The sequence below is a fragment of the Streptomyces sp. CNQ329 genome (assembly GCF_000482585.1).
In genome coordinates this window covers 1-57,671 of record NZ_AXVU01000025.1, presented here as the reverse complement: position 1 = coordinate 57,671, position 57,671 = coordinate 1, and the positions used below count along the sequence as shown (strand labels likewise).

48 protein-coding genes and 1 rRNA gene (1 of these 49 running past the window's edge) are annotated in these 57,671 nt (G+C 73.7%); 25 read left to right on the top strand and 24 right to left on the bottom strand.

The window, feature by feature from the left end; translation table 11 throughout:
• On the bottom strand, positions 1–158 hold the start of the coding sequence (locus I003_RS0118295) for a DUF2617 family protein (protein ID WP_027772826.1). The gene continues 361 nt to the left of window position 1, outside the view; only the first 158 of its 519 coding nucleotides appear in the window; its start codon is at positions 156–158; its stop codon lies beyond the left edge, outside the window.
• 565 nt (positions 159–723) lie between these two features.
• Here I003_RS0118295 and I003_RS0118285 point away from each other — a divergent pair.
• Complete coding sequence (locus tag I003_RS0118285) at positions 724–1,908, top strand: pyridoxal phosphate-dependent aminotransferase (RefSeq protein ID WP_027772824.1); 1,185 nt, start codon at positions 724–726, stop codon at positions 1,906–1,908.
• A 71-nt stretch (positions 1,909–1,979) separates the two neighbouring features.
• On the opposite strand, the gene I003_RS0118280 is transcribed toward I003_RS0118285, so the two are convergent.
• From I003_RS0118280 to I003_RS0118270, 3 genes are all read right to left on the bottom strand, one after another.
• Positions 1,980–2,711 (bottom strand): class I SAM-dependent methyltransferase, encoded by a 732-nt coding sequence (locus tag I003_RS0118280; RefSeq protein ID WP_027772823.1) that lies wholly within the window; start codon positions 2,709–2,711, stop codon positions 1,980–1,982.
• 196 nt (positions 2,712–2,907) lie between these two features.
• Positions 2,908–4,599 (bottom strand): ABC transporter permease, encoded by a 1,692-nt coding sequence (locus tag I003_RS0118275; protein WP_027772822.1) that lies wholly within the window; start codon positions 4,597–4,599, stop codon positions 2,908–2,910.
• Entirely contained in the window at positions 4,599–5,522 is a 924-nt protein-coding gene (locus tag I003_RS0118270) for an ABC transporter ATP-binding protein (protein WP_027772821.1), read from the bottom strand. Before I003_RS0118270 ends, I003_RS0118275 begins: the two co-directional genes overlap by 1 nt.
• Before the next feature lie 93 nt (positions 5,523–5,615).
• On the opposite strand from I003_RS0118270, the gene I003_RS0118265 reads away from it, so the two are divergent.
• On the top strand, positions 5,616–6,233 hold the full coding sequence (locus tag I003_RS0118265; RefSeq protein WP_027772820.1) for a MarR family transcriptional regulator: 618 nt from the start codon (positions 5,616–5,618) through the stop codon (positions 6,231–6,233).
• Positions 6,234–6,864: 631 nt separating this feature from the next.
• Here the strand turns inward: I003_RS0118265 and I003_RS32615 are convergent.
• The 4 genes from I003_RS32615 to I003_RS0118240 form a co-directional block, all read right to left on the bottom strand.
• Positions 6,865–7,386 carry a hypothetical protein gene (locus tag I003_RS32615; protein ID WP_486584274.1) on the bottom strand — a complete coding sequence of 174 codons (522 nt, stop codon included), beginning with the start codon at positions 7,384–7,386 and terminating at the stop codon, positions 6,865–6,867.
• Between the two features lie 1,058 nt (positions 7,387–8,444).
• On the bottom strand, positions 8,445–9,698 hold the full coding sequence (locus tag I003_RS0118250; RefSeq protein ID WP_027772819.1) for a putative T7SS-secreted protein: 1,254 nt from the start codon (positions 9,696–9,698) through the stop codon (positions 8,445–8,447).
• A complete protein-coding gene (locus tag I003_RS0118245) occupies positions 9,695–10,009 on the bottom strand; it encodes a hypothetical protein (RefSeq protein WP_027772818.1) in 315 nt (104 codons plus the stop codon). Before I003_RS0118245 ends, I003_RS0118250 begins: the two co-directional genes overlap by 4 nt.
• A 239-nt stretch (positions 10,010–10,248) precedes the next feature.
• Positions 10,249–11,478: a diacylglycerol kinase family protein gene (locus I003_RS0118240; RefSeq protein WP_027772817.1), complete on the bottom strand. Its 1,230-nt coding sequence runs from the start codon at positions 11,476–11,478 to the stop codon at positions 10,249–10,251.
• A gap of 145 nt (positions 11,479–11,623) precedes the next feature.
• Here I003_RS0118240 and I003_RS0118235 point away from each other — a divergent pair, with 145 nt between their 5' ends.
• Positions 11,624–12,907, top strand: a complete 1,284-nt coding sequence (locus tag I003_RS0118235) for an adenylosuccinate synthase (protein WP_027772816.1) — start codon at positions 11,624–11,626, stop codon at positions 12,905–12,907.
• Between the two features lie 24 nt (positions 12,908–12,931).
• On the opposite strand, the gene I003_RS32610 is transcribed toward I003_RS0118235, so the two are convergent.
• The 3 genes from I003_RS32610 to I003_RS32600 all read right to left on the bottom strand — a co-directional run bounded on the left by I003_RS32610 (position 12,932) and on the right by I003_RS32600 (position 17,795).
• Complete coding sequence (locus tag I003_RS32610; RefSeq protein ID WP_037721111.1) at positions 12,932–14,746, bottom strand: protein kinase domain-containing protein; 1,815 nt, start codon at positions 14,744–14,746, stop codon at positions 12,932–12,934.
• 29 nt (positions 14,747–14,775) lie between these two features.
• Complete coding sequence (locus tag I003_RS36490; protein ID WP_051368317.1) at positions 14,776–17,124, bottom strand: serine/threonine-protein kinase; 2,349 nt, start codon at positions 17,122–17,124, stop codon at positions 14,776–14,778.
• An 86-nt stretch (positions 17,125–17,210) separates the two neighbouring features.
• Positions 17,211–17,795, bottom strand: a complete 585-nt coding sequence (locus I003_RS32600; RefSeq protein WP_078564143.1) for a MarR family winged helix-turn-helix transcriptional regulator — start codon at positions 17,793–17,795, stop codon at positions 17,211–17,213.
• Between the two features lie 190 nt (positions 17,796–17,985).
• Between I003_RS32600 and I003_RS0118215 the strand changes: the two genes are divergently transcribed.
• Positions 17,986–18,666: a GntR family transcriptional regulator gene (locus I003_RS0118215; RefSeq protein WP_027772815.1), complete on the top strand. Its 681-nt coding sequence runs from the start codon at positions 17,986–17,988 to the stop codon at positions 18,664–18,666.
• Positions 18,667–18,794: 128 nt separating this feature from the next.
• Positions 18,795–19,445, top strand: a complete 651-nt coding sequence (locus I003_RS0118210) for a hypothetical protein (protein ID WP_027772814.1) — start codon at positions 18,795–18,797, stop codon at positions 19,443–19,445.
• Here I003_RS0118210 and I003_RS32595 read toward each other — a convergent pair.
• Positions 19,438–20,388 carry a M23 family metallopeptidase gene (locus I003_RS32595; RefSeq protein WP_037721109.1) on the bottom strand — a complete coding sequence of 317 codons (951 nt, stop codon included), beginning with the start codon at positions 20,386–20,388 and terminating at the stop codon, positions 19,438–19,440. The two genes, I003_RS0118210 and I003_RS32595, sit on opposite strands and share 8 nt — an antisense overlap.
• Positions 20,389–20,460: 72 nt before the next feature.
• Positions 20,461–21,288 (bottom strand): SLATT domain-containing protein, encoded by an 828-nt coding sequence (locus I003_RS0118200; protein ID WP_027772813.1) that lies wholly within the window; start codon positions 21,286–21,288, stop codon positions 20,461–20,463.
• Between the two features lie 274 nt (positions 21,289–21,562).
• Between I003_RS0118200 and purD the strand changes: the two genes are divergently transcribed.
• The 5 genes from purD to I003_RS0118175 all read left to right on the top strand — a co-directional run bounded on the left by purD (position 21,563) and on the right by I003_RS0118175 (position 28,139).
• Positions 21,563–22,834 (top strand): phosphoribosylamine--glycine ligase, encoded by a 1,272-nt coding sequence (purD, locus tag I003_RS0118195; RefSeq protein WP_027772812.1) that lies wholly within the window; start codon positions 21,563–21,565, stop codon positions 22,832–22,834.
• Positions 22,835–23,106: 272 nt separating this feature from the next.
• Entirely contained in the window at positions 23,107–25,080 is a 1,974-nt protein-coding gene (locus tag I003_RS0118190) for a hypothetical protein (RefSeq protein ID WP_027772811.1), read from the top strand.
• A gap of 135 nt (positions 25,081–25,215) precedes the next feature.
• Positions 25,216–26,667, top strand: a complete 1,452-nt coding sequence (locus tag I003_RS0118185) for a N,N-dimethylformamidase beta subunit family domain-containing protein (RefSeq protein ID WP_027772810.1) — start codon at positions 25,216–25,218, stop codon at positions 26,665–26,667.
• 112 nt (positions 26,668–26,779) lie between these two features.
• Positions 26,780–27,355, top strand: coding sequence for a DUF488 domain-containing protein (locus I003_RS0118180; protein WP_027772809.1), 576 nt, complete (start codon positions 26,780–26,782; stop codon positions 27,353–27,355).
• Between the two features lie 64 nt (positions 27,356–27,419).
• Positions 27,420–28,139 carry a carbon-nitrogen hydrolase family protein gene (locus tag I003_RS0118175; protein WP_486584273.1) on the top strand — a complete coding sequence of 240 codons (720 nt, stop codon included), beginning with the start codon at positions 27,420–27,422 and terminating at the stop codon, positions 28,137–28,139.
• Positions 28,140–28,277: 138 nt separating this feature from the next.
• On the opposite strand, the gene I003_RS0118170 is transcribed toward I003_RS0118175, so the two are convergent.
• Positions 28,278–30,968 carry a helix-turn-helix transcriptional regulator gene (locus I003_RS0118170; RefSeq protein WP_027772807.1) on the bottom strand — a complete coding sequence of 897 codons (2,691 nt, stop codon included), beginning with the start codon at positions 30,966–30,968 and terminating at the stop codon, positions 28,278–28,280.
• A gap of 100 nt (positions 30,969–31,068) precedes the next feature.
• Between I003_RS0118170 and I003_RS0118165 the strand changes: the two genes are divergently transcribed.
• Positions 31,069–32,172, top strand: a complete 1,104-nt coding sequence (locus tag I003_RS0118165) for an alkene reductase (protein ID WP_027772806.1) — start codon at positions 31,069–31,071, stop codon at positions 32,170–32,172.
• A 75-nt stretch (positions 32,173–32,247) separates the two neighbouring features.
• A complete protein-coding gene (locus I003_RS0118160; protein ID WP_027772805.1) occupies positions 32,248–33,165 on the top strand; it encodes a phosphoribosylaminoimidazolesuccinocarboxamide synthase in 918 nt (305 codons plus the stop codon).
• A 57-nt stretch (positions 33,166–33,222) separates the two neighbouring features.
• On the opposite strand, the gene I003_RS0118155 is transcribed toward I003_RS0118160, so the two are convergent.
• The 3 genes from I003_RS0118155 to I003_RS0118145 all read right to left on the bottom strand — a co-directional run bounded on the left by I003_RS0118155 (position 33,223) and on the right by I003_RS0118145 (position 35,761).
• A complete protein-coding gene (locus I003_RS0118155) occupies positions 33,223–33,864 on the bottom strand; it encodes a TetR/AcrR family transcriptional regulator (RefSeq protein WP_027772804.1) in 642 nt (213 codons plus the stop codon).
• Positions 33,861–34,721, bottom strand: a complete 861-nt coding sequence (locus I003_RS0118150; protein ID WP_037721121.1) for a sugar phosphate isomerase/epimerase family protein — start codon at positions 34,719–34,721, stop codon at positions 33,861–33,863. The genes I003_RS0118155 and I003_RS0118150 overlap by 4 nt, the downstream gene beginning before the upstream one ends.
• Positions 34,722–34,834: 113 nt before the next feature.
• Positions 34,835–35,761, bottom strand: coding sequence for a Ppx/GppA phosphatase family protein (locus tag I003_RS0118145; protein ID WP_027772802.1), 927 nt, complete (start codon positions 35,759–35,761; stop codon positions 34,835–34,837).
• Between the two features lie 19 nt (positions 35,762–35,780).
• Here I003_RS0118145 and I003_RS0118140 point away from each other — a divergent pair, with 19 nt between their 5' ends.
• Positions 35,781–36,638, top strand: a complete 858-nt coding sequence (locus I003_RS0118140; RefSeq protein WP_027772801.1) for a DUF3109 family protein — start codon at positions 35,781–35,783, stop codon at positions 36,636–36,638.
• 30 nt (positions 36,639–36,668) lie between these two features.
• On the opposite strand, the gene I003_RS32590 is transcribed toward I003_RS0118140, so the two are convergent.
• Together I003_RS32590 and I003_RS0118130 are read right to left on the bottom strand one after the other, a co-directional pair.
• Positions 36,669–38,558 (bottom strand): hypothetical protein, encoded by a 1,890-nt coding sequence (locus tag I003_RS32590; RefSeq protein WP_037721107.1) that lies wholly within the window; start codon positions 38,556–38,558, stop codon positions 36,669–36,671.
• 73 nt (positions 38,559–38,631) lie between these two features.
• A complete protein-coding gene (locus I003_RS0118130; RefSeq protein ID WP_027772800.1) occupies positions 38,632–39,210 on the bottom strand; it encodes a phosphatase PAP2 family protein in 579 nt (192 codons plus the stop codon).
• A 127-nt stretch (positions 39,211–39,337) separates the two neighbouring features.
• Here I003_RS0118130 and I003_RS0118125 point away from each other — a divergent pair, with 127 nt between their 5' ends.
• On the top strand, positions 39,338–40,198 hold the full coding sequence (locus I003_RS0118125; RefSeq protein ID WP_027772799.1) for a hypothetical protein: 861 nt from the start codon (positions 39,338–39,340) through the stop codon (positions 40,196–40,198).
• A gap of 136 nt (positions 40,199–40,334) precedes the next feature.
• On the opposite strand, the gene disA is transcribed toward I003_RS0118125, so the two are convergent.
• Both disA and radA read right to left on the bottom strand, forming a co-directional pair.
• On the bottom strand, positions 40,335–41,456 hold the full coding sequence (gene disA, locus I003_RS0118120) for a DNA integrity scanning diadenylate cyclase DisA (RefSeq protein ID WP_078564141.1): 1,122 nt from the start codon (positions 41,454–41,456) through the stop codon (positions 40,335–40,337).
• Between the two features lie 109 nt (positions 41,457–41,565).
• On the bottom strand, positions 41,566–43,020 hold the full coding sequence (radA, locus tag I003_RS0118115) for a DNA repair protein RadA (RefSeq protein WP_027772797.1): 1,455 nt from the start codon (positions 43,018–43,020) through the stop codon (positions 41,566–41,568).
• A 159-nt stretch (positions 43,021–43,179) separates the two neighbouring features.
• Here radA and ilvD point away from each other — a divergent pair, with 159 nt between their 5' ends.
• Together ilvD and I003_RS0118105 are read left to right on the top strand one after the other, a co-directional pair.
• Entirely contained in the window at positions 43,180–45,033 is a 1,854-nt protein-coding gene (gene ilvD / locus I003_RS0118110; protein WP_027772796.1) for a dihydroxy-acid dehydratase, read from the top strand.
• A 67-nt stretch (positions 45,034–45,100) separates the two neighbouring features.
• Complete coding sequence (locus tag I003_RS0118105) at positions 45,101–45,604, top strand: hypothetical protein (protein ID WP_027772795.1); 504 nt, start codon at positions 45,101–45,103, stop codon at positions 45,602–45,604.
• 34 nt (positions 45,605–45,638) lie between these two features.
• Here the strand turns inward: I003_RS0118105 and I003_RS0118100 are convergent, their stop codons facing one another.
• The gene (locus I003_RS0118100) at positions 45,639–46,238 is read right to left on the bottom strand and encodes a TetR/AcrR family transcriptional regulator (protein ID WP_027772794.1); all 600 of its coding nucleotides are present in this window, start codon (positions 46,236–46,238) and stop codon (positions 45,639–45,641) included.
• Positions 46,239–46,353: 115 nt separating this feature from the next.
• Here I003_RS0118100 and I003_RS0118095 point away from each other — a divergent pair, with 115 nt between their 5' ends.
• The 6 genes from I003_RS0118095 to I003_RS0118070 all read left to right on the top strand — a co-directional run bounded on the left by I003_RS0118095 (position 46,354) and on the right by I003_RS0118070 (position 52,389).
• Positions 46,354–47,568 carry an MFS transporter gene (locus I003_RS0118095; RefSeq protein WP_027772793.1) on the top strand — a complete coding sequence of 405 codons (1,215 nt, stop codon included), beginning with the start codon at positions 46,354–46,356 and terminating at the stop codon, positions 47,566–47,568.
• A gap of 112 nt (positions 47,569–47,680) precedes the next feature.
• Positions 47,681–48,085 carry a winged helix-turn-helix domain-containing protein gene (locus I003_RS0118090; RefSeq protein ID WP_027772792.1) on the top strand — a complete coding sequence of 135 codons (405 nt, stop codon included), beginning with the start codon at positions 47,681–47,683 and terminating at the stop codon, positions 48,083–48,085.
• Positions 48,082–48,375, top strand: a complete 294-nt coding sequence (locus tag I003_RS0118085; RefSeq protein ID WP_027772791.1) for a hypothetical protein — start codon at positions 48,082–48,084, stop codon at positions 48,373–48,375. The genes I003_RS0118090 and I003_RS0118085 overlap by 4 nt, the downstream gene beginning before the upstream one ends.
• A gap of 158 nt (positions 48,376–48,533) precedes the next feature.
• Positions 48,534–50,666 carry an MMPL family transporter gene (locus I003_RS0118080; protein WP_027772790.1) on the top strand — a complete coding sequence of 711 codons (2,133 nt, stop codon included), beginning with the start codon at positions 48,534–48,536 and terminating at the stop codon, positions 50,664–50,666.
• A gap of 158 nt (positions 50,667–50,824) precedes the next feature.
• Positions 50,825–51,652 carry a pyrroline-5-carboxylate reductase gene (gene proC / locus I003_RS0118075; protein WP_027772789.1) on the top strand — a complete coding sequence of 276 codons (828 nt, stop codon included), beginning with the start codon at positions 50,825–50,827 and terminating at the stop codon, positions 51,650–51,652.
• A gap of 11 nt (positions 51,653–51,663) precedes the next feature.
• Positions 51,664–52,389, top strand: a complete 726-nt coding sequence (locus I003_RS0118070; RefSeq protein ID WP_027772788.1) for a response regulator transcription factor — start codon at positions 51,664–51,666, stop codon at positions 52,387–52,389.
• Here I003_RS0118070 and I003_RS0118065 read toward each other — a convergent pair.
• Complete coding sequence (locus tag I003_RS0118065) at positions 52,332–53,060, bottom strand: VTT domain-containing protein (protein WP_027772787.1); 729 nt, start codon at positions 53,058–53,060, stop codon at positions 52,332–52,334. The genes I003_RS0118070 and I003_RS0118065 overlap by 58 nt on opposite strands.
• A gap of 109 nt (positions 53,061–53,169) precedes the next feature.
• Between I003_RS0118065 and I003_RS0118060 the strand changes: the two genes are divergently transcribed.
• Both I003_RS0118060 and I003_RS0118055 read left to right on the top strand, forming a co-directional pair.
• On the top strand, positions 53,170–54,945 hold the full coding sequence (locus I003_RS0118060; protein ID WP_027772786.1) for a histidine kinase: 1,776 nt from the start codon (positions 53,170–53,172) through the stop codon (positions 54,943–54,945).
• Between the two features lie 86 nt (positions 54,946–55,031).
• Positions 55,032–55,850 (top strand): DUF4097 family beta strand repeat-containing protein, encoded by an 819-nt coding sequence (locus tag I003_RS0118055; RefSeq protein WP_027772785.1) that lies wholly within the window; start codon positions 55,032–55,034, stop codon positions 55,848–55,850.
• Here I003_RS0118055 and trpS read toward each other — a convergent pair.
• Positions 55,828–56,889: a tryptophan--tRNA ligase gene (trpS, locus tag I003_RS0118050; RefSeq protein ID WP_027772784.1), complete on the bottom strand. Its 1,062-nt coding sequence runs from the start codon at positions 56,887–56,889 to the stop codon at positions 55,828–55,830. The genes I003_RS0118055 and trpS overlap by 23 nt on opposite strands.
• A 650-nt stretch (positions 56,890–57,539) precedes the next feature.
• On the opposite strand from trpS, the gene I003_RS0118045 reads away from it, so the two are divergent.
• Positions 57,540–57,671 (top strand): 16S ribosomal RNA (locus I003_RS0118045); the annotation flags it as partial.

The window sequence follows — 57,671 nt, the reverse complement described above, 5'->3', positions numbered from 1 at the left end:
AGCACTTGATGTGACGCCCCGAGCAGTCTGAGCTGCACGTCGGCGGAGCCGAGGCACAGATCGAGCACCGCGAGGGCGGGCATGGGGTCCATCCCGAGCCGCCATGCGAGGTCCTGGGCCCGGGTATCCGTGTACGAGGTCTTCAGAGTGGTGAGCATGGGTCGGCTCCGCAGGCAGGGTGGAAAGACATCGGGCCGCCCGCCTGATGGCGGGACCACGGGTGCGGGCGCAGGCCGAGAAGCACGCGGGCACGCCCCGGCAGAAGGGGAATGCGCCCGGGAAATACGGAATCATGAAGTGCGGCCCGCCGACAGCGTTTTTACCCTTCTTCACCGGGTTTCCATCGCGCGGGCGCGCGACTGGTCAGTTGTTCAGTTTGTGACAACTAGTACCCGCCGCCGCCTCCGCCGCCTCCGTCACCGCCACCACTCCCGCCACCGTCCCCGCCGGCGCCGGCGTCTCCGCCCCAGCCGAGCGCGTCCGTCCCGCCGGACGCACCGCCCACACCGCCCCAGCGACCCGCTCCGGACAGCCCGTTGCGGTGGGTGCTGCGACTGGACACGACGGCGGACAAGACCGCGACCAACCCGATCACGGCCCCGCCAAAGATGAGGAATACCATCGGACCCTCCTAATCTCCCCCGCCCCCGCGGAGGTCCGCTGTACCACCGGATGTGCCCGGCACGGGGCCTCCTCAACCCTCCGCCGTGCAAGCATGTCCCCATGGGACGCCCACCGCTGAGCAGCCGCCTGACGCCCTTCGTGACCACGATCTTCGCGGAGATGTCCGCCCTCGCCGTGCGCACCGGGTCGATCAACCTGGGCCAGGGCTTCCCCGACACCGACGGCCCCGCGGAGGTCGCCGAGGCGGCCGTACGGGCCGTGCGGGAGGGGCGTGGAAACCAGTACCCGCCCGGGCCCGGGATCCCCGAGCTGCGCCGCGCCGTCGCGGAGCATCAGCGGCGGTGGTACGGGCTGGAATGGGACCCCGACACCGAGGTGCTCGTCACCGCCGGGGCCACCGAGGCGATCGCGGCGGCGCTGCTCGCGCTGCTGGAGCCGGGCGACGAGGTGATCGCCCTGGAGCCGTACTACGACTCGTACGCCGCCGGCATCGCCATGGCCGGCGCGCGCCGGGTCCCGGTCACCCTCCACCCCGACGCGAGCGGCGAGGCGCCCGTCTACCGGCTCGACCTCGACGAGCTGCGCGCCGCCGTCACCCCCGCCACCCGCCTCATCCTCCTCAACTCCCCCCACAACCCCACCGGCACCGTCCTCGACCGCACCGAGCTGGAGGCCGTCGCCGCCCTCGCCCGCGAGCACGACCTGCTCGTCGTCACCGACGAGGTCTACGAGCACCTCGTCTTCGACGGCGCACACCTCCCGCTCGCCACCCTCCCCGGCATGCGCGAGCGCACGGTGTCGATCTCGTCGGCCGGCAAGAGCTACTCCTTCACCGGCTGGAAGGTCGGCTGGGTCACCGCCCCCGCGCCGCTGGTCGCCGCCGTGCGGACCGCCAAGCAGTATCTGACGTACGTCAGCGCCGGCCCCTTCCAGTACGCCGTCGCCGAGGCCCTGGCGCTGCCGGACTCCTACCTCACGGGCCTGCGCGCCGACCTGCTGCGCAAGCGCGACCTGCTCGCCGCCGGGCTGAAGGAGGCCGGCCTGCGCGTCTTCCGGCCGTCCGGCACGTACTTCATCACGGCCGACATCACCCCCCTCGGCGAGAAGGACGGCGTCGCGTACTGCATGTCGCTGCCCGAGCGGTGCGGGGTCGTCGCGGTGCCGACGCAGGTGTTCTACGACGATCCGGACGCCGGGCGCAGCATCGTGCGGTTCGCCTTCTGCAAGAAGGACGAGGTGCTGACGGAGGCGGTGCGGCGGCTGAAGGAGGGCCGTCCGGCGTAGGCCGGCGGGCCGCGGGGGCGCCGGGGCGCGCGGATGACAACTTCCTGCTCCCGCCCGGCGCCGGGGACCGGTCAGACCTTCTCGTACACCGAGACGTGCGACCGGCTCGCCGCGTCGAAGGGCCGCCGGTCCCACCCGGAGTAGCGCTCCCGCAGCCGCATCCCCGCGAGCCGCGCCATCAGGTCCAGCTCACTCGGCCAGCAGTAGCGCAGCCGCAGCGGGCGCAGCACGGTCCCGTGCGCGTCGAACGTCACGCGCTGGTACGTGACCGCCTGGGCGACCGGGTCGTGGACGAGGAACTCCATCTTCACCGCGTCCTCGGTCAGGGCGCGGGTGGCGACCCGCTGGTTGCGGTCGAACTCCTTGAGGTCCTGCACGAAACACTCGATGACGAACAGCCCGCCGGGCTCCAGGACCGCGGCGACGTTGCGGAAGCAGTCCACCTGACGGTCCTGGTCGGGCAGGTTGAACAGGGTGTTGAAGACCAGATAGGCCAGGTGGAACGGGCCGTCCACCGGAACGTCGGCCATGTCGCCGATGGTGACGGGGATGTCGGCGCCGCCGGGCTTGGCGCGCAGTCGGTCGACCATGGCCGTGGAGCCGTCGACGCCTTCGACGGCGACGCCGCGGGCGGCGAGGGGGAGCGCCACGCGGCCCGTGCCGATGGCGAGTTCGAGGGTGCGCGCGCCTGCCGGTGCCAGCCCGGCGAGGAAGTCGACGGTCGGGGCGGGTTCGTACACGTCGCCCTGGTCGTACTCGTGCGCGTAACGGTCGAAGAACGCGGGGTCGTTGAGATCGGTCACGGGGCAGGAGTCAAGCAGCGCAGGGCGGGGCGCCGCGAGCGAATTACCGCGGGGGAGCGGGCCGTACGGGCGGGTGCGCAGGGCCCCGTACGGGCGCATGCGCAGGACCGTACGGAGGCGGTGCGCGGGGGCGCCGTGCCGCGCACGCGCCGGGCGCGGGTGTCCCGCCTTCCGGCAGGACACCCGCGCCGGACGGCTACTTCGTCTCCAGGTCCCGCCGGCGGAAGCCCACGAGGCCCAGCCACACCAGCCCCACGGCGATCGCCGTCAGCGCCAGCAGCGGCGTCCACGACATGTCCTTCGCCGGAAGCTGCGGTACGTGCCCGAAGGGCGACAGCTCGTTCAGCACGCCCGGGAACTTGAGGATCTCGCCGAGGTAGCCGACGACGAACCCGTACACCGGGACCACCCACGCCGCCGCCACCGCCCGCGGGGCCCAGCCGAAGAGCGCCACCGCCAGGCCGATGGCGACCCACAGCGCGGGGGCGTACGCCAGAGCCGCGCCGACGAGCTTGAGGAACAGCCCGCCGTCGCCCGTGGAGGCGGCGCCCGCGGCGCCGAAGCCGACGCCGGCGAGCAGCATCAGCACCGTGCCGCCGGCCGCGCCGATGACGGTGTGGCTCAGCACCCACCGGTCGCGCGACAGCGCGGTGGAGAGCAGCGGCTCCGCGCGGCCCGCGGACTCCTCCGCACGCGGGCGCAGGGCGGCCATCACGACGTAGATCGAGCAGACGACGGCGACGACGATCATCACCACCGAGGCGAACGACTCCGCCACGTTGGCGCCGCCGATCTCGGCGAGTTGCTCCTCCAGTTCGTCGATGCCCTCGATCATCTCCTCGGCGTCGCCGAGGATCGACCCGTACATCACGCCGAGCAGCAGCGCGCCCGCGCCGAAGCCGAAGAGCAGCCCGCGGTGCAGCCGCAGCGCGAAGCCCAGCGGGGTGGTGAGGGTGCCGGAGCCGACAGGGCTGCCGACGCGGGCGGCCTTCAGGCCCGCGCCGACGTCGCGGCGGGTGCTGAGCACGAAGCCGGCCGCCGCGCAGACGACGGTGGCGACCACCACGAGCAGCAGCGGCCACCAGCGGTTGTCGACGAAGACGTAGGTGCGCTGGACCCAGCCGATCGGCGAGAGCCACGACACCCAGTCGTTGCCGACGTCGCCGGCGGCGCGCAGCGCGTACGCCGCGCCGATGACGGCCATCGCCATGCCGGAGGCCCCGCGCGCGTACGGGGTGACCTGCACGGTGATCGCGGCGACCGCGGCGAAGAAGATGCCGGTCACCGTGTGCGCGAGGCCGTAGAGCAGGGAGCCCTGGCCGTCGACGCCGTCGATGCCCATGCCGGCCATGCCGCCGGCCATCAGCAGCCCGACCGCCAGGTTGGCGAGGACGGCGACGGCGAGCGCGGCGGCGAGGTAGGCGTGCCGGCCGACGACGCCGGAGCGCACCAGCTCGGCGCGGTTGGTCTCCTCCTCGCTCCTGGTGTGCCGGGAGATGATGAGCACGCTCATGATGCCGACGAGCACGGCCGTGAAGCCGAGCATCTGGTGGCCGGTCATCGAGCCGATGTTGTAGTCGTCGAGGTAGCGCTCCGGGCCGGTCATGGCCAGGCCGGCGGGGCTGTCCATGGTCTCGGCGACGTCGGCGCGCTTCTTGGCCGTGTCGTACGACGTGTCGAAGCTGCTGACGCTGGAGACGGTCCCGAGGAACAGCGCGAGCACCCATACGGGCAGCCGCACGCGGTCCCGGCGCAGCGCGAACCGCACGAGCGTCCCGGTGCCGGCGAGCGCACCGGTGCCCTCGGAGGCGCTCGGGGGTGCGGAGAGCCGGTTGTCCGTGGCGCTCACGGCGCTCGTGTCGTCGGTGGTGGAGGGGGTGGCAGACATCAGGCTGCTCCTGCCTCCGAGTGGTGGCCGTTGTGCTCCAGCTCGTCGCCGTAGTGGCGGAGCATCAGCTCCTCCAGAGTGGGGGGATGGCTCACCAGGCTGCGGATGCCGAACTCCCCGAGCCGCCGCACGGCGGCGTCCAGGTGCTCGCCGTCGACGGCGAAGTGCACCCGGCCGTCGTCGGTACGGAGCTGGTGGATGCCCGGCAGCTCCTCGATGCCGGTGGCGGGCCGCTCGGTTTCGGCCTCGATGGTCGTCCGCGTCAGGTGGCGCATCTCGCTGAGCGTGCCGGACTGCACGATCTTCCCCAGCCGGATGATGCTCACCCGGTCCGCGAGCTTCTCCACCTGCGCGAGGATGTGGCTGGACAGCAGGACGGTCTTGCCCTCGGCCTTCGCCTGGGTGATGACGTCCTGGAAGACGACCTCCATGAGCGGGTCGAGGCCCGCGGTGGGCTCGTCGAGCAGGAGCAGCTCGGCGTCGGAGGCGAGGGCGGCGACGATGGCCACCTTCTGCCGGTTCCCCTTGGAGTAGCTCCGGCCCTTCTTGGTCGGGTCGAGGTCGAAGCGCTCGATGAGCTCTTCGCGACGCTGCTTGTCGATGCCGCCGCGGAGCCGCGCGAGCAGGTCGATGGCCTCACCGCCGGTGAGGTTGGGCCACAGCTCGACGTCCCCCGGCACATAGGCCAGTCGGCGGTGGAGCGTGACGGCATCGGCCCACGGGTCGCCACCGAGCACCTGGGCGGTGCCCGTATCGGCGCGCAGCAGGCCGAGCAGCACGCGGATGGTGGTGGACTTGCCCGCGCCGTTGGGGCCGAGGAAGCCGTGCACCTCGCCCGTCGCGACGTCGAGGTCGAGGCCGTCGAGCGCACGGGTCCGGCCGAATGTCTTGGTCAGGCCGGAGACGGTGATTGCCTTGGTCATACCATGTAAGCTACACGAACATTCACAAATTTGTGAAGTTACTAAAGCGTTAGGGTCGAACCTGACGTGGCCGGACGGGGAGTACGGAGAGAAGTGGCAGATCAGCAGCGTGATGAGCGCGGTGGGCGCGAAGAGCGCGGCGAAGGCGCGGAGCGCAGACGCGACGCGGACCGCGACGCAGGCGACGACCGGGACGTACGCGACGACCGCGACGCACGCGGTGAGCGCGATGAAGAGGCCGTGGCGAGATACGTGGAGCGGGTGGCCGCCGAACTCACCGAGATGGGCATGCAGCGCATGGCGTCCCGGGTCTTCGCGTGCCTCCTGGCGGACGACGCGGGCGCCCTCACCGCGGCGGAGGTCGGCGAGCGCCTGCACGTGAGCCCGGCGGCGGTCTCGGGCGCGGTCCGCTATCTCGCGGCGGTCGGCCTCATCACCCGCGAACGCGAGCCGGGCTCGCGGCGCGAGCGCTACCGGATGGAAAGCGACCGCTGGTACCAGATCTTCGCCCAGCGGGAGGGCATGATCCGGCGCTTCGAACAGACCCTGGACACGGGCGTCGGCATCCTGGGCGAGGGCACCCCGGCGGGCCGGCGGATCGAGGAGACCACCCAGTTCTTCGCGTTCCTGCGGGAGGAGAACGGCCGCCTGGAACAGCGCTGGTGGGACTACGTCAAACGCCGCGACGAGGCCCGGGCGACGGACGAGTGACGGCCCCCGTCACCGCACCCCGCCACACGGCCCGCGAGCCGCGCAGGCCCCGGAATCTTCCGGCGGACCGGCCGGCCCCGAATCCGGCACCACCGAACAACGCCACACCCGCCACCACCCCGGCACCCCCCTCCCCCACGCAGGGCAGCAGGGTTCACCAGGCACTACGCCTCTGGCCGCCCCCGCGGCGGCGTAACGGGCGGCGGAGGGCGAACGATTGCACGCTTCTGGAGGCCGATCGCGGCACCAAGCAACGTGGAGAAGAGGATGAGGTAAGCGCAGGCCGCGAAACCCAGGTAGACCGTGTCCTGTTCACGGATCACCGTGTGGGATCTACCCGTCCGGAGGGATCGGCGATCACGCTTACGTGGTCCCCCGCCTTGAGATTGCCGCAGCTTATGGAGCCGTGGATGGGGTCTCCGTCGGGTTCCTCCAGTCTGGAGGTGGGAAGTCTTCGGGCGTGCTACCCCACTGCCGTCACAACCGCGTCTGTCCCGTACCCTCTGTCATTCCGTACGAGGTCATCGTCGGCGATGATGAAGATCACCGCAAGGTAGTCGTCCGAGATCTCCGGTGCCTCCTGCCTTTTCGCCGGGACCACTTCCACCTGCCAGACACTGCTTTCCGCACTTCAGGCGCTGGCCGCTTTCCTGTCCTGTGTGTAGACGTCAATGGTTGACTTTCCCGCCATGAGCGCAACAATGCACGCCAGTTCTCGCACCTGTTCGACATCGAGGCACTGGCCGACGACGGCCAGGCCCCGGCCGCCGCCTGGAGGCATCGCGAGAGCGACTGCCAGCCCAAGTGTCACCTCGGCGTGAGGCTCAGTGCTGTAGGCGGACGTGTCCGGGAGGGGTAAGGAGACGGAGCCGTCCCCGAAAACCTGCGTGGTGCTGATCAGCCCGACACCCGTGCCGATCGCGGTCGGGAAACTCTCGGTATAGACGTCATCGTCGGCGACTCCTTCACCCAGAAAATGGGCGAATGCGGACCCTGCATCGAGGTCCTTATCGAGTGGCTCTGTTTCGATAACTCCGCTGCAGATCTGCCAGAATACCGGGCCTTGCTCGGTCTCCGGTAGCGCGACCAATCCGCACGAAAGCATGCCGTCTTCCAGAAATATTCGTCGAGTGTGCATCAAGGCGTCGATCATCGAATCCCTGATATCTGTCGAATGGTGAGGGAATGCCAGGCGGGTCGCTTCTGTGAATCGCTCTTTCGTGATGCTGTCATCGGCCGGATATCCGAGGATGTCAAACCAGTCGGTGGGTGCGAATAAATTGACTTGTCCGAGCGGTGGCCTGGAGCCAGACGTATGCGCCTGGCTGCCCGAGCGGGGGGTGCTCAATGGCGTGGTCGCTTTCGCTTCTAGGAGTGGAACGCGCGTGCTGTGATGAGCAGCGCCTGCGCAGGAGATTGCTTGCCTAGTATGGAGGTGCGTCGGGGGGCTGATATGGCCCGGGCGGACCTTTCGGTGGAAGCGGTGGTGCCGGGCGGGGCGGCGGGGGAGCTGGCGGAGGAGAGGGAGGGGGAGGTGCCGACTGGACGTATGTCGACTGTCCACGCTTCGCCGCGACAAATGTGCAAGCGGCCATGATCAGCGTGGTGCCCCCTGACAGCCCGAGCCAGAGAGGAACATTCGGCGAACGATGGCTTGGCCGAATCTCGTGCCGGGGATCGTAAAATACCCGGATGGTGTCCCCGGGGCGGGCGTTGCGGCAGCCGCCGAGGGGGCCGGAGGTTTTCACTCCGTCCTTGAACCGCAAGGTGCAGTAGGAGTTCTTCGGAGTGTCTTCACGAGAGACGACCTCGGCTGTTGTCCATTCGCCCCGCTGGCTGAGCAGCCGGTCCTGTTCCGTGAACACAGCCCATATCACCAACAAGAGCAGGGCAACGACGTAAGCCGAGGGGATCCAGCCCTTCGGGGCTGTACCGACGACGACGAACCAGATCAATGCGATGCCCAAGATCACACCGAGAATCCTGCACCAAGCGTCCAGTGTGTCGGATAGGGGAGCCAGAACGCCGGAGACCATCACGCCGGCTAGGGCTGCGGCGAGCATGGCCGCCACATTGAAGCGACTGGTCGTAGTACAGCGAGAGAGCCGGATGAGCCAGCTCGGCCAGTACACCTTCATGCCCATGCGATCGAGACCTCGGCAGACGATCGAAAGCTCATCAGGAGTGTTCTCTGCCTTTTCTTCAGCGCCGTCACCGGGTCGCCTCCTCGGCCTCGTCAGGGTCGAGGAAAGCCGGAGTCCTACCTGCCTCCCGGCCGATCAACCCGTTCGACGCCCACTTCGAAAACTCATAGGTGTTCTGTGCTCCTCCCCCCGGGAGCATCGCCACCGAATTCCCCATCCAGTTACCGGTGAATTGCAGAGACGAGGCGGTGAGCTCCATGCCTCCCACGGTCCGACCAGGTTGGGTGAGTGCAGTCCTGAACAACCCGGCGCTCCCCGGCCCGGCGATTCTGGTAAGCGCCTTCCCTGCCGCGAAAGCGCCGCCGCCGAATGCAAGACCTGCGGCGTCGATGAGCACCGTCTCGTCTGTGAGGGCTGCCAGGAAGCTCCCTGTCGTTCCCACAGCCATGAGATAGTGACTGGTCAGTGCCAGCGCCCCCAGGCCGAGGGCGAACGGTGCGAGCACCGGGAAGGCAAGGGACAGCAGCCCCAGGACGGCGCCGAGCGTACCGGCGATGTCACCGATCATCTTGAAGACCCAGGCGTGTTTCTCCAGGAATTCCCTGAGCTCACCCAGAGCGCTGTCGAGCACTCCGTCCAGTGCACCGACTGCCGCACCTATGGCTTCACCGATTTTGCCGAACAGGCCTGGTTCGTTGGGGGCGATGTCCATGGCTCGTTTCAGGCGGTCGGCGATGGCCTCGCCCTCCGCCCGGTAGCGGTCGGCCAGCGTTGCGGCGCGGTCCCGGATCTCTTCGAGGGTGCTCTCGGCGTTGCTGACGGCCGTCTCCGCGCGGGAGCGTTCGTTCGCCTCCCGCTTGGCCTCCCGCTCCTCCCGGTCGTTCTTGGGGACGTCGTGCCACTTGGGCTCGGGAGGCAGCCCCGACAGGTGAGTCCTTGCCGTCTCGGCCCGCGACTTCGCGGCTCCCGCCTCGTCCTCCAGCGCACGGGCCTGCAACTGCTTGGGCGGCATGTACGCGGCCCACTCCTCCAGCGCCGCGGCCGATCGGGCGAACGAGTCGCGGGCCTTGTCGATCTTCGGCCTGAAGTCGTCGTTGAACTGGCGGCGGAACTCCTCGGCGGCCTTGCCCCGCCATTCGCCGTCCCCGCGGCCGTTGAGTACCTGCGATATCTCGTCCAGCGAGCGGGCCGCCCGGCGGACGACGCCGGCGACGTGCTCGGCGGCGCGGTGATCGCCCGGGCACGGGTCGAAGCCGATCGCGGGGAAGCGGGCCCTGGCTTCTGCCGTGTGGCCAGGGCCGAGCTGGTGCCACTCCGTCATCCGGACTGCACCCCCTCGCCACTGCCGCCGTCACGCAGAGCCTGGGCGAGGTCATCGTCCAAGCCGGCGAAGGACTTCTTGATCTCAAGCAGTGCGTCAGCGGCTCTGTCGGAGAACTTGGTGAGCTGCTTGATGCCGTAGGACCACTCGTCACCGAAGTCGTCCATCCGTGAGGCGAGCTTTTCCACCCCCATGTCCGAGCCGTCGAGCTGCTCCATCTCCTCGCCGGGCACCTTCAGCACCTTCACGATGTGCAGGAGGTCGTGCCGGGTGCGATCGAGCATCTCGCCATCGACGTATAAGTCACCCAATGGTTGTCCCTCCCGCGGCCTGGGTCGGCCGCCCTGACGTGTGCGGGGTCGGCTGAGAACGATGCCCGCGGTCTGGGCCGGCGGACGACGGGGGGCGGCGGGTCACGATCAACTCCGAGTGAGGAAGGGATACTCCGTGTGACGACGCTATCGAAGACCCTCACCACCCCACCACCCTCGAACGCCCCGCCGCTCTTGCCTCATGAGGTAAGCGGCGGGGTTCGGGGCGCTGCCCGCTGCTAGCGGGTCGGGGCGGTGATCAGGCGCCAGGCGTTGGGGTGGGCGGTCCAGGTGCGCTGGCGGACCGGGGGGCTGAGGAGGGCGTCGGCGCGGTAGCGGAAGTCGCTGCCCCAGACGCGTACGCTGCGGGCCTCCGCGTGCAGGGGGTCGCCCGGGCCGCGGGGGCGGATCACCACCTGGGCCAGGCCGCTCGTCGGGTCCGTCACTACCCTGACCTGCGCCGTCGAGCCGTCCAGGTCCGCCAGGAGCACTCCGTCCGCCTCCACGCGGAGGCGGAAGCCGTTCTCCGGGGCCGGGTCGGCGCCGTCGTGCGCGGTGTCCTCGTCGTACGGGGCCGGCGCCCAGCCCTCGCCGTCGTCCTTCTCCGCGCCGTGACCGCCCGGCGGCGTCCGGCCTGCTGCGTCCGCACCGCCCGACTCCCAGCCTCCCGTCGCGTCCTCCGCGCCCCACGTGGTGACGACCGGCGGGTCCGGCTCGCGTCCGCCCTCGGTCCGCTGGCCAGCCGTCCGCGCCGCCACCGCCCGCGCCGCGAGCGCGCGCAGGCCCGCCGCCGGGGTCCACCGCCGGCCGCCGCCTCCCGCTCCCGGGCCGGCCCGCTGCGCCAGCCCGGCAAGGCCGCCGAACGGGAGGCCGCCCGGTGCCCCGCCCGGCGCACCGGTGCCTTCCGGCGTTCGGCCGCCGCCCGGCGTCCGGGGGCCGTGTCCCGTCCGGTGGTCATCCGCCGGTCCCGGTGCGCCCGCGGCCCTCGGCGCGCCCGGGCCGTCCGGGTCCGTCCCCTCCGCAGGCAGGCCCTCCGCCGGCAGGCGCAGGGCGTCCAGGACCACCCCGCCGCCGTCGTCCACCAGCAGTCCCAGCCGGCGCTCCTCGCCGTCCAGCACCGTCCGGGCCGCGTCCACCGTCCCCGTCGGGACCCCCAGCGTCGCCGCCAGCGTCCGCGCCGTGCCCACCGGGACCAGCGCCAGCGGGGCGTCCGCCAGCGTCTCCTGGCGGCGCAGCTCGCTCACCACCCGGAGGAAGGCGCGGTCGTCACCGATGACCACCGGCCGGCGGGCCCCCCGGCGGGCCAGGGCGCGGGCCAGTTCCGGCGCGCTCTCCGGCAGGCAGATCTTCGTGGCCGCCGCCGCGGAGAGCACGTCCCTCGCGATCCGTACGGCTTCCCCGTCCGCCCGCCGTGCAGCGGGGTCGATGAGCACGAGCAGTGAGCGCCCGGTGGGGTCTGGAGCCGACACCACGGTCCTTCCTCAGGTAATCTCTCGGTGCAAGAGCCCCTGTCGCACTTGTGCCAGGGGCTTCGTCTATCCGGGGCCCGGTCCGATCCCCGGTGCACGGCGCACCGCACGTTGGACATGCCCCGCCCGGAAGGGGTGTACGCCTGTGCCCGCACTTGTGCTGCTCGGTGCTCAGTGGGGTGACGAAGGCAAGGGGAAGGCCACCGATCTGCTCGGCGGCTCGGTGGACTACGTGGTGCGCTTCCAGGGCGGGAACAACGCCGGGCACACGGTGGTGGTCGGCGATCAGAAGTACGCGCTGCACCTGCTGCCCTCGGGCATCCTGTCGCCGGGCTGCACGCCGGTCATCGGCAACGGCGTGGTCGTCGATCCCGAGGTGCTGCTCGGCGAGCTGAGCGCGCTGCAGCAGCGCGGCGTGGACACCTCCAAGCTGCTCGTCAGCGGCAACGCGCACCTCATCACGGCGTACCACACCGACCTCGACAAGGTGACGGAACGGTTCCTCGGCACGCGGAAGATCGGCACCACGGGACGCGGCATCGGACCGGCCTACGCCGACAAGATCAACCGCGTCGGGATCCGGGTGCAGGACCTCTTCGACGAGTCGATCCTGCGGCAGAAGGTCGAGGCCGCGCTGGACCAGAAGAACCAGATCCTCGCCAAGCTCTACAACCGCCGCGCCATCCGCCCCGACGCCGTCGTCGAGCAGCTCCTGGGCTACGCGGAGCAGATGCGCCCGTACGTCGCCGACACCACCCTCCTGCTCAACGAGGCCATCGACGCCGGGAAGGTCGTCCTCTTCGAGGGCGGGCAGGGCACGCTCCTCGACGTCGACCACGGCACGTACCCCTTCGTCACCTCGTCCAACCCGACCGCGGGGGGCGCCTGCACGGGAGCCGGCGTCGGCCCCACGCGGATCAGCCGGGTCATCGGCATCCTCAAGGCGTACACAACGCGCGTCGGTGCCGGACCGTTCCCGACCGAACTGCTCGACGAGGACGGCGACCGGCTGCGCACCATCGGCGGCGAGCGCGGCGTGACCACCGGCCGGGACCGACGGTGCGGCTGGTTCGACGCGGTGATCGCCCGCTACGCGACCCGCGTCAACGGCCTGACGGACTTCTTCCTCACGAAGCTCGACGTGCTCACCGGCTGGGAGCGCATCCCGGTCTGCGTCGCGTACGACATCGACGGCCGCCGCGTCACCGAACTGCCGTACAGCCAGACCGACTTCCACCACGCCACGCCCGTGTACGAGATGCTGCCCGGCTGGTCCGAGGACATCTCGAAGGCCACGTCCTTCGAGGAGCTGCCGAAGAACGCGCAGGGGTACGTCAAGGCCCTGGAGGAGATGTCGGGGGCCCAGATCTCGGCGATCGGCGTCGGCCCGGGGCGGGACGAGACGATCCAGATCAACTCGTTCCTCTGAGCCTGCCTCTAAGTCAGTCAGCCGTCAGACCGTTCCCTTGAGGCGCTGGTCCTGCAGCGTCGTCAGTTGCTGCACCGCGAGCAGCGCCAGCACGCTCGTCACGATCAGCACGAACGAGAACAGCAGGTCGAACAGCACGATCCGGACCGCGGAGCCGATCGCCATGCCGACCTCCCAGTTCTCCGCGGTGACCAGGGCGAGCACCATGGTGGCGACCCAGGCGGCCCACCAGCAGTTCAGCACGCCCTTCCCGTACGACACGGGCCGCGGACCGTAGCCGGCGTGCGGGCGCGCCTGGTGCGGGAACGGACTGCTCACGCGGAACAGGTCGTTGGCGATCTGCATGGGGAACCAGAACTGGGCGACCGGGATGAACCAGGAGCCGACGGCAAGCCCGGGGGAGTAGCGCACCTGGCCCGGGGCGAACGCCTCGGCGTTCGCCCGCAGCCGGTGGAACCAGACCGACCACAGCACGGCGCACACCGCGAAGAGGAGGAAGTTGCCGGCGGTGAAGTTCTCCATCCGGTCGAGGTCCCCGGCCATGTACCAGGTGCCGGCGCCGTCCTCGCCCAGCATGACCAGAAGGTTGATCTCCTGGATCACCTGGAGGCAGACGTACGCCGCGTACACGCCCAGCACCACCTGGAGCGCCGTGGCGATGGGCCGCACCGCGCGCGGCCGGCCCGGCAGCGGAGGGCGGGGGGTCTGCCAGCCGGTCTGGCCGTAGGGGGCCGCCGGGGCGCGGTAGGGCGAGGGGTGCGCCGTGGGCGCGGCGCCGTAGGCGGGGCGCTGCTGCTGCGGTGGGGTGCCGTACGGCTGCTGGTGCCGGGGCTGCAGACCGGTCTGTCCGTACGCGCCGGGCGCGGCGCCCGTCGGCGGCGGCCCGTACGCCGGGGCCGCCCCGGCCGCTCCGGTGACGCCGCCCGCGGTCTGCGGGGTCTCGGCGTCCAGCAGTTCCACCGCCCGCCGCGCCAGCACCTCCAGCAGCGCACCGGGCAGCCACGGCCTGAGCTGCGCCGCCTGCTCCGTCACCGCGACCAGCTCGGCGATTCCGGGCCGCGCGTCCGGCTCCTTGATGAGGCAGCGCTCGATCAGGGTGCGCAGTTCGCCGTCGATGCCCGACAGGTCCGGCTCCTCGGCGGCGATCCGGAACATCAGCGCGTGCGCGCCACTGTCCTCCGTGCCGAACGGCATCCGCCCGGTCGCCGCGAACGCCAGCACCGTCCCCAGGCAGAACACGTCGCTCGCCGCCGTGACCTTCTCGCCGCGCACCTGCTCGGGCGACATGAAGCCGGGCGAGCCGATGACCGCGCCGGTGCGGGTGAGCCCGTCGCCGGCGGCGGTGACCGAGTCCAGCGCGCGGGCGATGCCGAAGTCGATGACGCGCGGGCCGTCGATGGTGACGAGGATGTTGGAGGGCTTGAGGTCGCGGTGGACGAGCCCGGCGGCGTGGATCGCCTGCAGCGCGCGCGCCAGACCGCCCGCGAGCGCGCGCACGGAGGCGTCGGGCAGCGGGCCGTAGTCCCTGGCGATGACCTCGTGCAGGGAGGGGCCCGCGACGTACCCGGTGGCGACCCACGGCGTCGCGGCGTGCGTGTCGGCGTCGAGCACGGGCGCCGTCCACTCGCCGCCGACCAGACGCGCGGCGGTGATCTCCTGCGTGAACCGGCGCCGGAACTCCGGCTCGCGCGCCAACTCGGCCTTGACCAGCTTCACCGCGGCGGTCCGGCCGCGTTCGGAACGGGCGAGGTACACGCGTCCCATGCCGCCCTCGCCGAGCCGTCCGAGCAGGTGGTACGAGCCGACGCGGCGCGGATCATCCGGTCCGAGGCTGTCCATGCTGCCCCCTTCCCCCTCGTCGGGCGAGCCTATTGTGTCGGGTCGGCCGGCGAGCCGTCCGCCCTCGTGTAGTGCCGGGTGCGCTTCTCGCCGCCGAGGAACTGGCGGTCCAGCAGGGAGCCGTCGGCGGTCGCCTGCACCGCGGACGAGAACCCGGGCACGCACGGACCGCCGAGCCGGCCGGTGTCCGCGTTGTCGCCGGGGGCGCCGCCGGTGCCGGGGTCCTCCGGGCCCTCGACGGAGGTGATCTCGGAGGGGCCGAGCAGCACGCGGTCGTCGCGCTCGTCGACGCCGACGAAGTCGGCCCTGGCCCGGCACGTGCTGCCGTCGCCGGTACGGGTCGTGAAGTGCACGGCCGCCTGCCCCGGCGCGGCCTGCACGATGCGCATCACCTGGGTGCCGGAGCCGGCGGGCCGCTGCCAGCGGCCCAGCAGCTCGCGCGGCACGCGCCGGTCGCGGGCCTCGACCCTGGTCAGCTCGGCGGTGCGGCCGCCTTCCGCACGCCAGCGCAGCTTGCCGTCGGCGTAGGAGAGTGTGTGCCCGCCGACCGGCCGGCACCGGCCGGCGGGGGCGGCCTCGACGACCTCGGTGTCCAGATGCAGCCCCTTGGCCGCGGAGGTCAGCTCGCCCTCGCTGGTGCACTGCGTCTCGCCGTTGAGGACGATGCTGGTGGCCACGACTTCGCCCTTCTGGCCGGGGCGGATCGTGAACTGGCGGTAGGCGCCGGTGGGTTGCCCGTCGCGGTGCTGGGTGCCGAGCCAGGTGCCGACGTAGCGGGCGGGGACGTCGGAGCCCGCGGTGCCGGCGGGGTCGTCGCCGCGCTGGGTGGCGAGGGCGACGGGCACGGCGACGCCGACGGCGACGAGGACGGCGAGTGCGGCCAGGAGCCGGGCGCGGCGCGGGCGCCGGCGGCGGGGCGAGGCGTCTTTGCCGGGGTTCCCGGGGTTCCCGGGGTTCCCGGGGTTGCCGGGGTTCCCGGGGTTGCCGGAACCGGAGGTGGTGCCGTCCTCGGGGCGGGCCGCGGAGCCGTAGGCGGCGGGGGTCTCGTACGGGCGGGTGGGGCCGGGGCGCGGCCGTGGGTCGGAGCCGGAGTCCGCCCCGTCCCCGCCCCTTCCCGGAACCCGAGGCTCCGCCCCCGGGCCGTGGTGCGCGGCCCGCGCGCCGCCCGCGGGGCTCCGGACGGTGACGTCCTCGGAGCCCGCCGTCCGGGACCAGGCCCGGGCGGCGGTCGCGGCATCGCCGCTCGCGCTCGCGCCCGCGGGCGGTGTCGCGTAGTCACCCGGTTCGTCCGCCGCGCCGGGCGCGTGCCCGCCGGTCCGCCCGTGGCCCGCCCCGGTGGGGGTTTCGTGGCCGAACGGTTCTGCTTCCGAGCCGGCGCCCTGCGCCCCGGCGGGGCGGGCCTCCGCCGGCGGCACCGGATCCGCCGGGGGCACCGTCCGCAGAGGGCTCGTGTCGCGGTCCCCGGCCGGGGGCGTGTCCGTGTCCAGCAGCCGCACCGCCCGGCGGCCCAGATCGGCTGTCAGCGGGGCCGGGAGCCAGGCCGCCTCCGGGTCCGGCGGGCCCGTCAGCCCGGCGAGCCGGTCGGTGGTGTGGCGGTCCGCGGGGTGCTTGGCCAGACAGCCGGATATGAGGGCGTGCAGCGCCGGGTCCGGCACGCCCGCCAGATCCGGTTCCTCCTGGACGACGCGGAACATCACCGCGTGCATCCCGGACGAACTCGATCCGAACGGCGCCCGCCCGGTCGCCGCGTACGCCAGCAGCCCGCCCATGCAGAACACGTCGCTGGCCGTCGAGACGTCCTCCCCGATGATCTGCTCCGGGGACATGAAGCTCGGCGAGCCGACGACGATGCCGGTGCGCGTGACCGTGCCGTCGGACAGGGAGTCCAGCGCGCGGGCGATGCCGAAGTCGATGACGCGCGGGCCCTCGATGGTGACCAGCACGTTGGACGGCTTGAGGTCGCGGTGCACGAGCCCGGCGGCGTGGACGTCGCGAAGCGCGCAGGCCAGCCCGTACGCGAGCGTGAAGAGCGACTCCGGCGGCAGGGGCCCGTACCGCTCGACGACCTCCTGCAGCGTCGGGCCCGCGATGTACCCGGTGGCGACCCACGGCACCGGCGCCTCGGTGTCGGCGTCGAGCACGGGCGCCGTCCACTCGCCGCCGACGCGCGCCGCGGCGCGGACCTCCGTACGGAAGCGGGCGCGGAACTCCTCCTCGGCGGCCAGCTCCTGCTTGACCAGCTTGACGGCCACCGTTCTGCCGCCCGCGGTCCGGCCGAGGAAGACCCGGCCCATGCCGCCGCTGCCGAGCCTGCCGAGCAGCCGGTACGCCCCGATTTGCGGTGGATCCTGCGACGCCAGCGGTTCCACGCTCTCCATTCCCCTACCCCCGTGGTCTACCCGGAGAGGGTAGGCGGTGAGGGGCGCCGGGGATGAGGGGGGACGGGATTCTCGTTGCGGGGCTGTCACATCATCGTCGTGGGCCGGTGATCTCGGCGTGGCGCCGATGCGGCCTCCTCCGCGTCCGCCTCCTCCGCCCCCGCCTCCTCCGCCTCGGCGTCCTCCGCCTCCAGCGCCTCCAGCGCCGACGACAGCCGGCGCAGCGCCGTCAGCGTCTCGCTGAAACGTTCCTCCCCGCCCAGTCGGCCGGTGAGCCGAGCGGCGAACCGCGCGTGCCCCGGCCCCAGCCGCGCCATCGCCCGCCGCCCGGCGGGCGTCGGCCGAAGTAGCTTGGCGCGGCGGTGCGCGGGGTTCGGTTCGTACGCCGCAAGGCCCTGCTCCACCAGCACGTCGGCGATCCGCTGCACGCTCTGCCGGGCCACCCCCAGCCCGCGCGCGACGGCGGCGACGGACGACGGCTCGCGGTGGACGGCGTAGAGGACCTGCCAGCGCGCCGCCGTCAGCCCGGCCGGGGCGGCCAGCCGGTCGCCGCGGGCGAGGAACTGGCCGCCGAGGCGGAACGAGGCCGCGGCGACCGCGTCGAGGAGCCCGCCGGCACCGAGGGCGGCCAGGTCGTCGTCCGGCGGGCCCCCGCCGGTGCCCTTGCGCATGATCCGCCGCCTTTCCGCTCCGTCGCTTTTCGGCCGCTTACGCGCAGACGGCCAGGTGAACGGTTCTGCGGGCCCGGAGCCCGCATTCCCCCTCACGACAGCATGCTGTCAAATGGGCAGCATGCTGTCGATCACCGCGACCGGCTGCCCTTATCGTGTGGGGGCATCCCCCATCAGGAAGGCCCACCGCATGACCCCCGCAGGTGCCGTGGTCCGGCGCGAGACGCTGCGTGCACAGATCGCCGACGCCCTGCGCGACGAGATCCTGGCCGGCCGGCTCGCGGCCGGGCAGCACATCACGGTCGGCCAGATAGCGGAGCAGTACGGGGTCTCCGCGACCCCCGTACGCGAAGCCCTGGTCGACCTCGCCGCCCAGGGCCTCCTCGACGTCGAGCAGCACCGCGGCTACCGCGTGCACGCCTTCACCCTCGACGACTTCCGCGCCATGGCCGACGCCCGCACCGTCGTGGAGATGGGCGTCTTCCGCGCCAGCCCTCTGCACACCGTCGTCCCCCGGCCGGGCGCGCTGACCGCGATGCGGCGCCGCGGCGAGGAGGCCGAACGGGCGGCGAAGGCCGGGGATCTCGACGTGCTCGTCCACTACGACCTGCGCTTCTGGCGCGAGATCACCAGCCTGATCGGCAACGACTACATCACCGAGTTCCTGGAGCGGGTCCGGATCCACTGCTGGATCTTCGCCGTGCCGTATCTGCGCGAGGAGTGCGAGAACTGCGTGCCCGGCACGTTCTGGCAGGGGCACATGCAGCTCGTCGAGGCGATCGAGCGGCGCGACGTGGCCGCGGCCGAAGAGGTGGTCCGCACGTACAACCGGCACTCGCTGGAGCTGATCGAACGGCTCGCGGGCGGCTGACGGCCCGATCCCGCGGCGCGGTGGCCGAGACCGGGCGCAGGCGGGGCGCGCTACCCGGCCGGGGGGTGCTGCCGGGCAGCGGTCAGCGGCTACGCTGAGCCGGACCGCGCAGTTAAGGAGCGTACCGCTTGGCCTGCGACCTGTGGCTGGTGCCCCTCGTCGATGTGCTGTGCCACAGCCCCGACAACCCCTTCGCCGAGGAGATCGCCTCCTACGACGCCGCCCTGGCGCAGGCGGGGCTTCCGCCGGTGCCCGTGCAGAGTTATATGCCGGGTCTCTCCGGCGACGTCGCCCCGGTCGCCGGCTTCGACTACGACGCGCTGCACTTCCTGCGCCGCGCGTACCTGCTGCAGTTGTGCGGACTTGAGGTCACGCCGGTCGGGGAGCTGGGCGGGGACTACGAGCAGTTGCTGGAGATGTTCGAGTCCACGGCGCAGCAGTCGCACCTGGTCTGGCACTACGACCATGCCGGCGCGTACGTCCCCGTCGACTTCCCGCATCCGCTGGTGACGGAGGAACTGCTGGCGGGAGGCGGGCCGCTGGGCTCGTCGCAGGGGCTCGTCCGCGAACTCGTCGCCGTCGCTCCGGCGATCGGCATCGACCCGGACAACCCGCCGCCGGCCCCGGCCCCGCCGCCGGGACCGACCGAGCTGTCGGAGCCGGCGGCGACCGCGCCGGCGGAGGGCGGGGAGTTCGCGCAGGAGCGGCACGTCTGGCTGGGCCTGCACGCGGCGGCGACGCGGAGCCTGGCGCAGGGGTCGATGATCGTCTTCAGCTGACGCCGGGCCCGGCCGTGCGGCCGTCGCCCGGTGCCGCTTCGGGGCCGCCGGTGGCCGGCGTACCGGCCGGTGCGGCGGTGAAGTCCGCGCCGGAGCGCGGCACCCCGACGCCCCGCCAGGTGAACGGCACGCCCGAGGCGCGCCGCGGATCCGGCCCGTCCATGAGCTGGAAGTGCAGATGCGGCTCGCTGGAGTTGCCGGAGTCGCCGCACTCGGCGAGCTGCTGCCCGGCCCGTACGACGTCGCCCGCGCGCACGGTCGCGGAGCCGCGGCGCAGATGGGCGAAGAGCGCGTACGAGCCGTCCTCCAGCTCCAGCACGACGTGGTTGCCGACGATCGCGCCGATGCCGGCGACAGCGGCGAGGGAGCGGACCACCTGCTCGACCACCATCAGATACGCCAGCCCCGGAACGGTGTTGCGCGCCCGGTGGTCGCGGTAGCCGGAGGCGGTGACGGTGACGACGCGGCCGGCGGCGGGGGCGAGCACGGGGGCGCCGTAGGTGGGAAAGTCCCCGTTGGCGGGGAACGGCGGCCACCAGCGGAGCCTCCGGGCCGCCGGGTCCCCGGGGGCGCGGACGATGTCGATGGCGTAGGTCTGGGCGAGGTAACGGGTGCCGTGGCTGGGCACCTTGTCGGCGGGGCTGTTGAACGCGCGCCACCGGCCGGTGACGGGGGAGCCGAGGGCGACGGCGCCGGGGAGCGCCCCGTCGGCACCGGGCGCGGCACCGCCCTTCGCGCCGCGCCGGCGCAGGGCCCGTACGCCGCCGAGGCAGAGCCGTACCGCCAACTCCGCCATGGCGGTGCCCCACACGACGACGGCGACCCACAGCACCACCCGCCCGGTGGACCCGGTCCCGACGCCGGTCAGCGCCGCGCCCGCCAGCACCACCGTGGCCGCCGCCTGCGCACCGCGCACCACCGTGACGGCCTCTGCCCTGCCCACGCGTCGCCCCCACCCGTCGTCTGTCGTCGCCCTCACCACTCTGCCTGACGGGCGACGGAACACCCAGCGGGGCTACCTGCCCGGGGGTTCCGGGGGGCGTTGGCGCGGCATGGTGGGGCGCAGGCCGGCCGGGGGGAGGGGGGCGCGGGCCTGGGGCTGGGTCTCGGGGCAGCGGGCCCACGCCAGCGACTGCGTCGCCAGCGCCGCGCGTCCGCCGCCGAACGCGACCATCCAGTCTGCGGTCTCGGCCCGTACCAGCTCGGTCACGTCCTCCGTGAAGCGCCGCAGGACCGCCAGGCACCGCTCCGCCGCCTCGCTCGCCGTGCCCTCCGTCGGGCCCAGCACCTCCCGTACCGACTCCGACGCCCAGTCGAACTGCAGCGCCTCCAGCCGCCGCTGTACCGCCTGGGCCGTCGCCACGTCGCGCATCCAGCCCGCCGTCAGCCCGAAGAACCGGTCCGCCGCCAGGCACGCCAGCGCCGCGAAGAGCGCCACGAACGCCCACCCGGCGAACCGGTCCGGCACCGTCTCGGTCAGGTCGAGCACCGGCAGCGCGGCGCCCGCCGCCGCGCACAGCGCCGCCGAGGCCCGCAGCGTGCGCGCCGCGCGGCGCTTGACGCGGCGGGCGGCGAGGTACGACCGCGCGGTGTGCAGTGCCCCCTCCTCGGCCCACAGGTACAGCTCGTCCAGCCGCTTGGCCGGATCGCCCCAGTCGCCGAGGGGGAACGGCCGGGCGAGCAGCTCACCGGGGCGCGCGACGCAGCCGGGGCCGCCGGGATAGCCGGGAAAGCCCGCGCGCCCGGCGCGGTTCCTGCGGCCGAAGCGACCGCGGGCGCCGCGGCCTTCGTGGGTGACGCCGGTCGCGGTGCCGCTCGTCCGGGTCTCCTCCGAGTGGTTCATACGGGACTCCTTGCTCGCGTAGTTCGCACTGCTCGAATCCGCCTGCTGCTTCCGGGATCCGACCTCTGGGGCCTGTGTGCTCCATGTGACGTGCGTGACGTGTGATGACTGGGCAATCGGATGGTGCGCCCGCGGCGGCCTTCTTACCGCCGAACGAGGGGACACGAGCCGAAAATGGCGATATTTACCCTCGTAAGGAGTGGTTGATCGGGTATAGGGGCGAAAGCACCGTCACCCGGACCGGTGGCCGGAAGCCGACCGCTAGGCTGATCCCGTGAAGGTCCTCGTCATCGGCGGCGGCGCCCGCGAACACGCCCTGTGCCGCGCACTCTCCCTCGACCCCGACGTCCACGAGCTGCACTGCGCCCCGGGTAACGCCGGCATCGCCGCCGTCGCCGAACGCCACGCCGTCGACGTGCTCGACGGCGACGCCGTCGCCGCGCTGGCCGCGGGCCTCGGCGCGGACCTCGTCGTCGTCGGCCCCGAGGCGCCCCTCGTCGCCGGTGTCGCCGACGCCGTACGGGCGCGGGGCATCGACTGCTTCGGACCGGGCGCCGCGGCGGCCCGGCTGGAGGGGTCGAAGGCGTTCGCGAAGGACGTGATGGCCGAGGCCGACGTCCCCACCGCCCGCTCCTACGTCTGCACCACCTCCGAGGAGGCCGACACGGCGCTCGACGCGTTCGGCCCGCCGTACGTCGTCAAGGACGACGGGCTCGCGGCCGGCAAGGGCGTCGTGGTCACCGAGGACCTGGAGCGGGCACGGGCGCACGCGCGCGCCTGTACCGCCACCGGGCAGGTGGTGATCGAGGAGTTCCTCGACGGTCCCGAGGTGTCCCTCTTCGCGGTCACCGACGGCGAGAGCGTCGTACCGCTGTCGCCCGCGCAGGACTTCAAACGCGCGTACGACGGCGACGCCGGCCCGAACACCGGCGGCATGGGCGCGTACACGCCGCTGCCGTGGGCCGACCCGAAGCTCGTCGACGAGGTCGTCGAGACCGTGCTGCAGCCGACCGTCGACGAGATGCGCCGCCGCGGCACGCCCTTCGCCGGGCTGCTGTACGCGGGTCTCGCGCTGACCTCGCGCGGCGTACGGGTCGTGGAGTTCAACGCCCGGTTCGGCGACCCCGAGACCCAGGCCGTCCTGGCCCGGTTGCGCACCCCGCTCGCCGGGCTGCTCCGGGCCGCCGCGCAGGGCCGGCTCGCCGCCTTCCCGCCACTGGTGTGGAGCGACGACGCGGCCGTCACCGTGGTCCTGGCCGCCCGGGACTACCCCGCGAAGCCCCGTACAGGCGACGTCATCACCGGACTGGACGCGGTCGAGGCGGCGGACGCCCCGGATGCGTATGTGCTGCACGCCGGTACCAAGCTCGATGACTCCGGCCGGGTCGTCAGCGCCGGGGGCCGGGTGTTGTGCGTCACCGCCGTGGGCGCGGACCTCGCCGTCGCCCGCGACCGCGCCTACGAGGCGATTCGGCGGATCGGTCTGGACGGTGCGCACTACCGCGGGGACATCGCCGCGCGGGCCGCGGAGGGCGCCACCGGCTGAAATTTCACCGCGTCCTGACCTTTGCCCAAGGCCATACCATCGGGTGACCGGGCGGCGGTCCTGCTGACGTGGCCGCGCCCCCCAACTATGGTGCACCTGCCCGACGTACCGGCCGTCCGGTCGGCCACGTCCGGGCGGTGGGGCCTGATCAGGCCAACTGGCCTACCGGCATTGCACGCGCCGTGGCCGGTGCGACAGTGGTGGAGTACGGCCGTTTCGTCTCGTTACGGCCGTAGCCCTACCCGTCGGCGGTTGAGGGGGTGAGTACGGACGTGTCCACAGCGACCGGTACGGAGGCGGGTGCGCAAGCCGCCCGCTCCCGCGCTCTCGCCGTCCTGCGCGTGCGGGGGACGGCCCTCGGCGCCGTCCTGCTGCCGGCGGCGGTGGCCGTCGTGCTGCTGGCCGGCTCGGCCATGGGGCGGGTGGACGGGGTGCTCGCGGCGCTGCGCTGGCCCGTCGTCGCGCTCGCCGTCCTGGTGCCCGCGCTGGCCGCCGCCGTCGCGCGGTCCCTCTCCCGCGCGGAGCCCGCGGCCACGCTGACCGTCCCGGTACCGCGCCGGGCCGCCCCCGACCTGTACCGCCTCGTCGGCGACCTCGCCGAGCGGCTGGGCGTGCCCGTGCCGGCGGCGGTGGCGCTCACCCCGGACTGCGACAGTTGGCTCGAAGATCCCGTCCCCGCGCCGGCGGGAGTGCGGAACCGGCTGCGGCGCCTCGGCGACCGGGTGGCACGGAGGCTGCTGCCCCGCGGGCGCGACGGCGCCGGTTCCGGTTCCCGTACGGGCCCGGGCACGCCCGGGGCGTACGGCGCCGGGGACGCCGCGGTGTTCGGCGACGGTCACGGCGCGCCGCGCCATCCCGCGGCGGAGAGCCACGCCGCCGCGGCGGCGGCCCGGCGGCAGGCGTCGGCGGAGGCGTCGTACGCGCCGAACTGGCGCGAGGTCGTCGAGCGTGCCACCGCGGACCCGGAGGGCCCGGTGCTCGTCATCGGCTCGCCGTTCCTGTGGTGGATGCGCGTCGGCGAGCTGCGCGCGGTCCTCGCCCCCGTCGTCGCCGGCACGGCCGCCTCGGCCCAGCCCGACATCGCCGCGGCGCGCCGCTTCGTCCGCGCCCTGGACGCGGCGGCGGCGAAACCGTCGCGCGCGGCGCCGGGGGACGGCGAGGCCGCGGAAACGTACGACGCGGGCCCGGTGCCGTACGGGACCGGCCCCGGCGGAGCGCTCGGCGTGCCCGGTCCGTACCCCGCCCCCCACCCGGACCCCGCCCCCGCCCGACCCGGCCCGCGCGCCCGCGCGGCCCGGCACTGGCAGCGGTTCACCGGCGGCGTCGCCCGGCTGCTGCTGCGCGCCTGCGGCGAGCACCCCGTCGAGATGGAGCGGGCCGTCGCCGCCGCGGCGGCCGAGCGCGCCCAGGCGGTGGACTACGGCCTGCGGATCGTGGCGCAGGAGCAGGTGGGGCTCGCGTACGCCGGCTGGGACCGGTTGCTGACCCGGGTCGCGGTGCCCGCGTGGCGCATGGGCCGCTGGCCCTCCCGGCTCAACGCCGGAGTCGTCTCCGCACTGACCGAGCTGTCCCGCCGCGACCGCCTCGCCGAGGGCTTCGCCACCCGGCTCGGCGAGCGCCCGGCCTGCGATCTGCTGGAGGAGCCCGGCATGGTCGACGAGGCGGCGTCGCTGCTGGCCGCGGAGCTGTTCAGCGGCCCGGGCGGGGCGGCGGCCGGCGCCGTGGTCGGCGGCGAACCGGCGGCCGGGTTCGCGGGGGTGAGCTGGGAGCAGTACCCCGACGAGGTCGTGGACCGCAAATGGCGGCTGGAGGCCGCCCGTCTGCACGCGGTGCTCGACCGGCTCGAAGACAGTCCGGAGCCCGCCGGCCGTCCCGACCGCGGCACGCTCGCCCGCGTCGTGGACCGGCTCACCGCCGGCCCGGAGGAGCCCGACCGGATCGGCGCCGCCCTCGCCCGCGCACAGCAGCCCGCCCCGGCCGGCTCCGCGGCACCGCTGACACCGCCCCGTACCGGCCGCGAACTCCTCGTGGATCACGTCCTCGCGATGGTCTGCTGCGCCGCCGTCGACACCGCCGGAGCCGCCCCCGGACTCGACTGGCTGGACGGCCCGGTGCTGCGTCTCCGCGGCGGCGGCAGCCCGGCGAGGGCGGTCCGCACCCTCGTCGAGACCCGCGACGACACCCAGTTGCGCTCCTGGCTGACAGCCGCCGGCGTACGGGCCGAGAAGCCGGTTCTGCTGGTCTGACGCTCGCGTCCGGAACCGTCACCCTCGTACGGGCGTCATGTCGAACGAATGTCGGCGTTCCGTGAAGGGCCGTTCGCGTTATGTGATGTCCTGCATCCGCCGACCCGCGCGGGGGGCGAGGGAGGGAATCGGCCCGTGGTTCACGACAGCATCCGGCGGTGGGAGTCCGGGGCGCTCGCGCACGCCGTCTCCGACCCGTTCGCGGCGGGTCCCCTGCCGTGGCTGCACGCCGGGGAGGAGTCCTTCGAGGACGGCCGCCTCGTCCCCTGGTACGTCGACGCGGCCACCACCGGCGACGGCGGGGTCCACCTCGCCAACGACGTACTCCAGCAGATCAAGGGCTTCGCCGCGCCCTCGTGCGCCGAGCCCGGCGAGTCCGTCGACTTCCGCATCTCCGTCGATCCGCCCCAGGAGTTCGGCGTCGACATCTACCGCATCGGCCACTACGCCGGCGACGGCGCCGCGAAGGTGACGAGCAGCCCGCGGCTCGCCGGCATCGTGCAGCCGGAGCCGCTCGCGGCCGGGCGCACGGTCTCCTGCCACCACTGGTGGCTCTCCTGGCGGCTGCAGATCCCCTCGTACTTCTCCCCCGGAGCGTACGTCGCGGTGCTCACCACCGCCGACGGCCACCGCTCGCACGCGCCGTTCACCGTCCGCTCCACCGAGCCCGCCGACCTGCTCCTGCTGCTGCCCGATGTCACGTGGCAGGCGTACAACCTCTACCCCGAGGACGGCAGCACGGGCGCCAGCCTCTACCACGCCTGGGACGACGAGGGCCGCCTCCTCGGCGAGCCGGAGGCCGCCACCACGGTCTCCTTCGACCGCCCCTACGCGGGCGCGGGACTGCCGCTGCACGCCGGCCACGCCTACGACTTCATCCGCTGGGCGGAGCGCTACGGCTACGACCTGGCGTACGCGGACGCCCGCGACCTGCACGCGGGCCGGATCGACCCGGCGCGCTACCGCGGCATCGTCTTCCCCGGCCACGACGAGTACTGGTCGGTGCCGATGCGCCGGGCCGCCGAACGCGCCCGGGACGCGGGCACGTCGCTGGTGTTCCTCTCCGCCAACACCATGTACTGGCAGGTCTCCCTCTGCCCCTCCGCAGCCGGCGACCCGGACCGGCTGCTGCACTGCACCAAGCGCCAGGGCCCGGGCCGCGCGGCGCTCTGGCGCGAACAGGGCGAGCCGGAGCAGGAGTTGCTGGGCGTGCAGTACGCGGGCCGGGTGCCGGAGCCGCGCCCTCTGGTCGTACGGAACGCGGACCACTGGCTCTGGGAGGCGACGGGCGCGCAGGAGGGCGACGCACTCCCGGGCCTGGTCGCGGGCGAGGCCGACCGCTACTTCCCGCGCGCCCCGCAGCCGAAGCACACCGAGCGCAGGCTGCTGGCCCACTCGCCGTACCCGGACGGCCGGGGGACGAGGCGCTACCAGGAGACGTCGCTGTACGAGACGCCGGCGGGCGGGCTGGTCTTCGCGGCGGGCACGTTCGCGTGGTCGCCGGCGCTGGACCGGCCGAACCACGTGAACAGCGTCATCCAGCGGGCGACGGCGAACCTGCTGGACCGGATCTGCAAGAGGGACTGAACGGCGGCCGCCGCGCGGGAGCCGCCCGGTTCCTGAAGACTGATGCCATGCGGAAGCTCTTCCCCGAAGCGGTGGCGGACGCGGCGGTGCCGCGCACGCCCGCCACCGCCACGTGACGGGCGGGTACGGGGACGCCGACGGCCCCGCCCCGCTGCTGACCGTGGGCCACGGCACGGCCGGCCGGGACCGGCTCGCCGCCCTGCTGCACGGCGCGGACGTCCGCTCGGTCGTCGACGTACGCACCGCCCCCGGCAGCCGCCGCAATCCGGACGTGGCCCGCGACGCCCTGGCGCGGTGGCTGCCCGCGGCGGACATCGCGTACCGCTGGGAGCCCCGCCTCGGCGGCTTCCGCAGAGTGGCGCCGGACTCCCCGGACACGTACTGGGAGAACGCCTCCTTCCGCGGCTACGCGGGCTACACCCGCGACCCGCGCTTCGCCGCGGCGCTGACCGACCTCCTGCGCGAGGCGTCCGCGGCACGGACAGCGGTGATGTGCGCCGAGTCGCTGTGGTGGCGCTGCCACCGCCGCCTCATCGCCGACGCCGCCGTCCTGGCCCACCGCACGCCGGTCCTGCACCTGGCCCACGACGGCCGCCTGACCCCGCACCGGGTGACGCCGGGGGCGAGGCTGCGGCAGGACGGCCTGCTGGTGTACGACGGAGACGGAGAGGCGCCGTCCGGCTCCTGAACCGTCCGGGGCACCCGCACGGAGCACGTCGTCCCCGGCCACCCGGCTGCTTTGTAGGGTGATCGTGGGAACGACGAGGGAGGCCGGGGTGGAGCAGGCGTTGCGTATGGCGGTGGCGCAGCCGAGGTGCGCGGCTCACGACGTGGCGGCCAACGCGGTGGCTCACGCGCAGGCCGTCAGGGCGGCGGACGCGCGCGTGGTGGTCTTCCCGGAGCTGTCGCTGACGGGATACGAGCTTGAGGCCGAGCCGGTCGGCCCGGACGACGAACGGCTGGCTCCGATCGTCGCCGCATGCGCGCAGACGGGAACGCTCGCGCTGGTCGGCGCGCCCGTGCCGGGTCCGCACATCGGCGTCCTGGCCGTCGGGGGAGACGGCGCGCGCGTGGCCTACGCGAAGGTGCACCTCGCCGACACCGAGGCCGCCCGTTTCGTGCCGGGGAAGCAGCACGCCGTGATCGACGTGGACGGGTGGCGGCTGGGGCTCTCCGTCTGCCGCGACACGGCGTTCCCCGAGCATGCCGCGAAGACGGCCGCGCTGGGGATGGACGGGTATGTGGCCGGTGTCGTCCACGCGGACGACCAGGCCGGGCTGCAGGGCGAACGCGCCTGCCGGATCGCGGCCGACCACGGTGTATGGGTCGCCACCGCGGCCTTCGCGGGCCCGACCGGCGGCGGATTCGCCCGTACGTCCGGTCGTTCGAGCATCTGGTCCGCCGCCGGACAGGTGGTCGCGGAGGCGGGCACCGCCCCGGATGAGCTCGCGCGGGCCGTCTTCCGCAGGTGAGTCCGGCGGGACGGGTGCGCGGCGGGGCGGTCATGCGCGAGCAACCGGCCCGCCTGCGCGGCGGGACCGGGTCGCCGAACGTGTGGAGTACTCGTCCACGCCGCTCTCCCGTCACCGAGACCGCCGGCCCGCCCGCGGTCACCCCGCCGCGGACCGCCCCAGGGCCGCGGGCAGGTCGCGGCGGGAGGTGACTCCCAGCTTCGGGTACGCCTTGTACAGGTGGTACTCCACCGTGCGGGGGGAGAGGAAGAGCCGGGCCGCGATGTCGCGGCTGCTGGTGCCTTCCGCCGCCAGGCGGACGACCTGGAGCTCCTGCGGCGTCAGGCGGTCCGCCGGGTCGGGGGCCGTGGCGCGGCCCGTGGCCCGGGCCTCGCCCGCGGCGCGGAGTTCCGCGCGGGTGCGGTCCGACCAGGGGGCGGCGCCGAGGTCGTCGAAGAGCCGGAGCGCGGCGCGCAGGCGGGTCCGGGCTTCCGCGCGGCGGCGCTCGCGACGCAGGTGCTCGCCGAAGAGCAGCTCCGTGCGGGCCTGTTCGAAGGGCCGGCCGCCCGGCTCGGAGTGGAGCCGCACCGCCTTCGCGTACGCCTCCTCCGCTGCGCCGGGCGTCGTCGCCAGCAGCGCCTCGTTGCGCAGCGCCACCGCCCGCGCCCACGGCTGCCCGTTCGCCGCCGCCCAGGCGGAGAACCGCCGCGCCGGTACCGCGGCCCGCTCCGGGGCGCCGAGGCGGACCGCCGCCTCCACCTCGTCCGCCGTCGCGTACAGCAGCGCCGCGCTGTACCGCGCCGCCCCCGCGCGGGCCTCCGCCAGCCGGGTCAGCACGTCCTCGTAGCGGCCATGGCCCAGGTCGAGGAGGGTCAGGGCGGTGATGCCGTAGTTGCCGCCCGCGTTCATGCCGGGGGTCACGAGGGTCCGTACGCGCTCCTCGTCGCCCTCGATCGCCGGGATGCGCGCCAGCAGGTTGTGCAGCCGGACGATGCGCATCGCCAGCCCGGTGTCGCGGGCGATCGCCGCGGCCTCGGTCACCGTGCGCTCCGCCTCGCGGTGCTCGCCCGCGTATATCTGCAGGCGGGCCAGGACGTGCAGCAGGTACGGCAACCGGCCGACGATGCCGTCGCCGCGGGCGAAGTCGATCTCCTCCGTGATCACGGGCAGTTGGACGTCGTCGGCGAGGAGCGAGCCCGAGGAGATCGCCTGCAGGCGCGTCGAGCTGCCCACGGCAGACTCGTCGAGCAGGTCGGCGACCAGCGGCAACCCGCGCGCGAAGTCGTCGGCCGCCATGTGCGCCAGGCCGCGCACGGCGCGGTCCGCGCGCCGGGCGTCGGGGTCGGACGCGTCCCCGTACCCCTCCAGCAGGTCCGCCGCCCGGTGCAGCGCTTCGACGTCCCCGCCGAACCACGCGTACGTCGCCGCCGCACGCAGCATCTCCCGCCCGTACGCGCACGACGGCCGGGCATGGGAGATGAGCAGCGCGCCGGCCTCCGCCGCCGCGTCCTTCTCGAAGAGCCAGAAGGAGCGTACGTACGCCAACTCCGCGCGCCGGTCGCCCTCCTGCGTCTGCTTGTACGCCTCCTCCGCCAGGAGCGCCGCCCGCTCCGCGTGCCCCGCCTGCTGCGCAGCCCACGCCGCCGCCGTCAGCCGGCGTACGCGCGGCGCCTCGTCCGGGGTGAGACGGGCGGCTTCCTCGTACGTGTCCGCCGCCGCCGCGGGGCCGCCGCGGGTCAGCGCCCGCTGCGCACACGCGGCCAGTTCGGCGGCGACTTCCTCGTCGGGCCCCGTCGCGGCCGACGCCAGGTGCCGGGCGCGGCAGTCGGGGTCGCCCGAGGTCCTGGCCAGCGCCTCGTGCACGGCGACGCGGCGGGCCAGCGGGGCGGCGGTGTAGGCGGCGGTACGGATCAGGGGATGACGGAACTCGACGGACTCACCGACGACGGCCACCAGCCCCCGCTGTTCCGCCGCCGCCAGGTCGGCGAGTCCGACGCCCAGCCCTTCGGCGGCGGCGACCACGTACTGCAGGGTGCCGCGGGAGTCGGCGGCGGCGATGAGGAGCATCAGCCGGGTCCGCTCGGGCAGTTCCAGCACCTGGCCGCGGTACGCGGCCAGCACCCGGTCGGCGGCCGGCAGCGGCTGCCCGGCGGCCTGCGGACGGCCGGCGGCGGCCGGCCCGGTGGCGCCGAACTCGCGCAGGGCGAGCGGGTTGCCCAGGGACTCGCGCAGCACCCGGTCCCGTACCGCGGCGGGCACGTCGAGGCCGGCGAGGAGGGTCAGCGCGTCGTCGCGGCCGAGCCGGGAGAGCGTGGACTGCGGCAGTCCGGCGGCGGGGAAGTCGGTGTCGCCGCGGGCGGCGAAGAGCAGCGCGACGCGCTCGGCTCCCAGCCGGCGGGCGGCGAAGAGCAGCGCGTCGGCGGACGGCTCGTCGATCCACTGCGCGTCGTCCACGAGGCACAGCACCGGGGCGTCCTCCGCGGCCTCCGCGAGCAGCGAAAGCACCGCGAGCCCGACGAGGAACCGGCCGTGCTCGGCGGCGGCGCCGGTGCCGAGCGCGGCATGCAGCGCGTCGGCCTGCGGCTGCGGCAGCTTGCCGGCGTGATCGGCCACGGGCCGCAGGAGCTGGTGCAGTGCCGCGAACGTGACGCCCCACTCGGCCTCCCAGCCGACGGCGCGCAGCACGGTGAAGCCGCGCCGCCGCGCCTCGTCCTCGGCGTACGCCAGCAGCGACGACTTGCCGATGCCCGCCTCGCCGCGCAGCACGAGGCTCTGCCCGTGGCCGTCCGCGGCGGCGCCGATCAGCGCGTCGAGGTCTGCCAGTTCGTTCTGACGCCCGTACAGATTCACCAGAGGTACCTACGTGGGTTGTCGGCGGCGCGGTTTACGTATCCGATTACCGAAGCGCTACGGATCCGGCGGGCATTCCCCCGTGTCTAGCGTCGAGGGTATGACGAACAAGATCTTCGAACCGGTACGGATCGGCCGCCTCGACCTCCCCCACCGGCTGGCGATGGCACCGATGACCCGCTCCCGTGCCACCGCGGACAGCGGCCAGGTGTCCGAGCTGACGGCCGAGTACTACGAGCAGCGGGCCACCGCCGCGCTGATCGTCACCGAGGGCACCCAGCCGAGTGTGCGTGCCCAGGGCTATATCCAGACTCCCGGCATCCACACCCCCGGGCAGATCGCCGCCTGGCGGAAGGTCACCGACCGGGTGCACGCCGCGGGAGGCCGGATCTTCCTGCAACTGCTGCACGCCGGCCGCATCGGCCACCCCTACCTCTACCCGGACGGCGGGCTTCCGGAGGCGCCGTCGGCCGTGGCGTCCGGCGAGTCGCTGTTCACCGCCGACCAGGGGATGCTGCCCCACCCCGTGCCCCGCGAGCTGACCGCCGACGACATCGGTGAGATCGTCCGGGACTTCGCGGCCGGCGCGCGCAACGCGATCGAGGCGGGCTTCGACGGCGTCGAACTGCACGGCGCCAACGGCTATCTCATTCACCAGTTCCTCTCCTCCGGCGCCAACCGGCGCACCGACGCCTACGGCGGCACGGTGGCGAACCGCATCCGCTTCGCCGTCGAACTGGTGCGTGCGGTCAGCGACGCGATCGGCGCGGACCGCACCGCGCTGCGCATCTCGCCCGGCAACGAGGCCAACGGCGTCACCGAGACCGACACCCCCGAGCTGTACGCGGCACTGCTCGCGGAGCTCGCCCCGTATCCGCTGGCCTATCTGCACGTCCTGGAGGCCCACCCGCACCTGCGCGGCGTGACCGAGCAGGTGCGCCGGGACTGGGCCGGCCCGCTGATGCTGAACTCCATGCACCACGGCGGCGGCGACCCGGTCGCGGAGGCGCAGGAGCTGCTCACGGCGGGCACGGCGGACGTCGTGGCCCTCGGCGCACGCTGGCTCGCCAACCCGGACCTGCCCGCGCGGGTACGGGCCGGAGGGCCGTACAACGAGGCCGACGAGGCGACGTACTACGGCGGCGACCACCGCGGCTACACCGACTACCCGGCGCTCGCGCCGCTGGCGCCCTCGGCGGGCTGAGACGCCTGGTCCGGGGCTCGCCGCGCCGATGCGAGACAATTCGACTGTCCCCGTCGGCGATCCCCGGAGGAATCCGTGACCGGTTTCGTGGAGAAGCCCCAGCCCGTACATGTGCCCGGCCTCGTCCATCTGCACACCGGCAAGGTACGCGATCTGTACGAGGACGCGGACGGCCATCTGGTGATGGTCGCCAGCGACCGGATCTCCGCGTACGACTGGGTGCTCCCGACCGAGATCCCCGACAAGGGCCGGATCCTCACGAAGCTGTCGCTGTGGTGGTTCGAGCGGATCGCCGACCTCATGCCGCACCACGTGCTCTCCACCGAGGTGCCCGAGGGCGCCCCCGCCGACTGGGCGGGGCGCGTCCTCGTGTGCCGCCGGCTGCGGATGGTGCCGGTGGAGTGCGTGGCCCGCGGCTATCTGGCGGGGTCCGGGCTCGCGGAGTACGCCGCCACCGGCTCCGTCTGCGGCGTCGACCTGCCGCCGGGGCTGACCGACGCCTCCGCGCTGCCCGCGCCCGTCTTCACGCCGGCGACGAAGGCGGAGGTGGGGGAGCACGACGAGAACGTCACGTACGAGGAGATCGTCCGCCGCGTCGGGCCGCTCGTCGCGGCGGAGCTGCGGCACGTGACGCTGCAGGTGTACGGGCGCGGGCGGGACATCGCGCGCGAGCGGGGGCTGATCCTGGCGGACACGAAGTTCGAGTTCGGCTACACCGGCGACGAGGTCGGGCAGGGCGAGCTGGTTCTCGGCGACGAGGCGCTGACCCCGGACTCCTCCCGTTACTGGGGCATCGCCGCCTGGCGGCCGGGCAGGCCGCAGCCCTCCTTCGACAAGCAGTACGTACGGGACTGGCTGACGTCGGCCGCGTCGGGCTGGGACCGGTACGGCGAGGCGCCGCCGCCGGAGCTGCCGGCGGAGGTGGTGGAGCGGACGCGGAAGAAGTACGTGGAGGTGTACGAGCGGCTGACGGGGGAGCGCTGGGAATCCTGAGCCGGCCCGGGCGGGGCGGCCGGGGGCCCGCCCGGCCGGGACGCCGCGGCGTCGGTCCTACGCCGGCCGTACGCCCGTCAGGTGGTACTCCACGATCGGCGCCATCCGCAGGATCAGCTCCTCCGGATCGGCCGAGGCCATCGGTTCGAGCTGGATGACGTAGCGCAGCATCGCCGTACCGACGAGCTGCGCCACCGCGAGCTCCGCGCGCATCTCGCGTTCCTGCTGCGGCAGCGACGGCGTGATCTCGTGCAGCAGACTGCGTGTGACGATACGGCGGAAGATGGAGACGGCCGCCTCGTTGCTGGCCGCGGAGCGCAGGACGGCGAGCAGGGGCTCGCGTGAGTGCGGGTTCTCCCAGGTGCCGAAGAAGAAGCGGGTGATGCGCTCGCCCGCGCCTTCCACCGGGCCTTTCAGGAGGGGATCCGGCGCCACCATCGGGGGCGCGAAGGTGATTTCGAGCGCGGCCTCGAAGACCTGCTCCTTGCCGCCGAAGTAGTGGTGGACCAGCGCCGGGTCGACGCCCGCGGACTTGGCGATGCCGCGGATGGACGTCTTCTCGTAGCCGTGCTCGGCGAACTCCGAACGGGCCGTGGTCAGTATCAGGTCCCGGGTGCCGGGCCCGTCCTCGACCGCCTCGCGCCGGGGGCGGCCCCGGCCGCGTTTCGGGGCGTCGTCCCCCGTCTGCCCGGGCGTCACGACGACGCACCGCGCGGGACCGGTGCCGCGAGGTGGAGCCGGGTGAACGCCAGCGACTCCGCGAGGTCCGACTCGCGCTCCGCCGCCGACATCGCCCGCCGGGTGTTGATCTCCACCACGACCTGCCCGCCGAAGCCGCCCGCCGCCAGCCGCTCCAGCATCTCGGCGCACGGCTGGTTGCCGCGTCCGGGGACCAGGTGCTCGTCCTTGCCGGAGCCCGAGCCGTCGGCCAGGTGCACGTGGCACAGCCGGTCACCCATGCGGTCGGCCATCTCCAGCGCGTCGTTGCGCGCGGTGGCCGTGTGCGAGAGGTCCAGGGTGTGGTGGCGGTAGTCCTCGTGGGTGACGTCCCAGTCGGGTGCGTACGCGAGCATCTCCTTCTCCCGGTAGCGCCACGGGTACATGTTCTCCACCGCGAACTGCACGGCGGTCTCGTCGGCCATGCGCCAGACGCCCTGGACGAACTCGCGCGCGTAGCCACGCTGCCAGCGGAACGGCGGATGCACCACGACGGTCTCGGCACCCAGCCGCTCGGCGGCCGACTGCGCGCGCCGCAGCTTCTCCCACGGGTCCCGCGACCAGACGCGCTGTGTGATCAGCAGGCACGGCGCGTGGACGGCGAGGACGGGCACGCCGTGGTGATCGGAGAGGCGGCGCAGCGCCTCGATGTCCTGGCTGACGGGATCGGTCCAGACCATGACCTCCACGCCGTCGTACCCGAGGCGGGCCGCGGTCTCGAAGGCGGTGGCGGTGGATTCCGGATAGACGGAGGCGGTGGAGAGGGTCACCCGCGCGTCGGGCACGGTGACCCCGCGGTCGTCGCCGCCGGCACCGTCCTCGTGTCCCTCGCCGGTCATGCCACGCCCGCCCGTCTTGCCGGTTTCGCCGGTTTCGTCAGGCATGTCGGTGCGGTAACGGGATGCTCCTGCCACCCGGACAGGGTACGCGGCCGTGCGTGCGCCCCGCCCCGTCACGGCAAGTGGTCCAGCCGCTTCAGAATGACCCCCTCGCGCAGCGCCCACGGACAGACCTCCACCGACTCCACCCCGAACAGGTCCATCGCCCCCTCCGCCACCAGCGCCCCCGCGAGCAACTGCCGCGCCCTGCCCTCCGACACCCCGGGCAGCTCCGCCCGGTCCGCCGCCGGCATCGCCGCCAGCCGCGGCACCCACTCCTCCAGCGCCTTCGCCGACAGCGACCGGTGCACGTACAGGCCCTCCGCCGAGCGCGCCGCGCCGGTGATCCGGGCGAGCTGCCGGTACGTCTTGGACGTCGCCACCACGTGATCGGGCTGACCGAGCCGGCTGAACTCGCCGACCACCCGGGCGATCTGCGCGCGTACGTGCCGCCGCAGCGCCCGTACGTCGTCGGGGTCGGGCGGGTCCCCGGGCAGCCAGGAGGTGGTCAGCCGGCCGGCTCCGAGCGGCAGCGACACCGCCTTGTCGGGGTCCTCGTCGATCCCGTACGCGATCTCCAGGGACCCGCCGCCGATGTCCAGGACCAGCAGCTTCCCGGCCGACCAGCCGAACCAGCGGCGTGCGGCCAGGAACGTGAGCCGCGCCTCCTCCTCGCCGGTGAGCACGGTGAGCTTCACGCCCGTCTCGGCGGCGACGCGCGCGAGCACGGATTCGGCGTTGGCCGCCTCGCGGACCGCGGAGGTGGCGAAGGGCAGCACGTCTTCTGCGCCCTTGTCCTCCGAAACCTGTAGGGCCCCATGAATCGTGGCTATCAGCCGGTCGACGCCGTCGTCGGAGAGGGCGCCCTCCTCGTCGAGGAGTTCGGCGAGCCGCAGTTCCGCCTTGTGCGAGTACGCGGGCAGCGGCCGGGCACCGGGGTGCGCGTCCACCACCAGCAGGTGCACCGTGTTCGAGCCCACATCGAGAACGCCGAGTCGCATAACGGGAAACGCTAGCGCCTTGCCGCGCGGCCGTACGCTGGGTCCCGTGAGCAAGAGGAAGAATCAGGGCAAAACGCAAACGGGTTCGGGCGTCGTGCGCAAGAATGCCGCGCGGGCGGAGGCGCGGGCCGAGGAGGTCGGGCTCGACTTCGCCCGCGCGTGGGTGGAGTTTCCGGACCCCGACGACGACGAACAGGTCTTCCGCTGCGACCTGACGTGGCTGACGTCACGCTGGTCGTGCATCTTCGGCCGCGGCTGCCAGGGCATCGACGCCGCCGGCCCCGACGACGGCTGCTGCACGCTGGGCGCGCACTTCTCCGACAAGGACGACGAGAAACGGGTCGCCGGCCATGTGCGAAGGCTCACACCCGAACTGTGGCAGCACCACGCGGAGGGCAGCGGCCCGGGCGGCTGGATCGAGACCGACGAGGACGGCGAGCGCAAGACCCGCCGCGTGCGCGGCGCCTGCGTCTTCCACAACCGCGCCGGCTTCCCCGGCGGCACGGGCTGCGCGCTCCACCTGCTGGCGCTGCGCGAGGGCCGCGAGCCGCTGGAGACCAAGCCGGACGTCTGCTGGCAGTTGCCGGTCCGCCGGTCCTACGAATGGATCACGCGCCCCGACGACACCAAGGTCCTGATGGTCTCGATCGGCGAGTACGACCGCCGCGGCTGGGGTCCGGGCGGCCACGACCTCCACTGGTGGTGCACGTCGGCGCCCTCGGCGCACGGCGGCGGCCGGCCGGTGTACGAGTCGTACCGGCCGGAGCTGGTGGAACTGATGGGCGCAAAGGCGTACGCCCACCTGGCCGCCCTCTGCGAGGAACGCCTGCGGGGCGCCCGGCACGGAGCCCTCCCGGCCCCCCACCCGGCGGACTGAGCGGACCGCGGCCGGCGGTCACCCGCCGGCTCAGCCGGCCGGCCCCGGTACCACCGGCGAAGCCGGCGGGCCCTGGGACGGTGTGGACGCCGCAGGCGTGGGGTCGGGGTCCGAGGGCGACGGGCCGGGATCCGACGGGCCGGGACCGGGATCCGACGGGCCGGGGCCGGGGTCGGACGGCGACGGGTCCGGGTCCGACGGCGACGGATCCGGGTCGGAGGGGGACGGGTCAGGGTCCGAGGGGGGCGGTGATCCCGGCGGGGACGGCGAGGGAGGCGGGGGCGGTGAGCCCGGGCCCGGGCTCGTACGGCCGCTGCCCGAGCCGGTGATCAGGATCGCCGCCCCGGCCGGTGACACGTACACCCGCGCCTTCCAGCCGCCCCGCGGCTCGCCCGCCTCCGCGACCGTCACCGCCACCGTCGTCGCCTCGCCCGGCCGCAGCGTTCCGTACGTCGCGCTGAACCGCAGCCACCCCGCGTCCGTTCCGACCCGCCAGGCGACCGGCTCGCCGCCGGACGCGCGCAGCCGCAGGTACGTGGTCTCCCCGCCCGGCCACGCCTCCACCGTCAACCGACCCGGGCCCCGGCCCGGCCGCGCCCGGGCCGGGCCGCCCCGGTCGACGACCTCCACCGAGACGTCCGGCCGGTTGCCGCCGTGCGACGCCCCCGGGCCCTTCTTGTCGTGCGCGCTGCCGGCCTTCTCCACCGGGCGGCCGTCCAGCGATTCCGGTTCGTCCGCGTCCGTGCTCGGCGGCGGCCACTCGGACTGCGCCTCGCCGGCCGGCGGTGCGCCGCGGTTCGCAACCCACAGCGCCAGCACCGGCGCCGCGATGACGGTGGCCACCACGGTCGACGTCACCGCCCGGGAACGCAGCCGGTCGCGGCGGGCGGCGCGGTGCCGGGGGTCGCGGGGATAGCCGCGGCGGTCGAAGCGCGGGGCGTGGGTGAGACGGCTGCGCTGGGCGCGCAGCATCGCCGTGTACGCCGCCGCGCGGGGCGCGTGGAGCACCGGCAGCGGGCCCTCGGGTCGCGCGGCCCGCAGCGTGCCGGGCCAGGCCCAGCCGGCACCCGCGCGCTCGGCGGCACGGCGGCACTCGGCGCAGTCGTCGACGTGCCGGACCAACTCGCGGCTCAGGGCGGCGCTGAGGAACAGCCGGCTGTCGCCGGCGAGCCGGGCGATGGCGGGGCAGCCGTGCTGGTCGACGACGGCGAGCGCGGCCCGGGTCCGTTCGACCTCGGCGGCGGCGGTGGAGAGCAGCACGCGGGCGGTGTCGGGGTGCTGGCCGAGGACGGTGGCGACCTCGTCGGCGGGCAGCCGGTGGCGTACGGCCAGCTCCAGCGCCTCGCGCTGCTCGGGGGTGGTGCCGGCCGCCTCGGGCCAGGCGAGCGCGGCGAGTTCGCGGCGGTGCAGAGCGGCGGTGTCGGTGGCGGTGTCGGTGGCGGTGGTGTCCGGGGTGGCTTCTGCGGTGGCGTCCGCCCCCGCGGCCGAGCCGGCCCGCGAGGCGGCGCCCGCGGCACCCGGCTCCGGCTCCGCGGGGGCGCCGGACCGCTTCTCCCCGGCCGGGCTGATGAACCGCTTCTGCACGGTCCGGTGCACCGGCCGGTGGGCCGGCCAGTGGGCGGACCGCTGCGCCGGTCGCTGTGCCGCCCGGTGCCCGGGCTTCTTGTCCAGCCGGCGCACGCAGGCCCAGCGCGCCAGCGAGTACAGCCAGGGCCGCCACTCGGCGGGCGTCGTGGGCCGCCGCCGCGGCTGGCGTTCGGCGATCGCGAGGACGTCGCCGAGGGCGGCCACGGCGTCGTCGTGGTCGCACAGCACCGACATGCAGTAGGTGAACAGGCCGTCCAGGTAGGGCTCGTACTGCTCGGGCGGGTGCGGGGGCGGCGGCTGCCGGGCGGGTTCGGGGTCGGGGCTGCTCGTCACCCCGCGAACGTAGGCGCATAGTCGCGTACGGATCGGGGTGGTTCGGCGCTTCTCACCCCAACGGATGACGATGTCACTCGATGGGGGACGTCGCTCCCGTCGGAGTGCCCGAAGCCCGTCGGCGGCGTCTCCCGGCGCCCCCGATCCGTAGGCGTGCGAAGGCCGCGCTGGGCGCCGCGACCGCCGCGCCCAGCGCCAGGCCCGCCGCCACGTCGAGCGGGTAGTGCACGCCGACGAAGACCCGCGACGCCGCCAGCAGCACGCCGAACGGCAGCACCCACGCGCTGATCCGCGGCCACGCCAGCGCCAGCGCGACGGCCGCGGCACCGGCGATCGTCGCGTGGTTGCTGGGGAACGACCAGTCGCCCGGCGGCGGGCAGTCCGCCAGCGGCTCCGCCGCCCCGCGCACCGCCCGGCACGGCCGCTCCCGTTCCACCCACGTCTTGACCAACTCGCTCAGCCCGTACGCCGCCACCGTGCCCGCCGCCCCCGCCACCACCGGCGCGCGACGCGGGGCCGCCCACCACGCGGCGGCGAAGAGCGCGGCCAGCAGCACCAGTCCCGCGTCCGTGCCGTACTCGGCGAGCGCGTGCAGCCAGTCCGGCGTGCGACGGGCCAGCGAGGTGACGTCCCGGTACAACTCGTCGTTCATGCCGGGACGGTACGAAGCGTGTTCGGGTCACCACTTCCGGCGAAAGTCAGTACGCTCCCCTGACGAAAGTCAGACCGCGCGGCGGGTACGGGACCGCCCTGCGCCTCAAGTCTCGTAAGGTTTCCGCGTGGGATCTTTCCGCCGTCCTGTCGGTCCGCTGCCGTCCGCCATCTACTGGCGGCGCCGGGCGGTCCTGCTCGGCCTGCTCGCCGTGCTCGCGATCTTCGCCGTTCTGGTCATCAACCTCGGGGGCGGTAGCGAGAACGCCGCCGACGAGAGCAGGAAGCCGGCGGAGTCGATTACTCCGGGGCCGACGGACGACTCGTCGGTGATCGACAACCCGCCCGGGGGACGCGAGGAGGACGGCGGCGGCTCAGCCGGCTCCGGCGGATCCGAGGACGAGGACGGCGGCGGCTCGGGCGACTCCGAGGGCTCGGGCGGCCCGGACGACTCCGGTGACGGCGGCTCCGGTGACGGCGAGGACGACGGCTCCGCCGGCGGCGCAGGTTCCGCGGGCGGTTCCGGCTCCGCGGGCGGCGGTTTCGGCGTCGGTTCCGACGGCGTGCCGGCCGGCTCGTCCATGGCCGCGTGCGACGCCGGCGACGTGGAGCTGACGCTGCGCAGCGAGAAGCGTTCCTACGCGCCGGGGGAGCGGCCGGTGTTCGAGCTGACCGCCGTCAACTCCGGTGCCGGCGACTGCAAGATGGACTTCTCGCCGACCTCCGCGGTGCTCACGATCAAGACCGCGACGGGTGGCGAGAGCCGGTGGTGGGCGTCGGACGACTGCCCGTGGACGACCGGCCCGATCGTGCTCGCCGTCCCGGCGGGCGGCGAGGTCTCGCGGACGTACGAGTGGGACAAGCGGGCGAGCGAGCCGCGCTGCGCGACGCCCGAGGCGGGCACGGCGGGTGCGGGGAGCTACGAGGCGGAGGTCCGCGCGGACGGCTTCGCGACGGCGACGGCGCCGTTCGTGCTGGAGAAGGCGTAACGCCACCCGCGTATCCGGGCGTTGTCGACCGTATGTTCCCAGGTGCCGCCCGGGCGCGGGGTGTTGACGGCCGTACGCCGCCATGAGGCACTCGCGTGCGGGGCGTTGACGTCCCCTTCCGCCGCGCGGGCCGCCGTCAGACGTAGCGTTCCAGGATCGACGACTCCGCCAGCCGGGAGAGCCCTTCGCGCACGGACCGCGCACGCGCCTCGCCCACGCCGTCGACCGTCTGCAGGTCGTCGACGCTGGCCGCGAGCAGCTTCTGCAGGCCGCCGAAGTGCTCCACCAGCCGGTCGATGACGGCGCTGGGGATGCGCGGCACCTTGGCCAGCAGCCGGTAGCCGCGCGGTGAGACCGCGGCGTCCAGGGTCTCGGGCACGCCCGTGTAGCCCAGCGAGCGGGCCACGATGGGCAGTTCGAGCAGCTCGCCGTGGGAGAGCCGGTCCAGCTCGGTGAGCGCGCGCTCCACGGTGTACGGGCGGCGGCCGGTGCGCTCCGGGACGTAGTCCCGGACGACGAGCTGGCGCTCCGGCTCCACGCCCGCGATCAGCTCGTCGAGCTGGAGGGACAGCAGCCGGCCGTCGGTGCCCAGCTCGACCACGTACTCCGCGATCTCGGTGGCGATCCGGCGCACCATCTCCAGCCGCTGGGCGACGGCGGAGACGTCCCGCACGGTCACCAGGTCCTCGATCTCCAGCGCGGAGAGCGTGCCGGCCACCTCGTCCAGCCGGAGCTTGTACCGCTCCAGGGTGGCCAGTGCCTGGTTCGCCCGGGAGAGGATCGCGGCGGAGTCCTCCAGCACGCGCCGCTGGCCGTCGACGTACAGCGCGATGAGCCGCATCGACTGACTGACGGAGACGACGGGGAAGCCGCTCTGGATCGACACCCGCTGCGCCGTGCGGTGGCGGGTGCCGGTCTCCTCGGTGGGGATCGAGGCGTCGGGGAGCAACTGCACGCCCGCGCGCTCGATCCGCGTGATGTCCCGGTCGAGGACGACGGCGCCGTCGAGCTTGCACAGCTCCCGCAGCCGGGTCGCGGTGAACTCGACGTCCAGCACGAAGCCGCCGGTGCAGATGGACTCGATGATCTTGTCCGTGCCCAGCACGATCAGCCCGCCGGTGTTGCCGCGCAGGACCCGCTCCAGGCCGTCGCGCAGCCCCGTGCCGGGCGCGACCGCGCTCAGCGCGGCCCTCACCGCGGCGTCGGAACCGGAACTGCCGCCGGCTCTGCCCGGGGTGCCCACCCGGTCTGCTGCCACTGGAACCCTCCGGAATCCTCCGGTCGTCGTTTCGGCGCTCTACGCGTACGCCGGCGGCGCACGCACAAGCCCCCTGCGCTCCCCCGCACGGAAGAGACCGGGGCAAAGTCTACCGGCGAGCCTCCTCGGGCTGCCGGGACTCCCTCGGCTCCCTCTCCCCGCTCTGCCCCCGCGGCCCGCCGCCCGCCCGCCGCCGGCCGGCCGGCAGCGCCCGCAACGCGTCTGCTATGTCCGCGACTTCCCGTACCTTCATGCCCGCGGGGATCTTGCCCGGATCCGCCGGTACGAGCGCATGCGTGAACCCGAGCCGGGCCGCCTCCGCCAGCCGCCGGGCCACCCCCGTCACCCGCCGCACCTCGCCGGCGAGGCCGACCTCCCCGATCGCCACCAGATTCTTCGGCAGCGGGGTGTCGCTCGCGGCGCTGGCCAGCGCGAGCGCGACCGCCAGGTCGGCGGCCGGCTCGGAGAGCTTCACACCGCCGACGGTGGCGCTGTAGATGTCCCGCTTGGACAGCGCGCGGATGTCGCCGCGCTGCTCCAGCACGGCCAGCATCATCGAGACCCGGGATGTCTCCAGGCCGGACGTGGTGCGCCGGGGGGAGGGGATCTGGGAGTCGACCGTCAGCGCCTGCACCTCCGCGACCAGCGGCCGGCGGCCCTCCAGGGTCACCGTCAGACAGGTGCCCGGCACGGGCTCGTCCCGCCGGGTCAGGAACAGGCCGCTGGGGTCGGCGAGGCCGATGATGCCCTCGTCGTGCAGCTCGAAGCAGCCGACCTCGTCGGTCGCGCCGTACCTGTTCTTCATGCCGCGGACCAGCCGCAGCCTGGCGTGCCGGTCGCCCTCGATGTGCAGCACGACGTCCACCAGGTGCTCCAGCAGGCGCGGGCCCGCGATGGCGCCGTCCTTCGTCACGTGCCCCACCAGGATCGTGGCCATCCCACGCTCCTTGGACGCCCGGATCAGCGCACCGGCGACCTCCCGGACCTGGGCCATGCCGCCGGGGGCGCCGTCGATCTCGCCGGAGGCGACGGTCTGCACGGAGTCCAGCACGAGCAGGGCGGGCTTGACCTCGTCGAGATGGGCGAGGACGGCGGCGAGGTCGGTCTCGGCGGCGAGATACAGCCCGTCGCTCAGGGCCCCGATGCGGTCGGCCCGCAGCCGGACCTGGCCGGCGGACTCCTCTCCCGTCACGTACAGCGTGCGCTCCCCGCCGACCGCGGCCTTCGCGGCGACGTCGAGCAGCAGCGTCGACTTCCCCACGCCCGGCTCGCCGGCCATCAGCACCACGGCGCCGGGCACGAGCCCGCCGCCGAGCACCCGGTCCAGCTCCGGCACCCCCGTCCCGCGCGCTTCGACGCGGCGGGCGTCGACCTGCGCGATGGGCAGCGCGGACGTCGTGACCCGCCCGGCCGCCGTGGTCCTGACCGCGGGCGCGCCGACCTCCTCGATCGTGCCCCACGCCTGGCACTCGGGGCAGCGGCCGAGCCACTTCACGGTGGACCAGCCGCACTCGGCGCAGCGGTACGCGGGGCGGTCCCTGCCGCCGCTCTTACGGGATGCCATGCGCCTAACGTAGTGGGGGCCGCTGACACCGCGGGGAGTCGTCCACAGGCGGGGGAACGGAGGCGTACCCCGCCGTCCGGACTGTGGACAAACGGTCCGGACCGTGGGCAGGGGGCGTAGGCTCGGAAGCTCAGATGTGCCGCTCCCCGGGAGGGAAACATGCCCGCGCTGAGGTCCCGCACCGTCACCCACGGCCGCAATATGGCGGGCGCCCGCGCCCTCATGCGCGCCTCGGGCGTAGCGAACGAGGACATCGGCAAGCCGGTCGTCGCGGTCGCCAACAGCTTCACCGAGTTCGTCCCGGGCCACACGCACCTGGCGCCCGTCGGCCGCATCGTCTCCGAGGCGGTCAAGGCCGCCGGCGCGGTGCCGCGCGAGTTCGACACGATCGCCGTGGACGACGGCATCGCCATGGGCCACGGCGGCATGCTCTACAGCCTGCCCTCGCGCGACCTGATCGCCGACTCCGTGGAGTACATGGTGGAGGCGCACTGCGCCGACGCCCTGGTCTGCATCTCCAACTGCGACAAGATCACCCCCGGGATGCTGATGGCGGCCCTCCGGCTGAACATCCCCACGGTCTTCGTCTCCGGCGGCCCCATGGAGGCCGGCCGCGCCACCCTCGTGGACGGCAGGGTCCGCAAGCTGGACCTGATCGACGCCATGGTGGACGCGGCGAACGACGGCGTCTCCGACGCCGACGTGCTGCGCATCGAGGAGAACGCCTGTCCCACCTGCGGCTCCTGTTCCGGCATGTTCACCGCCAACTCGATGAACTGCCTGACGGAGGCCATGGGCCTGTCCCTGCCGGGCAACGGCTCGGTGCTGGCCACCCACACCGCCCGGCGGGCGCTCTACGAGGCCGCGGGCCGCACGGTCGTCGAGCTGACCACGCGGTACTACGAGCAGGACGACGAGACGGTCCTGCCGCGCAGCGTGGCGAGCCGGAGCGCGTTCGAGAACGCGATGGCGCTCGACATCGCCATGGGCGGCTCGACGAACACGATCCTGCACCTGCTGGCCGCCGCCCAGGAGGCCGGCCTCGACTACGGCCTGGCGGACATCGACGCCGTCTCGCGCCGGGTGCCGTGCCTGGCCAAGGTCGCGCCCAACGTCGCCCCCGGCGGGACGTACTACATGGAGGACGTGCACCGCGCGGGCGGCATCCCCGCCATCCTCGGCGAGCTGTACCGCGCCGGCCTGCTGAACGAGGACGTGCACGCGGTGCACTCCGACTCGCTCGCGGACTGGCTGAAGCGGTGGGACGTCCGCGGTGGCTCCCCGTCGCCCGAGGCCGTCGAGCTGTGGCACGCGGCGCCCGGCTGCGTGCGGTCGGCGGCGGCGTTCTCGCAGTCCGAGCGCTGGGAGACCCTGGACACCGACGCCGAGGGCGGCTGCATCCGCTCGCTGGAGCACGCGTACGCGAAGGACGGCGGCCTGGCGGTGCTCAAGGGCAACATCGCGGTGGACGGCGCCGTGGTGAAGACCGCGGGTGTCGACGCCTCCATCCTCACCTTCGAGGGGCCGGCCGTCGTCTGCGAGTCGCAGGAGGAGGCGTGCGACAAGATCCTCGGCAAGCAGATCAAGGAGGGCGACGTCGTCGTCATCCGTTACGAGGGTCCCAAGGGCGGCCCGGGGATGCAGGAGATGCTGTATCCCACGTCCTTCCTGAAGGGCCGCGGCCTGGGCAAGGTGTGCGCGCTGGTGACCGACGGCCGCTTCTCCGGCGGCACCTCCGGGCTGTCCATCGGCCACGCCTCCCCGGAGGCGGCGGCGGGCGGGACGATCGCGCTGGTCGAGGACGGCGACCGGATCCGCATCGACATCCCGAACCGCGTCATCGAGCTGCTGGTCGACGAGCAGACGCTCGCCGGGCGCCGCGCGGCCCTCGGCGGGCGGTACGTGCCGAAGAGCCGCGAGCGCAAGGTGTCCACGGCCCTGCGGGCGTACGCGGCGATGGCGACCAGCGCCGACAAGGGCGCCGTGCGGGACGTCACCAAACTGGAGGGCTGAGCGCGCCGCGAGCCGGTCCCGCAGGGGGGCGGGACGGGCCGCGCACGGCTCCGCGATAATCGGGTCCGTGAGCGACAATCAGCAGCCCGAGAGCCCCGACGGCGCGCCGCTGCCCGAGCCCCTGCGGTTCTTCGGCACGACCTGGGTCGACCGCTCCGGCGGCTACTGGGTCCGCCGTGCCGGCCTCGCCGTACTGTCCCTCGCGCTGGCCGCCGGCGGCGCGTTCGTGCTGGCGCTGTCCTACAACGGGCTGCAGCTTGCCAACGGCGGCGGCCTCATCCAACTGCTGATGATCGTCGCCTTCGCGGTGTGCAGCTCGCTGGCCTTCACCCGCACCCTCAACGGCTTCAGCAGCCCGCACGAAGCCGGACCGGCCGACAGCTCCTTCCGGCCGATCCGGGTCATCGGCTTCGTCGGCGTGCTGCTGGCGTACACGGTGCGGAGCTTCGTCGAGGCACCGGGCGAGGGGATGCTCCGCCAGGACTACGAGCACCGCCTGGAGCGGCACGCGCGGCGGCGCTCGTCCCGTACCGGTAACCCGGCCAAGCGCAAGCGTAAGAAGCGCCGCTGACGGGCGCCCGTGCGCCCGGCCCGCGCTCCGTCCCCTACGCCCCCTCCGGCGCCCCGGCGTGGGCGGCCACCCAGCCGTCGGCGAGGTCCGCCAGCCGGTGCGCCGCCGCCGTGGTGCGCTCCCGGTCGCCGGTGTTGAGCATGTCGATCTGCAGCCCCGCGAAGGCCGCGTTGAGCAGCGTCGCGTAGCCCGTCGCCGCCTCCGCCGGCACGCCCCGGTCGCGGAACCAGCCCGCGACGAAGTCCACCCGGTCCGCCAGCAGCCGCGATGTCGCGCCGCCCAGCCGGTCGCCGGCGGCAAGCCCCTCGATCTCGTGGATGAGCCGGGTGAGCGGCAGATGCTCCGGCGTCAGGTGGTACTCCCATGTGGCCCGTACGACCTCGCCCATGCTCATCTCGCCGTCCGCGCCGGGCAGCCCGGCCAGCCACTCCCGCTGCCGCTCGTCCAGCCGCGCCAGCGCGGCGGCCAGCAGGTCGGCCTTGTCGGCGAAGTGGTGGGTGAGCACCCGCGTGCTCTGTCCCAGCTCCTTGGCCAGGGGCCGCATCGACAGGGTGGCGAGGCCGTGGTCCACGAGGTAGTCGACGACCGAGTCGAGCAGGGCGGTCTTGCGGGCCGGGTCGGCGGGTCTGGGCATGGCACTCCTGGTAGGTGTCACCGGGCCGCCCGCGTACGTGCGCCGGAGACGCACGTACGCGGGCGGCGCGGAAACCGGTGGACGCCGTTAAGGTAACGACTGTTACCTTAACGGCATGGACGAGAATCCCACCCTGCAGAAAACCGCCTCACCCCTCCGCCGCTCCCTGCCGGGCTGGCTGATCGCGCTCACGCTGACGACCTTCACATTCTCCACCGACGACTACCTGGTCGCGGGGGTGCTCCCGGGCATCGCCGACGATCTGGACGTGTCCGAGGCCACGGTCGGACAACTCGTCACCGTCTTCTCCCTGGTGCTCGCGCTCGCCGCCCCCGTCGCCTCCGTGGTCACCGCGACCTGGCCCCGCCGCCCCCTGTTCACCGCCGCCCTCACGATGTTCGCCGCCGCGAACTTCGCGATGCCGCTCGTCGCCTCCTTCCCCGTCCTCATGGCGCTGCGCGTGCTCGCCGCGCTCGCCGCCGCCGTCGTGGTACCCGGTGCGCTCGGCGCCGCCGCGGCCCTCGCCCCGCCGGAGCGGCAGGGCCGCTACATGGGCACGGTCTTCGCGGGACTGACCACCTCGCTGCTGCTCGGCGTGCCGCTGGGCACCTGGGTGGGCGCGGTCGCCGGCTGGCAGGGCGCGTTCGTCCTCGGCGGCCTCCTCGGCGTCGCCTCCCTCGCCGCCCTGTACGCGACGCTGCCCGAGCCGCCCCGCGGCGAGGCCCTCCGGCTGACCGACCGGCTGACCCCGCTGGCCCGCCCCCCGCTGCTCCTCGGCCTCGCCGCCACCGCCGTCGCCGTCCTCGGCAACCTGATGGTGCTCACCTATCTCGCCGTCTACCTCCGCGACCTCGCCGGCATCGGTCCCACGGGGCTCGGCGTGATCTTCGTGCTGGCCGGCCTCGCCGGCATCGCCGGCAGTCAGCTCGGCGGTCCCGCCGCCGACCGGTGGGGCGCCGAGCGCGCGCTGCTGAGGGGTTGCGGCGCGTTCGCGCTGGTGATGCTCGGGCTCGTCGCGTGCTGGCCGCTGCGCCCCGCGCCGCTGGTGCTGGTCGTGCCGCTGATGCTGCTCTGGTCGGCGGCGGCCTGGTGGATCCCGCCGGCCGCCAGTGCCCGGCTGCTGCGCCTCGCCGGCCCGGCCGGCGCCCAGGCCCTCGCGCTCAACAGCAGCGCCGTCTACCTCGGCGTCGCCGCCGGCGGCGCGTCGGGCGGCGTCCTCCTCGACGCCTTCGGCAGCGGTGCGCTCCCGGCCGGCGCGGCGGCGGCGCAGGGCGTGGCGCTCGCCCTGTTCGGCCTGGCCTCCCGCCGGGACTCTCAGGGGAAACCCTGAGGTGCGCCCGGGGTCCCCCCCAGACGTCCCGGACATGTGTCAGTACTCTTTGACAGGTCCTCCCGACACCTGTCAGCTTTGACTTACACACCGACGCACGAAGGGGCCGCAGATGGCACGGACGCCCGCTCCGGCCCCGTCCGGAGACGAACTGCTCAAGGTCCTCGCCGCACTCGGCAATCCGCACCGCCTGCGGATCGTCGCCGCGCTCCACGAGGGCCGGAACTACGTCAGCCGGCTGGCCCGCGAGATCGGCATGAGCCGCCCGCTGCTGCACATGCACCTGCAGCGGCTGGAGGCCGCGGGCCTCATCACCGGCTCGCTGGAGCTGTCCGGGGACGGCAAGGCGATGAAGTTCTACGAGGTGGTCTCGTTCCGGTACGAGCTGACTCCCGACCTGATCGAGGAGGTCGCCCGCACCATCGGCGACGGTGACGGCGAGCCGCCAGGCGAGCCCCCCGGGAAGGACCAGACCGGCACCGGGAAGCCCGAGACGGTGAAAGAGGAAGCCACATGAACGAGCAGACGGTGCACCTCGCCGACAGCGCCGACACGGTCGGTGCCGTGGTCGGCGCGGTGGGGGCCGGCGGGTTCTTCGCGCTGCTGATCGTGGTGGTCTGGCAGATCGCCGCCACCTGGCGGGCCAAGATGCTCGCCGCCCGCGAGGAGCAGTACCGGCAACTCGCCCTCAAGTACCAGCAGTTGCTGGAGGACAACCTCGAACTGCACCGGCGCAGCATCGACGAGCTGACCGAGGCGCGCCGCTCCATCACCGCGATGGAGAAGATGATGCGCGAGATCGAGTAGCACCACGCGCGTACGGGCCGGAAGCGGCAACTTCCGGCCCGTACGGAAACGAAGCAATCCCCGGCACACCCCCGCGCCACGGCCTGGTCGGCAAACCACAGCGGCCGCGGTGCGGACCGGTCGTGCGCCGATCCACTTCCCTTGAAGGAGACCATCCCATGTCCGCTCGGATCAAGCAGCTCGTGGCTGCCCCCGGAGGACGCCGGACGAAATGGCTCGTACTGGCCGCCTGGATACTCCTCCTCGTCGCCCTCGGCCCGCTGGCCGGCAAGCTCGGCGACGTCGAGGAAACCGGCCCCAACGCCTTTCTGCCGCGCAGCGCGGAGTCCGCCGAGCTGAACACGGAGCTGGAGAAGTTCCGCGGCGACCCGGACGACGAGATCATGCCCGCCGTCGCCGTCTACAGCGTGCCGGACGGCGCGATGACGGAGGCCGGCCGGCAGAAGGCGGCGGCGGACGTGGAGGCGTTCGCGCCGTACGTCGCCAAGGGCGAGCGCGTGACGCCGCCCGTTCCGTCCGACGACGGCGACGCGCTGATGACCATCGTGCCGATCACCGACGAGGAGGACCTCGGCGACACCATCGACGCCGTACGCGAGGTGGCCGCCGACGGCGCCCCGGCGGGCGTCGACGTGAAGGTGGGCGGCCCGGCGGCATCCCTCGCGGACTCCACCGCGGTCTTCGACTCCCTCGATGTGACGCTGATGCTCGCGACCCTGGCCGTCGTCACCGTCCTCCTGCTGCTGACGTACCGCAGCCCCCTTCTGTGGCTCTTCCCCGTGCTGGCCGTCGGCTTCGCCGCCGTCCTCACCCAGGCCGGCACGTACCTCCTCGCCAAGCACGCCTCCCTGCCCGTCGACCCGCAGTCGGCCGGGATCCTGATGGTCCTCGTCTTCGGCGTCGGTACGGACTACGCCCTGCTGCTCATCGCCCGCTACCGCGAGGAACTGCACCGCCACGAGGACCGCCACGAGGCCATGCAACTGGCGCTGCGCCGCTGCTTCCCCGCGATCCTCGCCTCCGCCGCCACCATCGCGGCCGGGCTGTCCTGCCTGGCTTTCGCCGACATCAGCTCCTCCCGCTCCCTCGGCCTGGTCGGTGCGGTCGGCGCGGTGTGCGCGTTCCTCGCGCTGGTCACGGTGCTGCCGGCGCTGCTGGTGATCGTGGGCCGCTGGGTCTTCTGGCCGTTCGTCCCGCGCCACGGCACCCCCGTGCACGGGCACCGCACGGTGTGGTCCCGGATCGGCGCCGTGGTCGCGCGCAGGCCGCGCGGGTCGTGGCTGATGTCGCTCGGCGTGACCGCGGTGCTCGTCTTCGGCGTCGTCGGCATGGACTTCGGTCTCAAGCAGTCGGAACTCTTCCAGGACAAGCCCGAGTCGGTCGTCGCCCAGGAGCGCATCTCCGCGCACTACCCCTCCGGCGCCTCCGACCCGGCCGACATCGTCACGAACGCCGCCGCGAAGGACGGCGTACGGGCCGCGGCCGACAAGGTCGACGGGGTCGCGGGGGTGGCGGACGGCGTCACGGCCGGCGACCTGGCCACCCTGCGCGTCACCCTCGACGACGAACCCGATTCCGACGCGGCCAAGGACACGATCGACGACCTGCGCACCGCGGTCGGCGCCGTCGACGGCGCGGACGCGCTGGTCGGCGGCACGACGGCGGAGGCGCTGGACACCCAGCGCGCGGCGGACCGCGACCTGCGGGTGGTGGTGCCCATCGTGCTGCTGGTGGTCTTCCTGGTGCTGATCGGTCTCCTGCGCGCGCTGGTGGCGCCCCTGGTGCTGCTCCTCACCGCCGTGCTGTCGAACGTGGCCGCACTGGGCGCTTCGTACCTGCTCTTCGACCACGTCTTCGACTTCGCCGCGGTCGACTGGTCCATTCCGCTGATGGGCTTCGTGTTCCTGACCGCGCTCGGCATCGACTACAACATCTTCCTCATGACCCGGGTCAGGGAGGAGGTCGCGCTCCACGGTCACGCGAAGGGCGTCCTCACCGGTCTCACGTCGACCGGCGGCGTCATCACGTCCGCGGGCATCGTGCTCGCCGCGACGTTCTCGGTCTTCGCGGGGCTGCCGCTGGTGACGATGGCGCAGATGGGCGTGCTGGTCGGAGTGGGCGTGCTGCTGGACACGTTCCTGATCCGCACGGTCATGGTGCCGGCGCTGGCGCTCGACCTGGGCCGGTGGACGTGGTGGCCCGGCGCGCTGTTCCGCCAGGAGACCCGGCGGGCGGCGGTGCCCGATGCGGCGGGGGCGGATCTGCCGGAGGCGGAGCGCGTACGGGCCTGAGGGCAGGGCCCGTACGGCGGGCAGGGGACCCGGACCACCGGGCGCCCCTGCCCGCCGCGGCACCGCGCCGTACGCCGTGACCTGCGGGACCGGGCGGCAGCCGTCCAGGCTGTGGATAACTCCGCGGGGTGTCGGGCGGCGGTGCGAGGATGGACGGCATGACCCAGAAAGTCGCCGTACTCGGCGCCGGAAAGATCGGCGAGGCGCTGCTCTCCGGCATGATCCGCGCCGGCTGGTCGCCCGGCGACCTGCTCGTGACCGCCCGCCGCCCGGAGCGCGCCGAAGAGCTGCGCCATCGCTACGGTGTCGAGCCCGTCTCGAACGGCGACGCGGCCAAGCGCGCCGACACCCTCATCCTCACCGTCAAGCCGCAGGACATGGGCACGCTGCTGGACGACCTCGCGCCGCACGTGCCGGCGGACCGGCTGGTCGTCTCCGCCGCGGCCGGTATCCCCACGGGCTTCTTCGAGGAGCGGTTGCCGCAGGGCGCACCGGTGGTGCGCGTCATGCCGAACACGCCGGTGCTCGTGGACGAGGGGATGTGCGTCATCTCCGCGGGGAAGCACGCCGTGGAGGAGCACCTGGCGAGGACCGAGGAGATCTTCAAGCCCGTCGGCAAGACGCTGCGCGTCCCCGAGGCGCAGCAGGACGCGGCCACGGCGCTGTCCGGCTCCGGCCCGGCGTATTTCTACTTCCTCGTCGAGGCCATGACCGACGCCGGGATCCTCCTGGGCCTGCCGCGCGAGAAGGCCCACGACCTCATCGTGCAGGCCGCCATCGGCGCGGCGGTCATGCTGCGCGACAGCGGCGAGCACCCGGTCAAGCTCCGCGAGGCGGTCACCTCCCCGGCGGGGACGACGATCAACGCGATCCGTGAGCTGGAGAACCACGGCGTACGGGCGGCCCTGATCGCGGCGATCGAAGCCGCCCGCGACCGCAGCAGGGAGCTGGGCACGGGCCCGGCGCCCGGCGGCAGGCGGGCATAGGGATACCGGCGATGTCACCACAGCCCCACGACCCGCCGCCCCCGGGAGGCGAGCCGATCCGGGTCCTGCTCGCGGACGACGAGGCCATGGTGCGCGGCGGGGTGCGGGCCATCCTCGCCGCCGCGGACGGCATCGAGGTCGTCGCCGAGGCCGGCGACGGCCGCGAGGCCGTCGAGCTGACCCGGCGGCACCGCCCCGACGTCGCCCTGCTCGACATCCGGATGCCGGTGCTCGACGGGCTGGGCGCCGCCGCCGAGCTGCGCCGGGCCGCGCCGGGGACGGCGGTGGTGATGCTCACGACGTTCTCCGAGGACGAGTACATCGCCGGCGCCCTCGACAGCGGCGCCGCCGGTTTCCTGCTCAAGTCCGGTGATCCGTACGAGCTGATGGCCGCCGTCCGCGCCGCCGCCGGCGGCGCCTCGTACCTCTCGCCCCACGTCGCCCGCCGCGTCATCCAGCGGGTCAGCGGCGGTCGGCTGACCCGGGAGAAGGAGGCGCGCGAGCGCGCCGCGGCCCTCACCCCGCGGGAGCGCGAGGTGCTGGCGCTCGTCGGGGCCGGGCTGTCGAACGCGGAGATAGCCGGGCGCCTGCACCTGGTGGAGGGCACGGTGAAGGCGTACGTCAGCCAGATCCTGGCTCGCCTGGAGCTGAAGAACCGGGTCCAGGCGGCCATCCTCGCCTACGAAGCGGGACTGGTCGCCGAGGACGCGGACCCCTCGGCGCAGGGTTCGCCGTAACCCCGGTCCGCCACGCCCCGGCCGCTCCCGCCCGCGCCGCCGTCCGCGCTCCCGCCCGTGCCACGGCGCCCGTCCCGCCGCAGCCGGAGGGCCCGTACTCCCTCGTGCAGCAGCGTGATGCCGAAGGCGAGACCCAGCCCCAGCGCCACCCCCCGCAGCGGCTCGTCCTCGAAGGCCGCGCCGCCGGCGTAGCCGAGCGTCGTCCCGTACGCCGCCCAGGTCACCGCGGCGAGGACCGCGTACCGGGTGAACGTCCGGCGCGGAAAGCCCGTCGCCCCCGTGGTGAGCGTGGCCGCCGTCCGGCCGCCCGGGATGTAGCGCGCCACGACGAGCACCAGCCCGCCGCGCTCCGCCAGCATCCGGCCCACCCGCTCGTACGCCCGCTGCGCCCGGCTCCCCGGCCGAAGGCGGTCGAAGATCCGCGGCCCGGCGCGCCGGCCGAGGAGATACGAGACGTGGTCCCCGGTCAGCGCCCCGAGGGCCGCCACCACCGCCACCAGCAGCGCATCCGGCTGCCCGCCGGCTGCCGCGAACACCCCCAGCGTGATCACCAGCGTCTCGCTCGGCACCACCGGAAAGAAGCCGTCCACCGCGGCGATGCCGAAGAGCGCCAGGTACACCCACGGGGTGCTGACCACGCTCTCGACGGTGTGGATGATCGCGTCATTCATGGGGTGCACGCTAGGAACGCGGCCCGCGCGCCACCGCGCACGGAAGTCAGGAGCTCCCCATGACTTTCGTCAGGTGCCCGGCGGCCCTCGCCCGCCGTACCGTGGCCGCATGACCGGCACCGACCGGCTGTCCGCCACCCTGCGTCGTACGCCGCCCGACCGCCTCCACCCCGACCGCCCCGCAGTCTCCCACCCAGCAGACGGCGGTTGCGCCAGCGGCGGGCCCGACGGCGACCGCCCCGGGCGCCGCCGCCGTCCCTTCCCGCCCCGGGCCCTCCGCCGCGTCCTGCGCAGCGAACGCGCCGCCGACCTGCTCCTCTGGCTGGTCCTCGCCCTCCCCGTCGTCGCCGCCGGCGGCCTCCCCGGCGCCGAACAGGCCGCCGGCGCCGACCTGCGCTGGGTACGTGTCGCCGCCGTCCCCCTCCTCGCCCTGGCCGTCGCCGTCAGCCGTCCCCGCCCCCTCCTCGCCGCCGCGATCCCGGCCGGGCCGGCACTGGCCGCGACGCCCGAGCTGTTCACCAACCAGTTCGTCCTCGCCCAGGTCGCCCTCTCCTTCCTCCTCGGCCGCCGCACGGACCGCCCGCGCACGGCGCTCCTGCTCTTCGGCGCGATCGCCGCGGCCGGCCTCGTGCTCGCCCGCACCGTCCCCGACGCGACCTTCGCCGGCTGGGCGACGCTCGTGCTCACCGTGCTCTTCGCGATGGTGCTCCCGTGGCTGCTCGGCCGGTACGCGCGCCAGCACGCCGCGCTCGTCAGCACCGGCTGGGAGCTGGCCGAGCGGCTGGAGCGCGAACAGGAGCTGACCGCCGACCGCACCCGGCTGCGCGAGCGCTCCCGTATCGCCGGCGACATGCACGACTCCCTCGGCCACGAGCTGACCCTCATCGCCGTGCGCGCCGCGGCCCTCCAGGTCTCCCCGGGCCTCGATGCCGCCGCCCGCAAGGAGGCCGCCGACCTGCGCGAGGCCGCGGCGACGGCCACCGAGCGGCTGCGTGAGGTCATCGGCGTGCTGCGCGAGGACGACGAGGGCGCGCCGGTGCACCCGGCGGACGACAGGGTGGAGGAGCTGGTCAGCCGGGCGGCGGCGTCGGGGATGCGGATCGAGCTGGTTCGCGGCGAGGGCCGGCCCCCGGCGGGCGAGCCGCCCCGGGACGGGGAAGGACCGGCCGCCCCGCTGCCCGCGGTGGCCGACCGGGCGATCCACCGCGTCGTCCAGGAGGCCCTGACCAACGCCGCCAAGCACGCCCCCGGCGCCGCGGTGACCGTCCGCCTCCGCCGCGACACCGACCACGCCGAGGTGACCGTCGTCAACGGCCCACCACCGGAGTCCGCGAAAACCGCCACGGCGCCGCAGACCTCGGGCGGCTACGGCCTCGTCGGCCTCGACGAGCGCGTCCGTCTCGCCGGCGGCACGCTCCGTGCACAGCCTGTGGACGGCGGTTTCGCCGTCACCGCCCGCGTCCCCCTCACCCCCGGCGCCGCCCCCGCCCCGCCGCGGGAGTACGCCGCCCGGCGCGAACTGGCCGCCGCGCGCCGCCGCGTACGCCGCGGCATCGTCGACGCGATCTGGATCCCGGTCGTCGGCACCGTCGTCCTCGGCGTGGTTCTCCTCGGCGCCGACCTCTACACCGCCTACCGCGCCGTCCTCGACGCCGACACCTACGACACGCTGCGCATCGGCCAGCCCCGTGACGCCGTCGAGCGCCGCCTCCCCGCCTACGAGGCGGACGTCAACACCCGGCCCGCCGCCGCCCCCGCCGACCCGCCCGGCACCGACGACTGCCTCATCTACCGCACCACACCCTTCACCCTCGACCCGTCCTACCGGCTCTGCTTCACCGACGGCCGCCTCTCCCACAAGGACAAGGTCGACGCCGACCCGTAGCACCGGCCATCCGGGGGTTAGCCCCACCCGTGCCCGGTGGCCCGCAGGATGGGGCGCGGACGTCCGCGCCCCTAGCGTCGTACGGCATGAAGCCGAAGCCCGCGACCCTCGCCGCCCCCGCGCTCGCACTGGCCCTCGCGGCCGTCGCGACCGCCTGCACCCAGGCGGTCGGCGACGGCGAAGCCGAGAACCGCACCTTCCGGATCGGCGCGGACGCCACCACCCTCACCATCGACGCCGACGACACCGCCGTGGAGCTGGTGCCCGTCGACCGCGAGGGCGGCGAGATCGACGTCACCCGCTGGTTCAAGGCGGAGAAGTGGAACGGCGACGTCGGCACCGAGTGGTCGGCCGACGGCGACACCCTCCGCTTCCGCACGAAGTGCAGCGGCGTCATCGTGAGCTGCGACTCCCGCTACCGCGTCGAGGTCCCGCGCCACCTCGCCGTCACGATCGACGGCACCGGCGGCCGCATCGAGGCGAAGGGCTTCGACACCCGCCTCGACATCTCCAGCGGCGACGGCGCGGTGGAGGTGGCGGACGCCGGCGGCCCTCTGAACATCGACGCCCATGACGGCTCCGTCCGCATCGACGGCGCATCCGGCCCCGTCGGCATCGACGCCCGCGACGGCTCCGTCCGCGCCACCGGCCTCACCGCGGCCCGCGTCACCGCCTCCCTCGGCGACGGCAGCCTCCACCTGGGCTTCACCGACACCCCGGACAAGGTCACCGCCGCATCCCGCGACGGCAGCCTGACGCTGGAGGTGCCGAAGGCGCCGTACCGGGTGAGCACCGACGTCCGCGACGGCAGCACCGACGTCACCGTCCCGCGCGACCCCGCCAGCCCGCACCGCATCAAGGCCACCACCTCGGACGGCAGCGTCACGATCCGCCCGGCGGACTGACCGCACCGAAGGCGGGCAGCAGACCCGCCGCGTCGTAGGCGGCATCCACCCGGGGCCGGGCCATCCCCCGGGCCCGCTCCGCCCCGCGCCGCAGCACGTCCTCGACGTACGCCGGGTCGGCACTGAGCTCCGCGTGCCGCTCCCGCACCGGCCGCAGCACCTCCACCACGGCCTCGGCGGTATCGCGCTTGAGCTGCCCGTACGACGTGTACGCACCCGCCAGCTCCGCCGGCTTGCGCCCGCTGCACCCGGCCAGGATCTCCAGCAGGTTCGCCACCCCCGGCTGCGCCTCCCGGTCGTACGTCACCGCGCTCCCGCTGTCCGTCACGGCCCGCATCACCTTCCGCCGCACCGTGTCGGGCTCGTCGAGGAGATGCACGATGCCGGCCCGCGCCCCGGCCCCGTCGTCGGACTTGCCCATCTTCGCCGCCGGGTCCTGCAGGTTCCTCACCCGCGCGGCGACGGACGGACGGGCCACCCGCGGCACGGTGAAGACCCGCCCATAGCGCTGGTTGAACCGCTGCGCCAGATCCCGCGCCAGCTCCACGTGCTGCGCCTGGTCGTCGCCGACGGGCACCTCGTCCGCGCCGAAGGCGAGGATGTCGGCGGCCATGAGCACCGGATACGTCAGCAGCGACAGCCGCACGCCCCCGCCCTTGGCCCGCTCGCGCGCCGCCTTCTCCTTGTACTGGATCATCCGCCGCATCTCGCCGTCCGCGGCGGTGCACTCCAGCAGGTACGACAGCCGCGTGTGCTCGTCGACGTGACTTTGCACGTACACGGTGCACACAGCGGGATCGAGCCCCGCGGCCAGCAGCAACTGCGCGGCCTGCCGACTGAGCCGCCGCAGCCGCGCGGGCTCGTACGCGACGGTCATGGCATGCAGGTCGACGACGCAGAAGAGCGCGTCGGCCTGGTGCTGATCCTCCTCGGCCCAGCGCCGCACGGCGCCCAGGTAGTTCCCGAGCGTCAGATGCCCGGTGGGCTTCACCCCGCTGAAGATCCGCCGCCGCGCGCCCCGCGATCCGTACGCCGTCATCGTCGTCCCTCTCCTCCGCTGTCAGGACCGCCGCATCGACGGCCGGCGAGGGGGAGAGCCACGCGAAACGGCCGCCGGACCGGCGGCCGTTGAAGTTGTGCGCACACACGCACCCGAGGTCGGCCGCCCTCAGGCGGCCCACCACTGCTGGGTTCGTGTACGTGCCGGCACGCATCCACCCTAGCGCCGAGGTAGGCTGGAAGAGCGGGACGCGGCTGACGTTGGCCGGGACCCGCGAGGCGGTGCTTGACAAGAACGTCATGGATCCGTAAAGTTCTTCGGGTTGCCCCGGGGCCTGTCTGGTTCTGGAGTGCGACGGTGGCCGTCCCTGAGGGACGGCTCGTGCCATCTACTCGCAGTGTGATCGACTCCCTTTCGCCGGGGTTGGTTCGGCGTGCCCGGGTTTTTTCGCCGGGTGCCGGATTTTGCGGCGGCGGGACAATCCGCTACGGTTATGGAACACCGAAGGGAAACGCCCGGAGAAGCCCGGTGAGGGTTTTGATGGAAGTGTCCGTTCTTTGAGAACTCAACAGTGTGCCAAGTAGTCGATGCCAAGTGTTTGATGTAGTGACACAGCAGTAAGCGAGGCAGACTCGTTTCTGTGATGCTGCTACGGGGGCTCGGTTTTTCGGAGCCTCTTCAGGTATGCATTTACGGAGAGTTTGATCCTGGCTCAGGACGAACGCTGGCGGCGTGCTTAACACATGCAAGTCGAACGATGATCCGGTTTCGGCCGGGGATTAGTGGCGAACGGGTGAGTAACACGTGGGCAATCTGCCCTG

Bases quoted from the DNA above. Each gene is read 5' to 3' on its own strand.
- ilvD (WP_027772796.1), top strand. From the start codon at position 43,180: ATGCCCGCGCTGAGGTCCCGCACCGTCACCCACGGCCGCAATATGGCG.
- I003_RS0118085 (WP_027772791.1), top strand. From the start codon at position 48,082: ATGAACGAGCAGACGGTGCACCTCGCCGACAGCGCCGACACGGTCGGT.
- I003_RS32600 (WP_078564143.1), bottom strand. From the start codon at position 17,795: ATGCGCAAGGGCACCGGCGGGGGCCCGCCGGACGACGACCTGGCCGCC.
- I003_RS0118055 (WP_027772785.1), top strand. From the start codon at position 55,032: ATGAAGCCGAAGCCCGCGACCCTCGCCGCCCCCGCGCTCGCACTGGCC.
- I003_RS0118145 (WP_027772802.1), bottom strand. From the start codon at position 35,761: ATGCGACTCGGCGTTCTCGATGTGGGCTCGAACACGGTGCACCTGCTG.
- I003_RS0118150 (WP_037721121.1), bottom strand. From the start codon at position 34,721: ATGACCGGCGAGGGACACGAGGACGGTGCCGGCGGCGACGACCGCGGG.
- proC (WP_027772789.1), top strand. From the start codon at position 50,825: ATGACCCAGAAAGTCGCCGTACTCGGCGCCGGAAAGATCGGCGAGGCG.
- radA (WP_027772797.1), bottom strand. From the start codon at position 43,020: ATGGCATCCCGTAAGAGCGGCGGCAGGGACCGCCCCGCGTACCGCTGC.
- I003_RS0118270 (WP_027772821.1), bottom strand. From the start codon at position 5,522: ATGACCAAGGCAATCACCGTCTCCGGCCTGACCAAGACATTCGGCCGG.
- I003_RS0118065 (WP_027772787.1), bottom strand. From the start codon at position 53,060: ATGAATGACGCGATCATCCACACCGTCGAGAGCGTGGTCAGCACCCCG.
- I003_RS36490 (WP_051368317.1), bottom strand. From the start codon at position 17,124: ATGGAGAGCGTGGAACCGCTGGCGTCGCAGGATCCACCGCAAATCGGG.
- I003_RS0118275 (WP_027772822.1), bottom strand. From the start codon at position 4,599: ATGTCTGCCACCCCCTCCACCACCGACGACACGAGCGCCGTGAGCGCC.
- I003_RS0118285 (WP_027772824.1), top strand. From the start codon at position 724: ATGGGACGCCCACCGCTGAGCAGCCGCCTGACGCCCTTCGTGACCACG.
- I003_RS0118070 (WP_027772788.1), top strand. From the start codon at position 51,664: ATGTCACCACAGCCCCACGACCCGCCGCCCCCGGGAGGCGAGCCGATC.
- I003_RS0118100 (WP_027772794.1), bottom strand. From the start codon at position 46,238: ATGCCCAGACCCGCCGACCCGGCCCGCAAGACCGCCCTGCTCGACTCG.
- I003_RS32615 (WP_486584274.1), bottom strand. From the start codon at position 7,386: ATGATCGACGCCTTGATGCACACTCGACGAATATTTCTGGAAGACGGC.
- I003_RS0118130 (WP_027772800.1), bottom strand. From the start codon at position 39,210: ATGAACGACGAGTTGTACCGGGACGTCACCTCGCTGGCCCGTCGCACG.
- I003_RS0118095 (WP_027772793.1), top strand. From the start codon at position 46,354: ATGGACGAGAATCCCACCCTGCAGAAAACCGCCTCACCCCTCCGCCGC.
- I003_RS0118250 (WP_027772819.1), bottom strand. From the start codon at position 9,698: ATGACGGAGTGGCACCAGCTCGGCCCTGGCCACACGGCAGAAGCCAGG.
- I003_RS0118080 (WP_027772790.1), top strand. From the start codon at position 48,534: ATGTCCGCTCGGATCAAGCAGCTCGTGGCTGCCCCCGGAGGACGCCGG.
- I003_RS0118060 (WP_027772786.1), top strand. From the start codon at position 53,170: ATGACCGGCACCGACCGGCTGTCCGCCACCCTGCGTCGTACGCCGCCC.
- I003_RS0118200 (WP_027772813.1), bottom strand. From the start codon at position 21,288: ATGAACCACTCGGAGGAGACCCGGACGAGCGGCACCGCGACCGGCGTC.
- I003_RS0118165 (WP_027772806.1), top strand. From the start codon at position 31,069: ATGACGAACAAGATCTTCGAACCGGTACGGATCGGCCGCCTCGACCTC.
- I003_RS32610 (WP_037721111.1), bottom strand. From the start codon at position 14,746: ATGGACAGCCTCGGACCGGATGATCCGCGCCGCGTCGGCTCGTACCAC.
- I003_RS0118215 (WP_027772815.1), top strand. From the start codon at position 17,986: ATGACCCCCGCAGGTGCCGTGGTCCGGCGCGAGACGCTGCGTGCACAG.
- trpS (WP_027772784.1), bottom strand. From the start codon at position 56,889: ATGACGGCGTACGGATCGCGGGGCGCGCGGCGGCGGATCTTCAGCGGG.
- I003_RS0118090 (WP_027772792.1), top strand. From the start codon at position 47,681: ATGGCACGGACGCCCGCTCCGGCCCCGTCCGGAGACGAACTGCTCAAG.